The organism is Anabaena sp. 4-3, from assembly GCF_001597745.1.
In the GTDB taxonomy this organism is placed as follows: Bacteria; Cyanobacteriota; Cyanobacteriia; order Cyanobacteriales; family Nostocaceae; genus Trichormus.
Genome location: NZ_LUHJ01000050.1, coordinates 107,762 through 165,432, shown reverse-complemented (window position 1 = coordinate 165,432; position 57,671 = coordinate 107,762). Strand labels below are relative to the sequence as shown.

Annotated in this window: 51 protein-coding genes and 7 pseudogenes (2 of these 58 running past the window's edge); 42 read left to right on the top strand and 16 right to left on the bottom strand. The window is 40.1% G+C overall.

Annotation, left to right across the window (positions count from 1 at the left end):
• On the top strand, positions 1 to 951 hold the 3' portion of the coding sequence (nifB, locus tag A3775_RS14470) for a nitrogenase cofactor biosynthesis protein NifB (RefSeq protein ID WP_066380198.1). Its footprint begins 495 nt before the window's first position; the window shows 951 of its 1,446 coding nt (coding positions 496-1,446); the start codon falls outside the window, past its left edge; it ends in the stop codon at positions 949 to 951.
• Between the two features lie 80 nt (positions 952 to 1,031).
• Here the strand turns inward: nifB and A3775_RS24295 are convergent, their stop codons facing one another.
• The gene (locus A3775_RS24295) at positions 1,032 to 1,169 is read right to left on the bottom strand and encodes a hypothetical protein (RefSeq protein ID WP_156481642.1); all 138 of its coding nucleotides are present in this window, start codon (positions 1,167 to 1,169) and stop codon (positions 1,032 to 1,034) included.
• Between A3775_RS24295 and A3775_RS14465 the strand changes: the two genes are divergently transcribed.
• The 5 genes and pseudogenes from A3775_RS14465 (at position 1,168) to A3775_RS14440 (ending at position 5,127) form a co-directional block, all read left to right on the top strand.
• Entirely contained in the window at positions 1,168 to 1,518 is a 351-nt protein-coding gene (locus A3775_RS14465; RefSeq protein ID WP_066380200.1) for a 4Fe-4S binding protein, read from the top strand. The genes A3775_RS24295 and A3775_RS14465 overlap by 2 nt on opposite strands.
• Positions 1,519 to 1,520: 2 nt before the next feature.
• Positions 1,521 to 2,723, top strand: a complete 1,203-nt coding sequence (gene nifS, locus A3775_RS14460) for a cysteine desulfurase NifS (protein ID WP_066380202.1) — start codon at positions 1,521 to 1,523, stop codon at positions 2,721 to 2,723.
• Between the two features lie 126 nt (positions 2,724 to 2,849).
• Entirely contained in the window at positions 2,850 to 3,752 is a 903-nt protein-coding gene (gene nifU / locus A3775_RS14455; protein WP_066425541.1) for a Fe-S cluster assembly protein NifU, read from the top strand.
• Between the two features lie 206 nt (positions 3,753 to 3,958).
• Positions 3,959 to 4,390: pseudogene (locus A3775_RS14450) on the top strand (AAA family ATPase); the annotation flags it as partial.
• A 524-nt stretch (positions 4,391 to 4,914) separates the two neighbouring features.
• On the top strand, positions 4,915 to 5,127 hold the full coding sequence (locus A3775_RS14440; protein WP_197480162.1) for a DUF5615 family PIN-like protein: 213 nt from the start codon (positions 4,915 to 4,917) through the stop codon (positions 5,125 to 5,127).
• Positions 5,128 to 5,341: 214 nt separating this feature from the next.
• On the opposite strand, the gene A3775_RS14435 is transcribed toward A3775_RS14440, so the two are convergent.
• Positions 5,342 to 6,769, bottom strand: coding sequence for an integrase (locus A3775_RS14435; protein WP_066425538.1), 1,428 nt, complete (start codon positions 6,767 to 6,769; stop codon positions 5,342 to 5,344).
• 110 nt (positions 6,770 to 6,879) lie between these two features.
• Between A3775_RS14435 and nifH the strand changes: the two are divergent.
• Positions 6,880 to 7,338, top strand: a pseudogene (gene nifH, locus A3775_RS14430) (nitrogenase reductase); the annotation flags it as partial.
• Between the two features lie 133 nt (positions 7,339 to 7,471).
• The gene (nifD, locus tag A3775_RS14425) at positions 7,472 to 8,914 is read left to right on the top strand and encodes a nitrogenase molybdenum-iron protein alpha chain (RefSeq protein WP_066425536.1); all 1,443 of its coding nucleotides are present in this window, start codon (positions 7,472 to 7,474) and stop codon (positions 8,912 to 8,914) included.
• Between the two features lie 404 nt (positions 8,915 to 9,318).
• On the opposite strand, the gene A3775_RS14420 is transcribed toward nifD, so the two are convergent.
• Both A3775_RS14420 and A3775_RS14415 read right to left on the bottom strand, forming a co-directional pair.
• A complete protein-coding gene (locus A3775_RS14420) occupies positions 9,319 to 10,431 on the bottom strand; it encodes a hypothetical protein (protein WP_066425534.1) in 1,113 nt (370 codons plus the stop codon).
• A 204-nt stretch (positions 10,432 to 10,635) separates the two neighbouring features.
• Positions 10,636 to 11,214, bottom strand: a complete 579-nt coding sequence (locus A3775_RS14415) for a hypothetical protein (RefSeq protein ID WP_066425532.1) — start codon at positions 11,212 to 11,214, stop codon at positions 10,636 to 10,638.
• A 318-nt stretch (positions 11,215 to 11,532) separates the two neighbouring features.
• Here A3775_RS14415 and A3775_RS14410 point away from each other — a divergent pair, with 318 nt between their 5' ends.
• On the top strand, positions 11,533 to 12,084 hold the full coding sequence (locus A3775_RS14410; RefSeq protein WP_066425530.1) for an REP-associated tyrosine transposase: 552 nt from the start codon (positions 11,533 to 11,535) through the stop codon (positions 12,082 to 12,084).
• Positions 12,085 to 12,234: 150 nt separating this feature from the next.
• On the opposite strand, the gene A3775_RS14405 is transcribed toward A3775_RS14410, so the two are convergent.
• Together A3775_RS14405 and A3775_RS14400 are read right to left on the bottom strand one after the other, a co-directional pair.
• On the bottom strand, positions 12,235 to 12,438 hold the full coding sequence (locus A3775_RS14405) for a hypothetical protein (protein WP_066425528.1): 204 nt from the start codon (positions 12,436 to 12,438) through the stop codon (positions 12,235 to 12,237).
• A 332-nt stretch (positions 12,439 to 12,770) separates the two neighbouring features.
• Entirely contained in the window at positions 12,771 to 14,189 is a 1,419-nt protein-coding gene (locus tag A3775_RS14400) for a site-specific integrase (protein WP_082803752.1), read from the bottom strand.
• A gap of 110 nt (positions 14,190 to 14,299) precedes the next feature.
• Here A3775_RS14400 and A3775_RS25395 point away from each other — a divergent pair.
• The 15 genes and pseudogenes from A3775_RS25395 to A3775_RS14335 form a co-directional block, all read left to right on the top strand.
• A pseudogene (locus A3775_RS25395) lies at positions 14,300 to 14,449 on the top strand (nitrogenase molybdenum-iron protein subunit alpha); the annotation flags it as partial.
• A 204-nt stretch (positions 14,450 to 14,653) separates the two neighbouring features.
• Positions 14,654 to 15,139 (top strand): annotated as a pseudogene (locus tag A3775_RS14395) (DUF3364 domain-containing protein); the annotation flags it as partial.
• Positions 15,140 to 15,273: 134 nt separating this feature from the next.
• Positions 15,274 to 16,698 (top strand): site-specific integrase, encoded by a 1,425-nt coding sequence (locus tag A3775_RS14390; protein ID WP_066425526.1) that lies wholly within the window; start codon positions 15,274 to 15,276, stop codon positions 16,696 to 16,698.
• Between the two features lie 454 nt (positions 16,699 to 17,152).
• Positions 17,153 to 18,223 (top strand): annotated as a pseudogene (gene nifK, locus A3775_RS14385) (nitrogenase molybdenum-iron protein subunit beta); the annotation flags it as partial.
• Positions 18,224 to 18,386: 163 nt separating this feature from the next.
• Positions 18,387 to 18,713: a Mo-dependent nitrogenase C-terminal domain-containing protein gene (locus A3775_RS23640; RefSeq protein ID WP_082803750.1), complete on the top strand. Its 327-nt coding sequence runs from the start codon at positions 18,387 to 18,389 to the stop codon at positions 18,711 to 18,713.
• A gap of 490 nt (positions 18,714 to 19,203) precedes the next feature.
• Positions 19,204 to 20,298, top strand: coding sequence for an RRXRR domain-containing protein (locus tag A3775_RS14380; RefSeq protein WP_066380218.1), 1,095 nt, complete (start codon positions 19,204 to 19,206; stop codon positions 20,296 to 20,298).
• Positions 20,299 to 20,358: 60 nt separating this feature from the next.
• Complete coding sequence (gene nifE / locus A3775_RS14375) at positions 20,359 to 21,798, top strand: nitrogenase iron-molybdenum cofactor biosynthesis protein NifE (protein ID WP_066425524.1); 1,440 nt, start codon at positions 20,359 to 20,361, stop codon at positions 21,796 to 21,798.
• Entirely contained in the window at positions 21,798 to 23,123 is a 1,326-nt protein-coding gene (gene nifN / locus A3775_RS14370) for a nitrogenase iron-molybdenum cofactor biosynthesis protein NifN (RefSeq protein WP_066425522.1), read from the top strand. Before nifE ends, nifN begins: the two co-directional genes overlap by 1 nt.
• Positions 23,124 to 23,216: 93 nt before the next feature.
• Complete coding sequence (gene nifX, locus A3775_RS14365; protein WP_197480161.1) at positions 23,217 to 23,630, top strand: nitrogen fixation protein NifX; 414 nt, start codon at positions 23,217 to 23,219, stop codon at positions 23,628 to 23,630.
• On the top strand, positions 23,627 to 24,103 hold the full coding sequence (locus tag A3775_RS14360) for a NifX-associated nitrogen fixation protein (protein WP_066380225.1): 477 nt from the start codon (positions 23,627 to 23,629) through the stop codon (positions 24,101 to 24,103). The genes nifX and A3775_RS14360 overlap by 4 nt, the downstream gene beginning before the upstream one ends.
• 198 nt (positions 24,104 to 24,301) lie before the next feature.
• Positions 24,302 to 24,517, top strand: coding sequence for a CCE_0567 family metalloprotein (locus A3775_RS14355; RefSeq protein ID WP_066380226.1), 216 nt, complete (start codon positions 24,302 to 24,304; stop codon positions 24,515 to 24,517).
• The gene (nifW, locus tag A3775_RS14350) at positions 24,514 to 24,828 is read left to right on the top strand and encodes a nitrogenase-stabilizing/protective protein NifW (protein ID WP_066380228.1); all 315 of its coding nucleotides are present in this window, start codon (positions 24,514 to 24,516) and stop codon (positions 24,826 to 24,828) included. Before A3775_RS14355 ends, nifW begins: the two co-directional genes overlap by 4 nt.
• A 10-nt stretch (positions 24,829 to 24,838) precedes the next feature.
• Positions 24,839 to 25,642, top strand: a complete 804-nt coding sequence (locus A3775_RS14345; protein WP_066425519.1) for a HesA/MoeB/ThiF family protein — start codon at positions 24,839 to 24,841, stop codon at positions 25,640 to 25,642.
• Between the two features lie 103 nt (positions 25,643 to 25,745).
• Complete coding sequence (locus A3775_RS14340; protein WP_066380965.1) at positions 25,746 to 26,120, top strand: iron-sulfur cluster assembly accessory protein; 375 nt, start codon at positions 25,746 to 25,748, stop codon at positions 26,118 to 26,120.
• A gap of 189 nt (positions 26,121 to 26,309) precedes the next feature.
• On the top strand, positions 26,310 to 26,609 hold the full coding sequence (locus A3775_RS14335; protein WP_066380233.1) for a 2Fe-2S iron-sulfur cluster-binding protein: 300 nt from the start codon (positions 26,310 to 26,312) through the stop codon (positions 26,607 to 26,609).
• Between the two features lie 174 nt (positions 26,610 to 26,783).
• Here A3775_RS14335 and A3775_RS14330 read toward each other — a convergent pair whose 3' ends face one another.
• From A3775_RS14330 to A3775_RS14320, 3 genes are all read right to left on the bottom strand, one after another.
• On the bottom strand, positions 26,784 to 28,928 hold the full coding sequence (locus A3775_RS14330) for a hypothetical protein (protein ID WP_231867013.1): 2,145 nt from the start codon (positions 28,926 to 28,928) through the stop codon (positions 26,784 to 26,786).
• Positions 28,929 to 28,933: 5 nt separating this feature from the next.
• Complete coding sequence (locus A3775_RS14325) at positions 28,934 to 29,878, bottom strand: hypothetical protein (RefSeq protein WP_231867012.1); 945 nt, start codon at positions 29,876 to 29,878, stop codon at positions 28,934 to 28,936.
• Positions 29,879 to 30,016: 138 nt separating this feature from the next.
• Positions 30,017 to 30,487, bottom strand: coding sequence for a hypothetical protein (locus A3775_RS14320; protein ID WP_156481641.1), 471 nt, complete (start codon positions 30,485 to 30,487; stop codon positions 30,017 to 30,019).
• Between the two features lie 1,159 nt (positions 30,488 to 31,646).
• On the opposite strand from A3775_RS14320, the gene A3775_RS14315 reads away from it, so the two are divergent.
• The 4 genes from A3775_RS14315 (at position 31,647) to A3775_RS14300 (ending at position 34,650) form a co-directional block, all read left to right on the top strand.
• Positions 31,647 to 32,240, top strand: coding sequence for a CBS domain-containing protein (locus A3775_RS14315; protein ID WP_082803749.1), 594 nt, complete (start codon positions 31,647 to 31,649; stop codon positions 32,238 to 32,240).
• 278 nt (positions 32,241 to 32,518) lie between these two features.
• The gene (locus A3775_RS14310; protein ID WP_066425517.1) at positions 32,519 to 32,983 is read left to right on the top strand and encodes an ankyrin repeat domain-containing protein; all 465 of its coding nucleotides are present in this window, start codon (positions 32,519 to 32,521) and stop codon (positions 32,981 to 32,983) included.
• Positions 32,970 to 34,256, top strand: coding sequence for a nitroreductase family protein (locus tag A3775_RS14305; protein ID WP_066425514.1), 1,287 nt, complete (start codon positions 32,970 to 32,972; stop codon positions 34,254 to 34,256). The genes A3775_RS14310 and A3775_RS14305 overlap by 14 nt, the downstream gene beginning before the upstream one ends.
• Positions 34,257 to 34,275: 19 nt before the next feature.
• Entirely contained in the window at positions 34,276 to 34,650 is a 375-nt protein-coding gene (locus tag A3775_RS14300) for a hypothetical protein (protein ID WP_066380239.1), read from the top strand.
• A 76-nt stretch (positions 34,651 to 34,726) separates the two neighbouring features.
• Here the strand turns inward: A3775_RS14300 and A3775_RS14295 are convergent, their stop codons facing one another.
• From A3775_RS14295 to A3775_RS14285, 3 genes are all read right to left on the bottom strand, one after another.
• On the bottom strand, positions 34,727 to 35,191 hold the full coding sequence (locus tag A3775_RS14295) for a hydrogenase maturation protease (protein ID WP_066425512.1): 465 nt from the start codon (positions 35,189 to 35,191) through the stop codon (positions 34,727 to 34,729).
• Between the two features lie 13 nt (positions 35,192 to 35,204).
• Positions 35,205 to 35,555, bottom strand: a complete 351-nt coding sequence (locus tag A3775_RS24690; RefSeq protein WP_197480160.1) for a hypothetical protein — start codon at positions 35,553 to 35,555, stop codon at positions 35,205 to 35,207.
• Between the two features lie 413 nt (positions 35,556 to 35,968).
• A complete protein-coding gene (locus A3775_RS14285; RefSeq protein WP_066380246.1) occupies positions 35,969 to 36,391 on the bottom strand; it encodes a hypothetical protein in 423 nt (140 codons plus the stop codon).
• A gap of 478 nt (positions 36,392 to 36,869) precedes the next feature.
• Here A3775_RS14285 and A3775_RS14280 point away from each other — a divergent pair, with 478 nt between their 5' ends.
• From A3775_RS14280 to A3775_RS23630, 3 genes are all read left to right on the top strand, one after another.
• On the top strand, positions 36,870 to 37,811 hold the full coding sequence (locus A3775_RS14280; RefSeq protein WP_197480159.1) for a ribonuclease T2 family protein: 942 nt from the start codon (positions 36,870 to 36,872) through the stop codon (positions 37,809 to 37,811).
• A 185-nt stretch (positions 37,812 to 37,996) separates the two neighbouring features.
• Positions 37,997 to 38,227 carry an addiction module protein gene (locus tag A3775_RS14275; RefSeq protein ID WP_066380248.1) on the top strand — a complete coding sequence of 77 codons (231 nt, stop codon included), beginning with the start codon at positions 37,997 to 37,999 and terminating at the stop codon, positions 38,225 to 38,227.
• Positions 38,224 to 38,613, top strand: coding sequence for a type II toxin-antitoxin system RelE/ParE family toxin (locus A3775_RS23630; RefSeq protein WP_082803748.1), 390 nt, complete (start codon positions 38,224 to 38,226; stop codon positions 38,611 to 38,613). Before A3775_RS14275 ends, A3775_RS23630 begins: the two co-directional genes overlap by 4 nt.
• A 158-nt stretch (positions 38,614 to 38,771) precedes the next feature.
• On the opposite strand, the pseudogene A3775_RS14265 reads toward A3775_RS23630, so the two are convergent.
• Positions 38,772 to 39,872 (bottom strand): annotated as a pseudogene (locus tag A3775_RS14265) (nickel-dependent hydrogenase large subunit); the annotation flags it as partial.
• Between the two features lie 116 nt (positions 39,873 to 39,988).
• Between A3775_RS14265 and A3775_RS14260 the strand changes: the two are divergent.
• The 3 genes from A3775_RS14260 (at position 39,989) to A3775_RS14250 (ending at position 45,924) form a co-directional block, all read left to right on the top strand.
• On the top strand, positions 39,989 to 41,467 hold the full coding sequence (locus A3775_RS14260; protein ID WP_066425503.1) for a site-specific integrase: 1,479 nt from the start codon (positions 39,989 to 39,991) through the stop codon (positions 41,465 to 41,467).
• 228 nt (positions 41,468 to 41,695) lie between these two features.
• Positions 41,696 to 44,497 carry an N-6 DNA methylase gene (locus A3775_RS14255; RefSeq protein ID WP_066425501.1) on the top strand — a complete coding sequence of 934 codons (2,802 nt, stop codon included), beginning with the start codon at positions 41,696 to 41,698 and terminating at the stop codon, positions 44,495 to 44,497.
• A complete protein-coding gene (locus A3775_RS14250) occupies positions 44,488 to 45,924 on the top strand; it encodes a restriction endonuclease subunit S (RefSeq protein WP_066425499.1) in 1,437 nt (478 codons plus the stop codon). Before A3775_RS14255 ends, A3775_RS14250 begins: the two co-directional genes overlap by 10 nt.
• Before the next feature lie 327 nt (positions 45,925 to 46,251).
• Here the strand turns inward: A3775_RS14250 and A3775_RS14245 are convergent, their stop codons facing one another.
• The 3 genes and pseudogenes from A3775_RS14245 to A3775_RS14235 form a co-directional block, all read right to left on the bottom strand.
• Positions 46,252 to 47,808, bottom strand: a complete 1,557-nt coding sequence (locus A3775_RS14245; protein WP_066425497.1) for an ATP-binding protein — start codon at positions 47,806 to 47,808, stop codon at positions 46,252 to 46,254.
• 236 nt (positions 47,809 to 48,044) lie between these two features.
• Positions 48,045 to 48,554: pseudogene (locus tag A3775_RS14240) on the bottom strand (nickel-dependent hydrogenase large subunit); the annotation flags it as partial.
• A gap of 95 nt (positions 48,555 to 48,649) precedes the next feature.
• Entirely contained in the window at positions 48,650 to 49,612 is a 963-nt protein-coding gene (locus tag A3775_RS14235) for a hydrogenase small subunit (RefSeq protein ID WP_066380256.1), read from the bottom strand.
• Between the two features lie 513 nt (positions 49,613 to 50,125).
• Between A3775_RS14235 and A3775_RS14230 the strand changes: the two genes are divergently transcribed.
• The 8 genes from A3775_RS14230 to hypD all read left to right on the top strand — a co-directional run.
• Positions 50,126 to 50,425: a hypothetical protein gene (locus A3775_RS14230; RefSeq protein ID WP_369815990.1), complete on the top strand. Its 300-nt coding sequence runs from the start codon at positions 50,126 to 50,128 to the stop codon at positions 50,423 to 50,425.
• 15 nt (positions 50,426 to 50,440) lie between these two features.
• Positions 50,441 to 50,665, top strand: a complete 225-nt coding sequence (locus A3775_RS14225; protein WP_066380260.1) for a hypothetical protein — start codon at positions 50,441 to 50,443, stop codon at positions 50,663 to 50,665.
• 59 nt (positions 50,666 to 50,724) lie between these two features.
• Positions 50,725 to 51,549 (top strand): NifU family protein, encoded by an 825-nt coding sequence (locus A3775_RS14220; protein ID WP_066380264.1) that lies wholly within the window; start codon positions 50,725 to 50,727, stop codon positions 51,547 to 51,549.
• 425 nt (positions 51,550 to 51,974) lie between these two features.
• Positions 51,975 to 52,976 (top strand): hypothetical protein, encoded by a 1,002-nt coding sequence (locus tag A3775_RS14215; protein ID WP_066425493.1) that lies wholly within the window; start codon positions 51,975 to 51,977, stop codon positions 52,974 to 52,976.
• Positions 52,973 to 54,127: a hypothetical protein gene (locus tag A3775_RS14210; RefSeq protein ID WP_066425491.1), complete on the top strand. Its 1,155-nt coding sequence runs from the start codon at positions 52,973 to 52,975 to the stop codon at positions 54,125 to 54,127. Before A3775_RS14215 ends, A3775_RS14210 begins: the two co-directional genes overlap by 4 nt.
• 151 nt (positions 54,128 to 54,278) lie before the next feature.
• Positions 54,279 to 56,741: a carbamoyltransferase HypF gene (gene hypF, locus A3775_RS14205; protein ID WP_066425490.1), complete on the top strand. Its 2,463-nt coding sequence runs from the start codon at positions 54,279 to 54,281 to the stop codon at positions 56,739 to 56,741.
• A gap of 106 nt (positions 56,742 to 56,847) precedes the next feature.
• Positions 56,848 to 57,099, top strand: coding sequence for a HypC/HybG/HupF family hydrogenase formation chaperone (locus A3775_RS14200; protein ID WP_066380272.1), 252 nt, complete (start codon positions 56,848 to 56,850; stop codon positions 57,097 to 57,099).
• A gap of 195 nt (positions 57,100 to 57,294) precedes the next feature.
• A protein-coding gene (gene hypD / locus A3775_RS14195; RefSeq protein WP_066425486.1) for a hydrogenase formation protein HypD crosses the window boundary here: on the top strand, positions 57,295 to 57,671 show its 5' portion. Its footprint extends 775 nt past the window's final position; the window shows 377 of its 1,152 coding nt (coding positions 1-377); its start codon is at positions 57,295 to 57,297; its stop codon lies beyond the right edge, outside the window.

Here is a 57,671-nt window from a genome sequence, read left to right as displayed (position 1 = left end):
CTCAATATAGATCACGTTACAATTACCCTTAACACCATCGATCCCGAAATCGGAGCGCAGATTTATTCTTGGGTTCACTACAAACGTAGACGTTATAGAGGCTTAGAAGGCGCGAAAATTCTCCTAGAGAAGCAACTAGAAGGTTTGCAAGCCCTCAAAGAAGCCGATATCTTGTGCAAAGTCAACTCGGTAATGATTCCGGGCATTAACGACCAACACCTAATCGAAGTCAACAAGGTGATTCGTGAAAACGGTGCATTCCTGCACAACATCATGCCCTTGATTTCTGCACCAGAACACGGTACATACTTCGGCTTAACCGGACAGCGCGGCCCCACACAAAAAGAACTACAAGCAGTCCAAGACCAATGTGCTGGCAACATGACAATGATGCGCCATTGCCGTCAGTGCCGCGCCGATGCTGTAGGCTTATTAGGAGAAGACCGCAGTCAGGAATTTACTAAAGATAAATTCTTGGAAATGTCCCCAGAATACGACTACGACAAACGCCAAGAAGTTCACGCAGGTATTGAGAAATTTAGAGAAGAATTACAAGTAGCCAGAGAAAAGGTATTAGTTGGCAAGCAGCAAGCAGCTAACAACCCGAAAATCTTAGTTGCAGTTGCCACCAAAGGCGGCGGTTTAGTTAACCAACACTTCGGTCATGCGAAGGAATTCCAAGTTTACGAAGTGGATGGTAGTGAAGTTAAGTTTGTCAGTCACCGTAAAGTAGACCATTATTGTCAAGGTGGATACGGCGAAGCAGCCACATTTGACAATATTGTGAAAACAATCGCAGATTGCAAAGCAGTTCTAGTTTCTAAAATTGGCGAATCACCCAAAGAAAAACTGCTTCAAGCTGGCATACAGGCTGTAGAAGCTTACGACGTGATTGAGAAGGTGGCTTTAGAGTTTCACGAACAATACGTCAAGGAAGGGAATAGGGACTAGGGACTAGGGACTGGGGACTGGGGATTAGGGACTGGGGACTCTTGACTGGGGACTGGGGATTAGGGACTGGGGATTAGGGACTAAGTAATTATTCCAATACCCAATACCCAATACCCAATACCCAATACCCAATACCCAATACCCAACACCCAATACCCAGTACCCAGTACCCAGTACCCAATCCCCAATCCCCCATGCCCAATAAGGAGAATAGTCATGGCTTACAAAATTACCAGCCAATGTATTTCCTGCAAGCTTTGTCTGTCTGTTTGTCCTAATAATGCAATCTTGGTTGTTGAAGACGGTAAGCGTTGGATTGACCCCGACTTATGTACAAACTGCGCTGATAGTATCCACACCGTCCCACAATGTCAAGCGGTTTGTCCTACCCGTGATGGTTGCGTAAAAGAACCTAGTGATTATTGGGATCGTTGGTTTGCTTACTATAACCAAGTTATAGCGAAATTAACAAAAAAACAAGACTATTGGGAGCGTTGGTTTACTTGCTATTCAGAAATCTATGCGAAACAGTTGGAAAAGCATCAGGGTGAAATCTTAGGGGTATAGAAATGAGCGTAATTTATTTGGATAATAATGCTACCACTAAGGTAGACCCGGAAGTTATACAGGCGATCATGCCTTATTTAACGGAATATTACGGCAACCCCTCTAGTATGCACACCTTTGGTGGGCAACTAGCCAAGGCAGTCAGAACAGCAAGAGAACAAGTTGCAGCCCTATTGGGTGCTGATGAATCAGAAATTGTGTTTACCAGTTGTGGAACTGAGGGTGATAACGCTGCCATTCGCGCCGCTTTGTTAGCCCAACCAGAAAAGCGTCACATTATCACTACCCAGGTAGAACACCCCGCAGTTTTGAATGTCTGCAAACAATTAGAAACCCAAGGTTACAGTGTTACCTATCTGTCTGTGAATCGTCAGGGGCAGTTGGATCTAGATGAACTAGAAGCCTCGTTGACAGGTAACACCGCCCTGGTGACAATTATGTATGCCAACAACGAAACCGGGACGATATTCCCAATTGAACAAATTGGGTTGCGGGTGAAGGAAAAAGGTGCTATATTCCATGTAGACGCGGTGCAAGCAGTAGGTAAGATACCTCTGAATATGAAGCATAGCACCGTAGATATGTTAACCATGTCTGGTCACAAAATCCACGCACCTAAAGGTATCGGGGCTTTGTATGTCCGCCGTGGTGTGAGATTCCGCCCCTTGTTGATTGGTGGACACCAAGAACGGGGACGGCGTGCAGGGACAGAAAATGTACCGGGAATTGTCGGTTTAGGGAAAGCCGCAGAGTTGGAAATGCTTCACTTAGAGGAAGCAATTAAGAGAGAGAAAAGGCTGCGCGATCGCCTAGAACAATCCTTACTCGCTAAAATTCCTGACTGCGAAGTTAACGGTGACATTACGCAGAGATTGCCAAACACCACCAACATCGGTTTTAAATACATCGAAGGTGAAGCTATCCTGCTATTGTTAAATAAATACGGTATCTGTGCTTCTTCTGGTTCTGCTTGTACCTCTGGCTCATTAGAACCATCCCACGTCCTCCGGGCTATGGGTTTACCATACACCACATTACACGGTTCGATTCGCTTCAGTCTTTGTCGCTACACCACCGAAGCCGAAATCGACAAAGTAATCGAGGTTATGCCCGACATTGTAGAACGTCTGCGCGCTCTCTCCCCCTTCAAAAATGATGAAGCGGGTTGGTTGCAATCCCAAGAACAAACACTTGCACATCGTTAATTAGGGACTGGGGACTGGGGAATAGGGATTGGGTACTCAGTAATTATTCCAATACCCAATACCCAATACCCAGTACCCAATACCCAATACCTAATACCATCATTCAGCACTCATAACTAAATAAATATGTGGGACTACACAGATAAGGTCTTAGAACTGTTTTACGATCCCAAGAATCAGGGAGTTATTGAAGAAAACGGCGAGCCTGGCGTGAAGGTCGCTACGGGAGAAGTAGGAAGTATTGCTTGCGGTGATGCGCTGAGATTGCACATCAAGGTGGAAGTAGAATCTGATAAGATTCTTGATGCTCGTTTCCAGACTTTTGGTTGTACCAGTGCGATCGCTTCTTCTAGCGCGTTGACGGAAATGATTAAGGGTCTAACCCTAGATGAAGCCCTGAAAGTTTCTAATAAAGACATTGCTAATTACCTCGGTGGCTTGCCTGAAGCCAAAATCCACTGCTCTGTGATGGGGCAGGAAGCTCTGGAAGCTGCTATCTATAACTATCGTGGCATTCCTCTGGCTGCCCATGATGACGATGATGAAGGTGCATTAGTTTGTACTTGTTTCAGTGTCAGTGAAAATAAGGTTCGTCGTGTAGTTATCGAAAATAACCTTACTACTGCGGAACAGGTAACAAATTACATTAAAGCTGGTGGCGGATGCGGTTCCTGTTTAGCTAAGATTGATGATATCATTAAAGATGTAAAGGAAAAGAACGCCGCAACAATTCGCAATGAGAACGGCAGTAATCAATCTCCAAATATAGCTAATTCTGGGCAGAAACGACCATTAACCAACGTTCAAAAGATTGCCCTAATTCAAAAAGTCTTAGACGAAGAAGTTAGACCGGTATTAATAGCCGACGGCGGAGATGTAGAACTCTACGACGTAGACGGCGATATTGTCAAAGTAGTGCTGCAAGGTGCGTGTGGCTCTTGTCCAAGCTCTACAGCCACCTTAAAGATAGCGATTGAATCGAGATTACGCGATCGCATCAGCCCCAATTTAGTAGTACAAGCAGTTTAGTTAACAGTCAACAGTTAACTAACACCCAAAAGAACTTTCACAACTACATAAGGAAGGATCATGAGTACAAATTTTAGCGTGTTTTCAGTAGAGCGATCGCCCCCTTTCGGCGACGTTCTACCAACCCTCACCGCCATAGCTCTACAGGCGTGAGTCCAAACACAAAGACCGACCAACTAACCAACAACTAGCAGGAAAACAGAAAAATGACTGACGAAAACATTAGACAGATAGCTTTCTACGGTAAAGGCGGTATCGGTAAATCTACCACCTCCCAAAACACCCTTGCAGCTATGGCAGAAATGGGTCAACGCATTCTCATCGTAGGTTGCGACCCCAAAGCAGACTCCACCCGTTTGATGCTCCACTCCAAAGCTCAAACCACCGTATTACACTTAGCTGCTGAAAAAGGTGCAGTAGAAGACCTGGAACTCGAAGAAATCATGCTGACCGGTTTCCGTGGTGTTCAGTGCGTAGAGTCTGGTGGTCCAGAACCCGGTGTAGGTTGCGCTGGTCGTGGTATCATCACCGCTATTAACTTCTTGGAAGAAAACGGTGCTTACACAGACCTAGACTTCGTTTCCTACGACGTATTGGGTGACGTTGTGTGCGGTGGTTTCGCTATGCCTATCCGTGAAGATTAAGCTGTGTTTGCCAAAGTTTTTGATTATGCAATTGAAGGAAGATTTTTATTTTATATCGCCCTAATTTTGCCCTGGAAAAATTGAAATAAATTAGCAATTTGTTTGATTCTATTCTTTTGTTTACCCTATATTATCCCTTGTGTCAACATCAATACATTATTTTTGATAAATAAATTACTTTCAGTAACAATGCGAAAATAAAAGTAAATTTTTTATATATTTGCTAAAACATATTGTTATTTAATTATTTTCCCGCTAATGTGTTTAAGCAAGAATTATTTTTACTCTTGTTTAAACGCAGATTCATATATGCTTAGTCTAAAACTCAAACCAACCCATAAACCTATTAAGCAGTATTACGAAGAGTTAGAAAATTTTAACAAATTGGGTGTTGTGCATGAGACTGCCGTTAAAGCTGCTTTTCAAAAATTGCTTGAGTCTTGCTGTCAGCAGTTCAAATGGACACTTATACAAGAGTATGGGATTAAAAGACCAAAAAAACAACCGCTTCGTGTCGATTGGAATACGCGAAATTGAATGATTTTGTGATTGTTTCTAAAGACTCTGATTTTCATCAACGCAGTTTACTTTATGGTCATCCTCCAAAATTTATATTTCTTCGTATTGGTAACAGCCCAACATCTAAAATTGTGCAAATTTTGCGAGATAACTTTAACATCATTAACCAGTTTGCCGATACTCAACAAGAAAGTATTTTAGTGTTGGCTTAGTCACTTCCCAACACCTCGCTTAATTCTTCAGTATGAAAAATTTGGCGTTGCTGAATTGAAGCATAAAATTTTAATTTTTGCTTCTACAAAATCTTACTCTCTCTCTGCGCCTCTGCACGCCAGTTGCTACAAGTCGGCGAAGCCGCCCAACGCACTGGCTCGTCTCTGCGTGAGATAAATTCATATTCTTAATCAGCACCGCCAGAACCTTTGCTTAATTCATCATGGGTATCACTCCTTGATTTTCTATCTGTAACCGCAACCTCTCATTTTCTCTTCTCAATTGCTCATTTTCCTGCTGTAGCGCAATTACCATTTCTTGCAACTCTTGCACCTTAGACTTTTTCTTAATAGCTTGTTCAATAGCAACCTTGCGATTTTCCAAACTAAACCATTTTTGATAAATGGATGTGTGCATATTCACCGAATGACCCAAATTATCAGCAGCAGCTTTAATAGGAATCCCCATTAAATGCGCTCTAATAGCCCAAGCATGACGTAAATCATAAGGTTGAAAAGGAATCCCGACAAATCTAAACCATCGGTCTGTACCATGTCGAGCCGAATTAATTTGTTTACTGGAAATCTTATTTTTTATCTTCGCCTTTAATAACTCAATCGCTTCCGTATCAGTTTTTAAATTAAAAATCTCCACCCAGCGCGGATATAATGGTAAAGCTTCCCTTTCACCTGTTTTACATTCTTCGTTCACACGCCAAGTATTCATAGTATTATCTGATGATAACCACCAATCTAAATCAGGATTGACAAAAATTTCTCTTGGTCGTAATCCATAGGTAGCTAACATCCCATATACCCAACGCCAAAGTTTCCAATTATTCCTATCTTCCCTGGTGAGCAATTTACTAGGACGGTTGAGGGCGTAAGTCTCAAACTTGAGATATTCCTGCTCTATCTCTGCATCAGTCGGTATATCACGCTTACGTGTAGCACTAGGTTTGATTTTTAAATTACTAAGCTCTGGGACTTCTAACCCAGAACATTTACACAATACCCGAATCACTTTAATTAACTCATTTTTTACACTATCTGAGGAAGTACAACCTTGCACAGCTTCAATAAAATTAACATTTGTTGCTGGTTTATCCTGCGGTAAGTGTGTTTGAGCAATATACAGATAACTATTAAAAGTGTTCTCACTCTTCAGAGTAAGTTTTCTAGTTTGGAAATAATTGCGCTCGAAATCTGCAATCAAATCACCAATAGTTTTTGCTTTAACTTTATGGCGAGTTTTGCCTAGATATTTATCAGTCCATTGAAACTGTTTTCTTGCAATCAATCTACCTAACTCATAAGCTTCTTCTTCCGCCGTAGTTAAACCATCAAAATTAAACGGTATACCCAAAGAAACATCATATTGTTTCGTTCCTATACCTTTTTTATCAATATCTCCTGGTTTAATGGGTAGGGTACTTCTCAGTTGCAGCGAATTACCAGATTTCCTTACAGAAACACTTACCCTCGCCGCCTTCAGTCTAGCATTTACCGCCTTTAATTCCGCCTCTAATTTTGCCGCCAAGTGATTTTGTTGCTCTATTACTGCTTGCATTCTGCCTAAATATCCTCCATCGGTGATGGCTGTTGCTTGAAAATCGGCAAATGCTTCCTGTGTTCTGTTCATACCCTAGATTTACCCTAATAAAAATACTGTTCATCATTGACAATGATGACAGCAAACATTGTTTAAATTGAACATTTATAGGTTAAAATAATAATATTATTGCTCTTTTTCGTGAAGGTAAAGCACAAGAAATCTACATCGTTACCTCTGGTGAAATGATGGCGATGTACGCTGCAAACAACATCGCTCGCGGTATTTTGAAATATGCTCACTCCGGTGGTGTACGCTTGGGTGGTTTGATCTGTAACAGCCGTAAAGTTGACCGTGAAGCTGAATTGATCGAAAACTTGGCTGAACGTTTGAACACCCAAATGATTCACTTCGTACCTCGTGACAACATCGTTCAACACGCAGAATTGCGTCGTATGACCGTTAACGAGTACGCTCCTGACAGCAACCAAGCTCACGAATACCGCGCATTAGCTAAGAAGATCATCAACAACCAAAAACTCACCATTCCTACTCCATTGGAAATGGATGAATTGGAAGCCCTGTTGATCGAATACGGTATCCTTGATGACGATACCAAGCACGCTGATGTCATTGGTAAGCCCGCAGCTGCTAAATAGGTCATACCGTAATTAGGAGACATGGAGAAAGGAAGTTGAGGAAGTAATTCCCCTTCCCACTCTCCCTTCCCATCCCTCTCCCCTCTCCCTATATCCTTTTATTTTCCATTCGTAAAAGTCACTGAGGCAGACTATGACACCTCCAGAAAACAAGAATCTTGTAGAAGAACATAAGGAACTCATCCAAGACGTTCTGAAAGCTTATCCCGAAAAATCTCGCAAAAAACGCGAAAAACACCTGAATGTACACGAAGAAGGTAAGTCTGACTGCGGCGTTAAGTCTAACATCAAATCCGTTCCTGGTGTAATGACCGCTCGTGGTTGTGCTTACGCAGGTTCTAAGGGTGTGGTTTGGGGTCCTATTAAGGACATGATCCACATCAGCCACGGGCCTGTAGGTTGCGGTTACTGGTCTTGGTCTGGTCGTCGTAACTACTATGTAGGTTCAACTGGTATCGACTCTTTCGGTACCATGCACTTCACTTCCGACTTCCAAGAACGCGACATCGTTTTTGGTGGTGACAAAAAACTAACTAAACTGATCGAAGAAATCGACGTTCTTTTCCCTCTCAACCGTGGTATTTCCATTCAATCTGAATGTCCCATCGGTCTAATCGGGGATGACATCGAAGCTGTTGCTAAGAAAGCTTCTAAACAAATTGGTAAGCCAGTTATCCCCCTGCGTTGCGAAGGTTTCCGTGGTGTATCCCAATCTTTAGGTCACCACATTGCTAACGACGCTATCCGTGACTGGATCTTCCCTCACTTTGACAAGGCTAAGAAGGAAAACAAAATTGACTTCGAGCCAAGCCCCTATGATGTAGCATTAATTGGTGACTACAATATCGGTGGTGACGCTTGGGCTAGCCGGATGCTGTTGGAAGAAATCGGCTTACGTGTTGTTGCTCAGTGGTCTGGTGACGGTACTCTCAACGAGTTGATCCAAGGGCCTGCTGCTAAGTTGGTTCTGATCCACTGCTACCGTTCTATGAACTACATCTGCCGTAGCTTGGAAGAAGCTTATGGTATGCCTTGGATGGAGTTCAACTTCTTCGGCCCCACCAAGATTGCTGAATCTTTACGTCAAGTCGCTGCTAAATTTGACTCTAAGATTCAAGAAAACGCCGAGAAGGTAATTGCTAAGTACACTCCAATCATGAACGCCGTGGTTGAGAAGTACCGTCCTCGTCTCGAAGGCAACACCGTAATGTTGTACGTAGGTGGTCTACGTCCTCGTCACGTTGTTCCCGCTTTTGAAGACTTGGGTATCAAAGTTCTTGGTACTGGTTACGAGTTTGCTCACAACGACGACTACAAACGTACCACCCACTACATCGATAACGCCACCATCATTTATGATGACGTTACCGCTTACGAATTCGAGGAATTCGTTAAAGCTAAGAAGCCTGATTTAATCGCTTCTGGTATTAAAGAGAAGTACGTCTTCCAAAAGATGGGTCTTCCCTTCCGTCAAATGCACTCTTGGGATTACTCCGAACTTGGTGACAGGGTGCAAATGTCAGGTAAGGTAAGGTTTTTTGGTAGGGGGAGAAAAATGAGTCTATTTTTAGCTTAAATGTAGGTTTTAGGGTTATCTGGGAACAATTTATTTTTGCGGTTTTAGATAATATAACTCTTATGGGGTCTGGTTTTTGGGTTTTGCTTAAATTTTGGTTAGCGGAAAATTGTAAATTAAAAAACTATTTTAATTGATATTTTTTTAGATTAACATGAGGCGTTGGTGCAGCATTGTCGCAGATATCGCTTCATTTAACAGTAGGGGATGCGATCGCCATAAGCAGAAGTAATCGACCTGTGGTATGTTCAACCTAAACAGACTTGACGATAGAGTTCAGCGACCGTAGATAAACTTATACTAAGTTGCCAAAGTTCTGTAGGGTGCGTCAGCATTAATTAATTTTCATGATGAAATAGTCTACTCAAGCTGACGCACCCTACTTGCTACTTGCTTACTATACGCTAACCTCTATCTGGAATTATGTCATCACCAAATTCTGAAACCAGCCAATTAAAGGTATCTTCACCATCACGAATCATATCTTCTTCTATCAATTTCAACTCTAGCTGTTCGGCTTCATGAATAGCTTTGTTTAAAGCATCATTATCTTCTTGAAGTTCTTTTGATTTTTTGATACAAGTGTAATAAGCTTCTTTAATAGTGGTTGCAGAAGCTTCTATTGATAACTTGCTAATAAGAGAACTTTGATCATCAAGATTTAAGTATTTAGTAACTTTCCAATTGATGTTTTGTGAATATAAATTTACATCCAGGCAAAAGGTAGTTTCTTCTGAACTACATTGGAAAGTATATCGCGCAGCTAGTGTAGCTGTTATTTTACGACCATGATTTTGATGTATTACATTTGATTTGTATATTTTTGAATCAAATGTAACACACACATCAATCATTTCTTTCGCATTCACGGGAACATTATTTTCTCCTAAAAATTTTAGAATATTGTCAATATTAGTAATCTTCGTAAAGTTTCGAGCCTTCATTTGATTAAAATCGGTATCAGCCTCTTGCAAAGTTTTCCCTTTACCAATAATAAAGGGTCTGTCTGACTCAACCTTCACATTTGGTGATCGTAAAAAGATACTCCAGCCATCTTGACCATTGTTACATCTGTAGTAAATGTACTGTTTCAGGATAAATGTCTGATTAATATTTCTATCCAGTTCATTCAGAAGTCTGCACCTATTTCGGTTATCTTCTTCATAGGATGCAGTTTTTTTCTGAAAATTTTCTACTAATTTTAAAGCTTTACCTGGAAGTAGCTGTTCTCTATGATATGCAAGACAACTATAATAGTATTGCAGTGGGTAACGTGTGACATATTCGTTCAGGTAAATGAACCCTCTACGATGCCATCTTTCCTGATATTCAAAAGTAGCTTCATCGAATGCTGTTACTGTTTTAGTATCAACTAATGGATCATATAAATAACAGTATTTGGCAAAACTCCGATAATTGCTGAATTCTGGGTTTGTAGGTTGTAGTTCGGTATGTTCAGATGGAATGTTAATAATAACTTTTCTTGGATAACTTGGTTTATTAGATTCTTCTACCATTTCAATAGCTCCAAATTGCTAGATAGTGATTTTCATGAAACTTTTACAGCTATAACTTCCCCATACTGCACTGCTAGACAATGTTGATACCGAATGGAATTAAGCCTTATATTTTACCTTGTGCAAGGAAATTTATTAACCTCAATCTCTCCAATACCTAATTACAACTGAACTAAAGACTTACTTTTAATTTTATATTATGCCTTAATCTGGATAAGCCAAACCCGTACTTGGATCGCGGATATATAACCCTAGTGTGAGACTACGCATCACTTCATCCCAAACGGGTGTGAGTTGTTCGGCTTGATCAGCCCAATAATCGAATGTAATCAAGCATTGCACATTTGAACCCAAACCTATGCAAATCCGGGAAAATGCTTCCCGTGCTTCTTCCTGAGTGTCGATAAACTTAATTTCTGTCCAGACAATTCGGGCGGTTTGGCGTTTTTCAGTAATGATTTCCCCTTTCTCTATGACGTTGCGACCATCATCTTCTACCACTTTCTTTAAGGTAGATTTTAGGGGAAATAGACTCCAGTCACGAGGCGGTAGACGATTGAAAGATACTTCTAGACAGCAATCATCATCAGGTGGTTTTCTATCACTGAACTTGAATGATTTTTCTTGTGGCTCAAAAAACCAATTCTGGGGAACATTGAAGCGCACAGCCCCCCGATCTGCTACAAAGATTTTATAGCCTGATGGTGCTTCCCAACGATGGTCAGGCTTGAGTTCAAGCGTTTCTTTAATCCACTGGAGATTGTTTTTCTTACGCTTTGCCATAGTGTTTTTGCAAATCTGCGGTTTTGGCGATAAGCGATCGCCCACTCCATTAATATTATCAAATCCTATTATTTTGTTGCGATCGCCTGTGGATATACTTGCTTTTTACTTATGGGACTTTATCCTTGTTCTGTGGAGGCGATACCTACACTAACGCTCTTTTACCATGAAATTATTCTGTAGGGTGTGTCAGCTTGGGTACACTATTTCATCATGAAAATGAATTAACGCTGACGCACCCTACATTACTTTAGTGTAGTATTAGTGTGTATCAGTACAGTCAAAATTTTTGCGCTAAATATGAAATCATACTGAAGTATGTCTAATTATCGCCGAGTTTTAGCGTCTGGAGGTACTTTCTTTTTTACCCAGGTGACTTATCAAAGAATACCTTGGTTATGTAGTGAGATAGGGCGAGAAAACCTTCGCAAATCTATTAGGAGAGTTCAGCAACTTTATCCTTTTTCTCTTGAGGCGATCGCTCTTTTACCAGAGCATATTCATTGTATCTGGACTTTACCGGAAAATGATAGTAATTATGCCATCCGTTGGCGATTAATTAAAAGCTTTGTTACCTATAGTTGTGCAGAAAAATTAGGCATAATAGCAGAAATTAGTCAATCGCGCCAAAAACGCCAAGAAAGTAATTTATGGCAAAGGCGATATTGGGAACATTTAATTAGAGATGAAAAAGACTTTGCTAACCATTGTGATTATGTTCATTATAATCCTGTCAAGCATGGTTTATGCCAATCTCCCAAAGAATGGAAATATTCAAGTTTTCACCGTTTTGTTAAACAAGGAATTTATCCAGAAGATTGGGGAAGTGTTCAAGTACCAAATATACCTGACAATATTGGCAGGGAATAACCCATATTTTGTAGGGTGCGTCAGCATTAATTCATTTTTGTGATGAAATAACTCACTCAAGCTGACGCACCCTACTTGCTTGCTGACAACAACAAAACAGAGTACAGAAACCTCTATACTCTGTTTTGTCTTAGATGATCGGATGAATTATTATGCTTCTGCCCCTTCTAGCTCATCATTAGGAGATCCCAACAAATTACTAACAGCTTCGTCATGTCTCTCCCACCCTTCTTCCCAAGCTTCAATTGCTTGTTCAGCTACATACTCTCCAAATTTTTCGCCTGCTGCTGTAACTGCTGCTGCCCCAAACGTTACAACAACTCCTGTTGCAAGGGTAGTTAATGGTTCTGCCATGATTAATAAAGTTTAGTGACGTGAACAATACTCTTTAAATGTATCTAGAAAAATTAAAATATACAATATCCAATCATTAAAGTTTATGTGTTTTTTTGTTTATAGAATAGCTATATTTTATTAGTATATATACGTAACAACGAAAATCAAGGGTGCGTCAGTGTTAATTCATATTCATGATGAAATACTGTACTCAAGCTGATTTACAATACTTGCTTTCTAGGTAAATTAACATCGTAATATTACTTAATTTGATGTAATAGTGGAAGTAATGAACAATCTAGATATGTTGTTTAACAGTACAACACACCAGATCAATTTTTTTAGCCTATTCAACTCTGTTTATAAACAAACTCCATCTTTAACTTCTCAATCTCCAACTTCAACCTTTCATTCTCCATCCTCAACTTAGCATTCTCCTCCTTAATTAACTCAATCTCATTCCTCTTAGTCAAAGCCTGATTAATTGCCAACTTCCGCATATCTAGGGAAAACCAACGCTGATAAGTCTGGGTGTGAACTTGCACACTATGCCCTAAATTATCCGCCGCCGCTTTGATGGGAATTCCTAAAATATGCGCTCGAATTGCCCAAGCATGACGCAAATCATAAGGCTTAAAATCTAACCCGATTTTGCGAAACCACCAACTAACTCTTTGTGTTAATGCTGTTATCTCCGCATGATTATTCTTATCTTTTTTACTAATTGCTGTCGCCAGCATTTCTAAATACTTAGGATTTCTTAAATCAAACTGATCAATCCATTCTTTATGTAAAGGTAATGCTTGCCTTTCACCAGTTTTACAGTCTTTATGCACCTTCCATGTAAAATCTAAATTATCTGAACTTAACCACCAATCAATATCAGGGTTAATAAAAATTTCCCTTGGGCGTAAACCAAAAACTGCTAACATTCCATACGTCCACCGCCAAAGCTGCCAGCTATCTTTAACATCTTGATTAACTTGATTACCTCTGATATTTAAATACTCTTCAAATTTGCTAATTCCTGTAGTTATTTCCGCATCGGTTGGTATATTCCGAGAATTGCGCTCAGGCATTTTGGAATATTGAGATAAATCAATATCGATGTTGAATGTCTGACAAAACGCCGATATTGCTCTGACTGCATTATATCTAGCCCATTCTTTATCGATTTGTTGAATGGAACTGATGAAATTTTCCGCAGTTGCTAAATCTTGAGAATTGGTATATCGCTGAGTCCGAGAAAAATAATAAAAAAAAGTATGTTCGCTTTTGGTTGTGCGTTTATGAGTTTTAAAATATTCTTCTTCAAATTTTTCCAGTAACTCACCTATGGTTATCACATCTTTTTTAGTAGCTTCCTTGCTTAAATATTTATCATTCCATTCAAAGGTTTTACGAGCGATTAATTTACCTAATTCATAAGCTTCTTCCTCAGCCGTTTTCAGTCCATCCAAGTTAGCAGGAATATTCAAACTGAGATTGTATTGCTTTCTCCCAGTTCCTCTGCTGTCCTTATCCCCTGGTTTAATGGGTAATGTCGCCCTTAATTGCAGACTTCCGTGTGATTCCCTAATTGTGACTTTGGTCTTTGCAGACTTCAAACGCAGATTTACCTTTTCTAATTCTTGTAATACCTTTGCTTTCATAAACTCTCTTTGCTGCTGTGCTTGCAGACTTGAGCCGAGAAAACTGCCGTCGGTAGATGAAAGAGGCTCTAAGTCTGCAAAGGCTAGTTGATATTTGTCTTGACCCTGATTTTGCATCGCTGTGGTATTAGCCTATATTTAGCCTAAAAATTAATGTGTTCTCAGCAAACAATGTTCATGACTAACACTGCTTACCGTAAACAATAAGCCGTTTAAAGCTATTAAACCATAAAAAGAATTACTCCGGCCCTTATCACGGTTACGACGGATTCGCTATCTTCGCCCGTGATATGGATCTCGCCCTCAACAGCCCCACTTGGGACTTGATTGGCGCACCTTGGAAGAAAGCTTCTGCAAAGGCTAAAGTTGCAGCCTAATTAATTCCAGGGAAATAAACGGATAGCCTGGGGTGTTTGCGCCCCAGGAAACGAGGGAGGAATGGTGAATGCTGAATGCTGGATGAATACTTTCATTCATTATTCATGATTCATCACTCGCCACTCCCTTCAGGGGGAATTACTCCCCCAGGCTATTCAACTCATCACTTACAAACCAACCAGCAAGCGTAGAGAGATAGACAAATGCCACAGAATCCTGAAAAAATTGTAGACCACGTTGATCTATTCAAACAGCCAGAATACACCGAGCTATTTGAAAACAAGAGAAAGAACTTTGAAGGCGCACACTCTGCTGAAGAAGTTGAAAGAGTTTCTGAGTGGACAAAAACTTGGGAATACCGGGAAAAGAACTTCGCTCGTGAAGCTTTAACCGTTAACCCCGCTAAAGGTTGCCAACCCGTAGGCGCGATGTTCGCTGCTTTGGGTTTTGAAGGTACTCTTCCCTTCGTTCAAGGTTCTCAAGGTTGCGTTGCTTACTTCCGTACCCACCTCAGCCGTCACTACAAAGAGCCTTGCTCCGCAGTGTCTTCTTCTATGACAGAAGACGCAGCAGTATTCGGTGGCTTGAACAACATGATTGAAGGTATGCAAGTTGCTTACCAACTCTACAAGCCTAAGATGATTGCTGTTTGCACCACCTGTATGGCTGAGGTTATTGGTGAAAAATTGGGTTATCAGAGATGAATCATGGTATCTTAAAACCACCGAAATACCTAGTTGCAAGAGCCACAGCTAAACTGCTTCTCCTGAACAGATGTATTTTGGCTGAGGTTGTTTCATGATATTTAAGCAAAAACTAAGCAATGCCAAAAACTAGACTGCACAGGGATTACAACGCTTCTACCGTCGATAAAGAATTTAAAGCCACTACAGACGGGACATACATGGGAACTATGAAGCACGTACTCAAACAAACAGCCAAGAGTGAAGAACAGCTTAAACTGAAGCTTGAGGAAGCTAACACTAGATTGAAAGCTGACAAAGCACGGGTAAGTATTATCAGAACCGGGAACGCGCTTCAGTTACAGGCAACGCTGCCATTAAAACCAGGAGATATTGACAAAACAGGTAAGGGAAAAAAGCAATATAAAATATCGTTAGGAATTCCTGCTAATCTACACGGGCTGAAAACTGCGACAGAAGAAGCTCACGAACTGAGTAAATTAATTGCTCGTCAAACTTTTGAATGGACTGATAAGTATTTAGGTAAAAAACAGGATAAAGAAAACAAAACTTTTGGAGAACTATTAGAGCAATATGAAGGATTGTATTTTTCAGAAAGACAAAGGAATATCGGCTCAGAAGGTACTTTTGCAAATTACATGAAAGTGCTGAAGCAGTTTGATAGGGAAATGCTGGCAACTCCAGAAAATTTAAAAAAACAATTTGATGCCATACCTAATGATATAGGACAATGGAAGCACAGGACTGCGATCACCTTAAACTTATTTACTAAAACTTTTGATATTCCTTTAAAAGTAAAGTTCCAAAGACCTCAAACAGAACGGCGTGACATCCCAAGCGATACAGACATTGAAACAAGTTTTTTAAAATGGGAAGAATACGCTAAAAACCGACGAAATAAAAGAAAGGAACAAGCAGATAATTGGTTAGTGTTTAGATGGATTTATGGCATGATTGCTGCTTATGGATGCCGACCGCATGAGGTAATTTTAAATCCAGATTTCAAGTATTGGCTAAGTCAAGATAATACCGATTTTAGATGGAAAGTTTACGGGGAATGTAAAACAGGTTTTAGAGAAGTCATCCCATTACATGAAAATTGGGTGGAATTATTTGAATTACGAAACCCTGAAATTATTAATTTAGTCGAAAAATACATTAATGGTAGATGTGATTTACAGGGTAGGAATACCTTAGTTCAAGCTATATCTGATTGGTTTCAAAAAGTAAAAGTCGGATTCCGTCCTTACGATTTGCGTCATGCTTGGGCAATTCGAGCGCATTTAATGGGTGTACCTCTGAAAGCTGCGGCTGATAATTTAGGGCATACAATAGAGCAACACACAGACACTTACCAAAAATGGTTTAGTATCGAACATAGAAAGCAAGCGATTAAACAAGCGGTAAATAAAAAGGATGAAATGGATGAACTAAAAGAAGAAAATATCATGTTAAAAACCGAAGTAGCAAGACTCAAAAGTGAACTAGAAAAATTAATGTTAATGTTGACAGAACACCAAATAAAGCAAGCTCTATCTAACTAAATCAATTGCATTACGCTAGAAGGGGTAGTTAGCCCCCTTTTTTTTGTAATGTTGTGCATGACATCTTTGTGTAGATGATTAAAAATTATCAAATATTACCACTAAAATATAACAAAGTAAGTACATTAGATACCGTTTTTAAATTCAACCTTATTTTATGAAAAAACTAAACTTTTTTGACTGTTCATGGGTGTAAAATGTATAACTTTATATAAGTAATTAGTTAGCTTATTCCGGTAAATATGGAAGAAAAGAAGTTATTTTAACCGTTATAGTTAATATATTATTTTGCAGTAGAAAATATCTCCAGATTTAACCAAAAACTAAGAAATAAATTTACTTTTTTGCTTGAAAAATTAAGGGGAGATTTCAAAGAGTTAAGTAAAAACTAAGCAACGCCAGCCAGCAAGATAATAAAACCCCTGTAGAGCAAGTCTGTGAGCGCATTAATTATGTATTTGGTGACGACTTAGGCGCGTTCATCACCAACTCTAGAAATGCTGGTTCTATTCCTCAAGATTTCCCCGTTCCCTTCGCTCACACCCCCAGTTTCGTAGGTTCTCACACCACTGGCTACGACAACATGATGCGGGGTATTCTGTCTAACCTGACAGAAGGTAAGAAGAAAGCTACCAGCAACGGCAAAATCAACTTCATTCCTGGTTTTGATACCTATGTAGGTAACAACCGCGAATTGAAGCGGATGATGGGTGTAATGGGTGTTGACTACACCATTCTGTCTGATACCAGCGACTACTTTGATTCACCCAACACCGGTGAATACGAAATGTACCCAGGTGGTACTAAGTTGGAAGATGCTGCTGATTCTATCAACGCTAAAGCTACAGTTGCTCTTCAAGCTTACACCACACCCAAGACCCGCGAATACATCGAAACCAAGTGGAACCAAGAAACAAAAGTTCTGCGTCCCTTCGGTGTTAAGGGTACTGACGAGTTCTTGACTGCTATCTCTGAATTGACCGGTAAGCCCATTCCTGAAGAATTGGAAATTGAACGCGGTCGTTTGGTTGATGCTATCACCGACTCCTACGCTTGGATTCATGGTAAGAAGTTCGCTATCTACGGCGATCCCGATTTGATCATCTCCGTCACCAGCTTCTTGTTAGAGATGGGTGCTGAACCTGTACACATCCTCTGCAACAATGGCGATGAGGCCTTCAAGAAAGAAATGGAAGCTATCCTCGCCGCTAGCCCCTTCGGTAAAGAAGCTAAAGTTTGGATTCAAAAAGACTTGTGGCACTTCCGTAGCTTGTTGTTCACCGAGCCTGTAGACTTCTTCGTTGGTAACTCCTACGGTAAGTACCTGTGGCGCGACACTAAGATCCCAATGGTACGCATTGGTTATCCTATCTTCGATCGCCATCACTTACACCGCTACGCTACCCTCGGCTACCAAGGTGGTCTAAACATCCTCAACTGGGTTGTTAACACAATTCTAGATGAATTGGATCGCAACTCCAACATCACCGGTAAGACCGATATCTCCTTCGACTTGATTCGCTAGAAATTGCGAGGGGGGCTAGGAGTTAGAGACTAAGGGTTAGATTTTAGGGAAAAGGTAAAAGAGATAAATTCCTCTCCACCTTTTCCCCTTCCTACTTCCTCCTTCCTCCTTTCTCCTTTTCCTTACCAATGCCAATTGACTCTATTCATCTCAGGAATCTAGTATGTCCACAACTCACACTCACCATCATCATCCTAATTTCCATCCACCCAATTATAAACAACCCGGCGCATTTGATGTTCTCCATCCTTTGCGTCGTTGGGTTAATCATATTCCAGTTAACAATGCTCGTTTCGCTCATCTCATCTGTCAGGTTATACCTTGCTGTTGTCCCTTTGAGCGAAATATTAATTTATTTGGGCGGACTTTCCATATTCCAGCATTGTGTAAACTCAATCCTCTGTATGACGACTTTGTAGGATTGCGTTTTCGCGCTTTATCTTATCTAACTGATGAATGTGGAGAAGATGTCACTAAGTACATTTGCTAGAAACTAAAGGCTAGAAGCGGCTAGGGAAAAGAATTCCTCTTGCTGTTTATGTTACCTAATTACATCGCGGCCTTTCTTGCAAAAGTCTAGTTTATGAAAATTTAACCGCCGTGCGAATATACGCCGATAGATGAGTTGGTGTATGTGGTTTAAAGAAGATTTTTGCAAGAAGTTTATGAAGAACGGTCATCAGTATATAAGTTGATAGCTATTAACTAATTGCTGATGACTGATAACTTAAAATTAAAAATGTCGATCTAGCGCGAGAAGAGAGTTCACTAACCCTGCACTTTTAGGGCGGGGATTGCCTAAACCAATTTAGGCAACGCAAGAAGTGAATACCGCATTGAGACACGGTTTGGTACACACGGCTAAATACTTCCCTAGTTTAGCCCTCTGTAATCCTGATTGGTTCAGGAGTTGAGTAAAGCCAAGACATCTTAGCTGTGTTGCGGGAAGGGACTTAAACATTTATGGGTTATACCAAAAAATGCGAGTACCTGTAGTAGATCAAAACCACCAACCACTGATGCCCACAACACCTGCACGAGCAAGGAAGTGGATAGCATCGGGTAAAGCAGTAAAACGCTGGTCGGACGGGGGACAATTTTATGTTCAACTGACTGGCGAGCCATCTGGACGAGCAACCCAAGATATTGTCATTGGGATTGACCCTGGCAAGAAGTTCTCTGGAATTGGTGTTCAAGGAGCTAAGTTGACTCTTTATACAGCACATCTGATTTTGCCGTTTCAGACAGTGCGTAACCGGATGGATGCAAGGCGATTAATGCGGCGTAGTCGTCGGAGTAGGAGAGTTAACCACAAGGTTGTGTTTTCAAAACGCGCACATCGCCAGAAACGTTTTGATAATTGCCGTCAAGGTAAACTTGCGCCGTCAATCCGGGCTAATCGTCAATTGGAACTGAGAATAGTTTCTGAGTTATGCAAAATTTACCCAGTCTCAGAAATACGCTACGAGTATGTTCGGGCTGATGTAGACCTCACCAGTGGACGCAAAAAAGCAAAGTCAGGTAAAGACTTTTCACCTGTAATGGTCGGACAAAAATGGATGTTAAGTCAGCTAGAACAGTTTGCACCAGTTGTTAAAGTTGAAGGCTATCAAACTGCATCAATTCGCAAACACTTGGGGCTAACCAAGAATAAGGTAGACAAATCCAAGCCTGAGTTTAATACTCATGCGGTTGATGGTGTGGCTATTGCAGCAACAGCTTTTGTGGAGTACCGACAGTATCACACGACAAAGATTGATGGTGCTGATTGGTTTGGCGATGTTGTGATTACACCTGCTGTATTCACTTGTGTTCGTAGACCACCATTATCTCGCCGTCAACTTCACCTGATGCTTCCTGCAAAGGGTGGGGTACGTCGTCAATACGGTGGTTCTACAACTCGCCACGGATTACGTAAGGGTGATTTGGTTCATTCGCCCAAGGGAATTGGTTATGTCAGTGGTGACACTGAAAAACAGATATCTGTCAGCGATGCTAACTGGAAACGGTTAGGGCAGATTGCTTCTAGCAAAGTGCAATTGATTCGTCGTTCCAACGGGTTAATTGTTGCCTAGAAGATATGTAAAGCCGTCCTTTGCTTCGCTAAAGGACGGGGTTTCAAACCCATTTTTGCGATGAACACCCAAGGCAAAATCAACGAACTGCTGAATCAGCCGGGATGCGAGCATAATCAACAGAAACACGGTGCAAAGAAGAATAAGTCTTGTACACAACAAGCACAACCGGGTGCGGCTCAAGGTGGCTGTGCTTTTGACGGGGCGATGATTGCTTTAGTACCTATTGCCGATGCGGCTCATTTGGTTCACGGGCCGATCGCCTGTGCTGGTAATTCTTGGGGTAGTCGTGGTAGTCTCTCTTCAGGCCCCCAACTCTATAAAATGGGCTTCACTACCGATATGTCAGAAAATGATGTCATCTTCGGTGGTGAGAAGAAACTCTATAAGGCAATTCTAGAAATTCACAAACGCTACAAACCCTCTGCGGTATTTGTCTACGCTACTTGTGTAACAGCCTTGATTGGTGACGATATGAATGCTGTGTGCAAGGCGGCGGCAGCAAAAATTAATACTCCAGTTATCCCTGTATTTGCTCCTGGCTTCATTGGTAGTAAGAACTTAGGCAACCGTTTCGGCGGTGAAGCTTTATTAGATTATGTTGTCGGGACAGCAGAACCGGAGTTTACCACCCCCTATGATATAAACTTAATTGGCGAGTATAACATCGCCGGAGAAATGTGGGGAGTCCTGCCGTTACTAGAAAAATTGGGTATTCGTGTCCTGTCGAAAATTACAGGCGATGCTCGATTTGAGGAAATCCGCTATGCTCACCGCGCCAAGCTGAACGTCATGATTTGTTCGCGGGCGTTGCTCAATATGGCGAAAAAGATGGAGGAAAAATACGGCATCCCCTACATTGAAGAATCTTTTTATGGCATCGATGATATGAATCGGTGTCTGCGGAATATTGCGGCTCAATTGGGCGACCCGGATTTACAAGCACGCACAGAGGAGTTGATAGCGTCAGAAATGGCGGCTCTAGATTTGACTCTCGCTCCCTATCGCGATCGCCTCAGAGGTAAGCGTGTTGTATTATACACAGGTGGTGTCAAGAGTTGGTCAATTATCTCCGCAGCGAAAGACTTAGGTATAGAAGTAGTTGCTACCAGTACCCGCAAGAGTACGGAAGAAGATAAGGGAAAAATCAAGAAATTGCTGGGTACTGAAGGCATCATGTTAGAAAAGGGCAACGCCAAAGAATTGCTGCAATTGGTCAAAGATACACAAGCTGATATGTTAATTGCCGGTGGTCGTAACCAATACACCGCCCTAAAAGCCCGGATTCCTTTCCTCGATATCAACCAAGAACGTCATCATCCCTACGCCGGCTATGTAGGAATGTTGGAAATGGCGCGGGAATTGTACGAAGCCCTCTACAGCCCGATTTGGGAACAAGTCCGAAAGCCCGCACCTTGGGACGAAGATATGGGGACACTGGCTCACGAATATACAAAAAATCAAAATCGCGCTTTGGCATCTATCGAGGAGTTAATCTGATGGCGGTTGTTACTGTTCCCGAAAAATCAGTTGCAGTGAATCCTCTAAAGCAAAGTCAAGCTTTGGGTGCATCTCTGGCTTTTTTGGGATTGAAGGGGATGATTCCTCTGTTTCACGGTTCGCAAGGTTGTACAGCCTTTGCCAAAGTGGTGTTAGTCCGTCATTTTCGGGAAGCAATTCCCCTAGCTACCACAGCGATGACGGAAGTAACTACGATTTTGGGTGGAGAAGAAAACATCGAACAGGCGATACTAACCTTAGTAGAGAAGTCCAATCCTGAAGTTATTGGTTTGTGTAGCACTGGACTCACAGAAACTAGAGGCGATGATATTGTGAAATTTTTGAAGGATATCCGCGATCGCCATCCAGAAATCGCTCACATCCCAGTTATTTTTGCACCCACACCTGACTTTAAAGGGGCGTTGCAAGATGGTTTTGCCGCAGCTGTCGAAAGCATAGTCAAAGAAATCCCCAAAGCAGGGGCAATCAGAAGCGAACAAGTCACAATTCTGGCTGGTTCTGCCTTCACACCAGGGGATTTGCAAGAAATTAAAGAGATTGTCACCGCTTTTGGATTAATTCCCATCTTTGTCCCTGACATCGGCGCATCACTCGATGGACATCTAGAAGATGGTTACAGTGCGGTGACAGCCAGTGGTACAACCATCAGACAACTTCAAGAAATTGGTAGTTCCGCCTTTACTATCGCCTTGGGTGAAAGTATGCGGGGTGCAGCCAAAATACTCGAAGAACGGTTTAACATTCCCTACGAAGTATTCAGTGAACTCACGGGACTAGAACCAGTAGACGAGTTTTTACAAGCACTAGCCATACTGAGCAGTCGCCCCGTACCCGAAAAGTATCGCCGTCAACGCCGTCAACTGCAAGATGCAATGTTAGACACGCACTTTTACTTTAGTGCCAAGCGAGTATCATTAGCATTAGAACCGGATTTACTCTGGTCAACAGTGCGGTTTCTGCAATCGATGGGGACACAAATTCATGCAGCCGTCACCACCACACGCTCACCCCTCTTAGAAAAACTCCCCATCAAGAGCGTTACCATTGGTGATTTAGAAGACTTTGAAGAATTGGCAGTTGGATCTGACCTGCTGATTGGTAATTCTAACGTAGCTGCGATCGCCAAACGTCTATCCATCCCTCTCTATCGCCTCGGTATACCTATCTATGACCGATTAGGTAATGGTCTATTCACAAAAGTAGGTTATCGCGGCTCAATGGAAGTCTTATTTGGCATCGGTAACTTATTTCTCGAAGCAGAAGAAGAACGAATGAAACATCTATGGGGGCTGGTGTCAAATTAATTCAAAATTCAAAATTAGGGAATTGAGGAGAAATTACCAATGCCCAATTCCCTATGCCCCATCCCCAACGACCAAAAAAGCAGGAGAATGAAAGTGAAAATTGCCTTTACAACTACCGACCACGTTCATATTAATGCTCACTTTGGCTGGGCGAGAGAAATTGATGTCTACGAAATCGACGCAGAAGGATATCAATTTTTAGAAACATTAAACTTTGAAGGTGACTTAAAACAAGACGGCAACGAAGATAAAGTTGCACCAAAACTAGACGCATTAGTTGACTGCGCCATAGTTTATGTCACAGCAATTGGTGGAACTGCTGCCGCTAAATTAATCAAAAAAGGCGTTACCCCAGTTAAAGCACGTTCCGAACAAGAAGAAATTAAAGAAATCCTCAATAAATTAGTTCAAACCCTCAAAGGCAATCCTCCCCCTTGGTTGCGGAAAGCATTGCAACCCAAAACCAAAAACTTTCTTGATGAATTAGAAGACGAAGCAACAGTATGAGCGCAGAAAATAGCGTCAACGACACCGCCACAGATGTAGTTGCCAACTCCCCATTTCTCAAAGCCTTAGTATTACAAATTCGCGGACAAGACACTTACGGAGTTTTCCGCAGTTGGTCTGACGAACTACTTCTAAAACCCTTCATAGTTCCCAAAAAAAAGAAAAGGGAAATTCCCATAGAAGGTGAAGTTGATCCTGTCACCCAAGCGCGAATCATGTCATTTTTCCGCGCCATAGCTGCCAGAATCGAACAAGAAACCGGACTAATTTCCCAAGTAGTAATTGATTTAAGTCATGAAGGCTTTGGCTGGGCCTTAGTCTTTTCCGGTCGCCTATTACTCACCGTCAAAACCTTACGCGACGCACACCGCTTTGGTTTTGAATCCCTAGAGCAACTAGCCGAAGAAGGCGAGAAATTTGTCACCAAAGGACTAGACCTAGCCAACCGCTTCCGCGAAGTCAGCAAACTGTAAAAATAGGGAGTAGGGAGTAGGGAATAAATATTTTCATCCTTGTTCATCGAACCTCTTGCATAAATACCGAACCACAAGAATAGATACCTTCGCGCTCTCCTCTGCGCCTCTGCGCCTCTGCGTGAGATTTAAATAATATTCTTGGCAACGCCAAAGTCTTTATGCAAGAAACCCCCTAACTCAAAACAAAACCCAACAATGCAAGTAGAAGAAACCAGCATTGAAGAACTCAAAAACAAAATCAAACGCCTCAACAGTAAAGCCGGGCAGATGAAAATGGATCTGCACGACTTAGCAGAAGGCTTACCCACAAATTACACACAATTAATGGAAGTTGCAGCCGCAACTTATGAAATATATCGCCAGCTTGATGAACTGAAGCAACATCTTAAGCAATTGGAGAAAGGTAAATGACTAAAACTATTGAAGAATTCAAAAAACTTGCCGATGCCGAAGAATTTCTCAAATTCTTTGAATTGGAATACGACCCCAAAATTGTTCATGTAAATCGTTTACATATTCTAAAAAAATTCTCTCAACTTATCAGTGAAATTGATAGCAATCCAGACCTCAGTACAGAAGAAAGATTAAATCAATATTGTTTGGCATTGCAGAAAGCTTATCAGACATTTTTGGAATCAACACCTCAAGAACAAAAGTTGTTCAAGGTATTTAAAGACAAACCAAAAAATGTAATTACGCTGACAGAACTTTCTTCTGATTAGGAGGTATAAAGTGATCAACCTAACGCCTACCGAGTTAGAACGATATAGTCGCCAGATGATGCTCCCTAATTTTGGCGAAGTAGCTCAAAAGCGTCTGAAGTCGGCGACAGTTTTAGTGACTGGTGTGGGGGGATTAGGCGGTACAGCTGCGCTTTACCTAGCAGTAGCGGGCGTTGGGCGGCTCATCCTAGTCCGAGGCGGTGATCTGCGGCTAGATGACATGAATCGTCAGATTCTGATGACGGATGATTGGGTAGGAAAACCAAGGGTTTTCAAAGCGAAAGAAACTCTACAGGCGATTAATCCTGACATCCAGATAGAAGCGGTTCATGACTATATCACACCGGAAAATGTAGATGCGTTAGTGCAGTCTGCTGATATGGCTCTGGATTGCGCTCACAATTTTACAGAACGTGATTTGTTGAATACAGCTTGTGTACGCTGGCGTAAGCCGATGGTGGAAGCAGCGATGAGTGGGATGGAGGCTTACCTGACTACGATTATACCGGGTGTGACTCCGTGTTTGTCCTGTTTCTTTCCTGAGAAACCTGAGTGGGATCGGCGTGGTTTTTCTGTGCTGGGTGCGGTGTCTGGTACACTGGCTTGTTTGACAGCACTGGAAGCAATCAAGCTGATTACTGGGTTTAGTCAACCGTTATTGTCGCAATTGCTGACGATTGACTTAAATCGGATGGAATTTGCCAAGCGGCGTTCTCAACGCGATCGCTCTTGTCCGGTATGTGGTAACAATGCGCCTTGGAGATACGCACAATCCAATGCGATGGAAGCTAGTAGCAATTGTACACACAGTTGATGGTTGAATGGGTCAGGCGATCGCTACACCTGCTTTTAACATCTCTACAAACACACCCACACCTAGAATCACAAAAACTAATCGCGACAAATCAGGAGTTTTAATGACCGTTACTTTAACAGAAAAAGCAGAATTTCGTCTGCGGGGATTGTTGCGAGGTTCAGCTAGTGACACTGATGAAAAAACTACTAAAGGTGTCCGCATCTCCGTCAACGACGGTGGTTGCAGTGGTTATGAATATGGAATGGAAATCACTAGCAAACCTCAACCAGATGATCTAGTCATCGAACAAGGTAAAGTTTTGGTTTACGTTGATGCCAAAAGTGCGCCTTTATTAGAAGGACTGATCATCGATTTTGTAGAAGGGATGGTTGAAAGTGGCTTTAAGTTCACTAACCCTAAAGCAACCAGTACCTGCGGTTGTGGTAAGTCCTTCAAAGCTGGTGATTGTTCCCCTCAAGGCGTACCTTGCAGTTAATCCCATTTCAGACTTAACCCTGAACATTCAGTCTGATCTGAAAAGTTTCCCTTAGACAAAACAGACACTTGCTGATTTTTTCGCAACAAAAGCAGTGTCTCTCTTTGCGCCCCTTCTCGAAGAGTCAAGGGAGATTTAAAAACTTCGAGAAATTAGTTCCGTCTGATAAATCTTGAGGAGAATCGGAAAATGGCTACCTATCAAGTTAGATTGATCAACAAGAAAGAAAACCTCGATACGACAATTGAAGTTGATGAAAACACTACAATTGTTGACGGAGCAGCAGATAACGGTATTGAATTACCTGTATCTTGTTATTCTGGTTCTTGCTCTAGCTGTGTAGGCAAAGTTGTTGAAGGTGAAGTTGATCAATCTGAGCAAAAGTTCTTAGATGATGAACAGGTGGCTCAAGGATTCGCTCTATTGTGCGTTACCTACCCCCGTTCTAACTGCACAATCAAAACCCATCAAGAACCATATCTCGTTTAATCAATTGCGGTAATCGTTACTATTTACAGCTTTTGAAAGCCTAGCTGAAATCAGGATGAAATCTATAGTTCATCCTGATTCATTTTAGGTAAGAAAAGTTGATTTGATGCCTTTCATACCCATTGTAATAGGCTGGCCTCAATATCTGAATTTTTGGAGTTGAGAAAATTGGTATTACAAAGCTGTATATCCGTGCCAAAACCAGTATCCTAAACCCAAAAAACTTAGCAGAGTTAAGATAGCGATCGCTATCAATTTCCAATTAATTGGTTTCTCTGGCAAAGTATCTGTAATCATAATCGGACTTCCAGGCAGATTAAATTGATCGAGTAACTGGTTAACATTGGCTTTGTTTGTCACTACTCGATCAACACCCAGCCAAATATATTGCAAATTATAAGGATTTGGCTCTGTCTTGACACCACCAAAATTTTCAAACAACGCATCATCATAATAGGTGGTATCGGTTACAGCCTGGTTATGAAAAGCAATTAAGGGAGGGTAATACTTTTTGTCTTTGTTGGAAAGAGAAAAGTAGATTTTCTTCTCTTGACTAGCGATGCAGTCAAAATTGGATTTTTGTTGCCAAAATCCTGGTTTTACCCAAGATTCTGGTTTGACAATTCTATCATCTGCTCCATGTAAAATGCCTATGGGTAGTGTTAACTTACTGCCGATTGTACGAATGTTGATTGGTTGTTCTGCAAACGGAGAATTGAACAGTTTTAAAATCCACAGGGCTATCTGCGGAATGCCCATCTCCGTACTTGGGGCTGGATCGGCAGTAATAATTTGTTTTGGTAAAAACTTTTGTTGACTTGGCTCAAGATAAAGAGGCCAACTCAGTGCTAATAATCCTCCCAAAGAATGACCAAATACATAAAAATCAAAGTCTGATTGGGCGATATTGGGATGATGATCAGATAACTTTTTCCAAGTTATATCAGTAATGTCTATTGCTTGGTCAATCCATTCTATCGGGCTATGCAACAGACTTAAGCCAACAGTAGAAATGAGTTTGATTAAATTCTGTCCATAGCGACGATTAAACCATGAGAAAAATAATTTAATCACCAGGATGAACACGACTAAGGCTAAGGAAACGCGAAGATACTTTAAGAAAGTCGGTTTAATTAATTTGCGAGCCACCATTCCCAGTTTCCGCCGCCGATTCTGCTCTTGATTCAAAGTATCTCCTAGCTTAAAGTTCTTGCCTTTGGCAATCACACCTTGCAGAACTTTACCCCAGGATAATTGATTTTGTGCTTGATTTTCTACGGAGGCTGTTATGGCTTCTGGGTCGTCTGGATAGGTACTTTTTTGAAAGTCTGGAAAAATTACATAGTAGCCTTGTTTAGCCAATTCTTCCAAATGGTCTTCATAGAATTTTGGCATACACAAAGCAAAGCCGTGCAAGTAAGTAATTAACCTCAGTTTGCCTTGCTGATCACGGTAAGGAGCATCAGGAACATAGACTTGGATAAAATTACCTTGAATATGACTTCCTGACTGATATATTGTGTAGCCATTTTTGTGGATAGTATGCTCCCATTCCAAAGCTTCTCGATTTGCAACATCTACCATCAATGTTTCTTTGTGTCTTTGCTTTTCAGCAGGTACGTTGCGGAAAAACTGTATTGTCTGCTCTGTTAATAACAAACTGAAAGCCATAACAGATTCAGAACCACTAGCCGGAAGTGTACCGAATGTTGATGCAGGAAGAGCATTACCAATTAGCCCGATAAATGTACCTATAAATAACAATGGCCATTTCAGTCTTACCCAGATGCCGATACCAATCAGTAGCATGAACAAATTAACTACAATGGTAATAATTGGTGGAGCAGTGAGGTTTTCAGGAACATAACGCAACATTCCTGCAAAAAATTCTGGTTTCAACTCCATCCCTAGGTAATTTTTGGTAATATCTATCCCAGCCAGTCCGAATGCAATTCCCCAGGATAAAACTCTGACTAATGTAGTCGCCCAAGCTGCTCCCGCACGATGAGCCAGTTCCACACCAATCACAATGAACAGTGGCACAATTAAGTAGTGTAGGAGATAGCGAATCATGTTGAGATTTTCTAAAGCTTCTCCTGCACCAATGAATGTTCCTGTTCCTAAAATAAAATTGTCATAGCTGAGACTGACTAACAATAAGGGAGTAACAATCATTGCTAGGCTAGATGATTTTCGCCACAGACTAATTCCCCAACCGATTAATAGCCATGCGATCGCAGCTAGTGTCAGATGTCCCAAAGGATACAAAATTAACAAAATGTTGTTCATCTTCCCAGCATCAAATATTGATAGGAGCATATTTGCTAATTTTTGGTGGCTAATATTTTGCTTGTGGTTAATTTTTCTGGATTATTGCTCCTAAATTGAGCAATACCTTTGTCATAGACTAACCATGTGAAGATAGCTACTCCTGCTTCTGTTCCGCCTAAGTCATGCAGGATATGAAATAAAGCATTGAAAGTCACTTGTGGATCTGTATAGGGATTGCCGCCATACTTGTCTAGAAGAAATACAAAAGTTAAGTTAACTCCTACTGAAAAAATTGGCACAAGAATAATTTTCCAATCTTTGAGAAGTTTATAACCTCGATAAGTCAAAACTGCAAAAACTATAGTAAGTGCAATATAGATTGGAACTTTAAAACTGGGGTTATTAGCTTTATACCCTAAAGGGTATAAAATAGATACAACTAACAAACTGATGGCGAACAAAATGTTAACTAATCTGGTGAGGAAAGTTGTTTTGATCACCAAGCCATCAGACCACAATACAAATGCTGAAATCAGGAAAAAATAGAACATGAAATTCAGCATGGTAAAATCGTTAGCATAATACCAGCATTGGGTAACGTGCCAGCCTATTTCAGAGGCGATCGCCACCATAATAAAAGCTAGTCCTAGTTGGGAAGCAAAAATAACTCTGAATCCCAATCCCAAATTTTTTAAGCCACCATAAAAAATTCTCATTGCCAACGGAATCAAGGCAAAAGTGAGAATGTGGGTGACAATCAAGCCAAATTTCCAACCACCAGTAATACAGGTGCGAGTTTGATTAATTAACTGAGATTCTGCGATTTCTGGCAGGATGGTCAGCGTGTAACCAAATCCAAATAAAACTATCAAGAAACAGAAAGCGATAAACGCTAAATCAGCATTAAATATTTTGCTAGTGCTGTCTTTTTGCAAGTCTTCCATCAGTATCAATGAGTTATTTGTGTTGATTGGATAAATACTTTTTTCTGCCATCATCAAGATAATTACTTGGCAAAAAAAGTCAATAAATTCCAAACACAAATAGCTAAAATTGCATATATTTGCATGAGATCGAGCTATCTTGTGTTTGGAATAATAGCTATATCAACTCTTAAACTAAGCCAAGATTTGTGATTATTGGAAATTGTCGCTGAAGTTAACTTGTAAATTGACTGGCTCTGAGCCAAAACCGCTTCCTTTGGCCGAATATATCGTATCTCCAGGTTCTAAAACAGCTGTACCACCACAAGCTTTAATTAGGTTAGTGCCGTTCTTCACTTTTTGATCTACGCAACCAAACTCACGCTTTCCTCCAGGACCCGTAATTACAATGGTGTCAATGCTTCCAGTTGCCGTCTCAGGTTTCAAGGAAACTGTCACAGCACGAATCACTCTTCGTTCGGTCAAGCATGCTACAGGAGTAGCAACTTCAAAAGACCCACCCTGAATCTTAATAGTTTTAAACGGACTTCCACCAATGGGGTATGCTCCAGGAGAGCAACTATCTGCCATTGCCCCGGTAGGGAAACAGAACATCAGACATGAAAGAGCAAATGCAAATGTCAAAATCTTTGCCCAGCCCATAAACTTTTTCAATGAATTCATGGTCATACTCCTTGTTTAGCTCCAAATAATTAATGCAATGTGGTAATGGAAGGTTATTGATTTGGATGTACCTTAACCGAAGTAACAAATCGTTGTGACTACTTCAGATTGGAATTTGTGATTTTTTCGAGTTAGCGACACAGCAAACGTAAATATGCGCCAGCGAATCCCACCCATCCAAATGGATAGATGTTCTTTAACTTAAGAAGTTATGCCCATCAATTCTCAGTGATAATACTGAGTACAATCTAGTTTTCCTGTGATTGATAATCTGCTAATTATCAATCTTTCTAGGCTATGTAAAACTTATATCCTGAGATAGATGTGTGTCAACTGGTTTTTAAACGCCTTCAATAAAGTTTTATTAAGACTCGCCTCCGTTTAAAGACCGCACGCAGCTAAGATGCGGAGTCAAAACTAGACTCAGTAATTTTATAGCTGAGATAAAGTAACGCTATAGCTCTGATTGCCTTCATTAGCTCTATCGCTTAGTTAATTTGATTTTTGCTTCATCAATCCGAATAACCCCAATTGATTAAATCAACTGGGGTTATCAACTTTGATAAATTGTTTGTATGTGATACATATATATGATGATTTTATGGCAATATATTTACCCTAATCCTATCTACACCATCACCTAATTTTATTGAAAAACTAAATAGGGTGCATGATACAGGAAAAATGTAAAATTAGTCGCTTTTTTCGTAATTTTTAAGCGGTTTTAACCAATGTATACGACAATCGTTATAAAGGTTAATCATCTAACCTTATGGGAGTGATAATATATAAGTAAGCTAAATTGTTGCTAGTGAACTGAAACCTCAGCACAAAGCAATTCAAGGGTTATCTCAGCCATTCCTACCTTAATACTGGTCAAGTTCCAAAATTTGTTAGTCAGTAAGATAGCTTCAATAATATAGAAACTGCGTAAGTCTTGACGGAAAAGCAACCAGAATGATTAAGGTCTGAAATAGTGACTAAACTGTATAAATTGTCTGTCTAATTACTTTAAAAGTTATTCAGACAGTAGCAAGTACAATAACTCACAATTTAATTTGAATTAGAGTTAAGCGTGCAGTCTACACAGATGCAGTTTGGGAATATTGCAACAGTTTAGAAATAATTCCCTTCCTTGCAAACATAAGGAGCAGTAATTATGAGAGCCAAACAAATCATGACTCAAGATGTAGCTACTATTCGCGGCTCCGCAACTGTAGCAGATGCAGTCAGACTATTAAGGCTCAAAGGACTGCGTGCGTTAATTGTAGAACCTCGTCATAGTGCGGATGCTTACGGTATCGTCACTGTGGCTGATATTGCAAGTCAGGTTGTAGCTTATGGTAAAGATCCTGAAAGAATTCATGTCTATGATATTATGACGAAACCCTGCATCGTTGTTGATCCTGACCTCGATGTAGAATATGTAGCGCGTTTATTTTCTACTTACAATATATGGTGTGCGCCTGTAATTAGAGGTGAATTATTTGGGGTAATTTCTGTCACTGATATTGTTAGCAAGGGTGAACTTATTGCTCAACCCAAACTCATTTTCTTGCGGAAAGAACTGCACAAAGCTATCTCAGATGCTCGTGCAATTTCTGCCAACTATGGGCCAGACTCTAAACGGACGATGGAAGCTTGGGATTTTGTAGACGAACTTGAAAAAGAAGCCTATTTCTATGGCTTACCTAAAACTGAGAAATCTGCTAGAGAACTATTTGCTGAAACACCAGAATTCGCTACTGTTTAGCGCAAGATTACAGGAAGCAGAATACTCAGTATTTCTACTTCTTTGTAATCACGAGGTTGTTTAGAGTATGACTTGACAACTCTAATCATCAGCATTCCATAGCATTGTGTTTAGAAATGGTGGGCAATGCCCACCATTACCTTTTTCTTGTAGGGTGCATCAGTGTCAAACATATATTGATAATTACTGAATTATCTTTTTTGACGCACCTACTAATGTGGCAATTGCGTAAGTCCTAGTTTTATTTGGCGAATTGTGTGTAAATGCTACAACTAATTATGAATCAAAAAATTCCCTCAAATTTGAGTGCAGAAACTCAGCAATGGTTGAAACTCAAAGGCTACAACATTGAGGATTTACATCAGCGTGGGGAAAACGGCGATACAGCTTTGATGAAAGCTACTAAGGAGGGAGTCTTTGCAGTTGTTAAAGAATTAATTGATACGGGTGCTGAAATTAATGCTAGAAACAATGATGGTAATAATGCTTTATGGTTTGCTTGTTTTGGCAATCACTACGATTTAATTAATTTGCTTCTAGGGAACAAGATTAATATTGATAATCAAAATGACAATGGTGCAACGGTTTTAATGTATGCTGCATCAGCAGGTAAAGCGGAAGTTGTGAAATTACTTTTACAATACTATCCTAACTTAGATTTAAAAAATTTGGATGATTATCAAGCTATAGATTTTGCCAGCACTGTTGAGGTTTTAAGGATTTTGAAAAATGCCGCCAAGTAATATTTCTGGTAAAGCTTACCATGAGGCTACCAAGCATTCTTACTTATCGGTGCAACTTGATCCAAATTATGTTGATGCTGCTACTCAACCCTCTGCATTTAAAGTTTATCCCCAGTTTTATAGAAGAGTGAAATTAAATCTCAATAATAAAATTCACTCTTTTATCTGGTTAACCAGTGCAGTTACCTTCTCAAAGGTATATAAAAATGTTCCCTACAAACTGCGGGTAAATCCGTCAGCAGGGGCGTTGTATCCTACGGAGGTGTACGTACAGATTCGCGGAATGGCGGAAATAGTAGACGGTATCTATCATTTAGAAGTTGAGAATAATTGTCTAACACTCATCTATGAATTAATTGATGATGGGTTAGAGAGTTATATTATACCGGGCAGAAGTATCAAGGGATTCATTTTTTTAATTAGTTCTGTTTATTATAGGTCTAGCTGGAAATATAAAGACAGGAGTTTGAGATATTGCTTGTTAGATAGCGGACACCATTTAGGTGCTGTTGCTGCTTCAGCTTATCTTAACCAACTTGATATCCAGCTAATTTTTGATTTTGATAAACTCGCTCTCAATACAGATTTGGGGTTTGAGAATAAGGAGTTTATTAGTGCTTGTGCAGTATCTGGTGAAATACAGGAAAAGCAAGTTAGAAGACTCAGGCTGAAGCTTCCTTTTGTTTGTGGTACAGATTATTTTGTAGCTAATCAATTTATTGAAGATAGCTATCAAACAACCGCTTGTCAAACCAGCCGCAAACAACAACTTCAGCAACCTCAGTTTAATTTTGAGCCGGATAAATTCTACCAAACTGTCTGGGATAGACGTTCAGTTAGACGTTTCCGGAAAGAGTCGATTTTGCAAGAACAATATTTATATATCTTGCAACTACTAAAGCAGCCAATACCAACAGAAACTTTTGAGCCAGTAGAAATTTACTCGGTGGTGCATCGTGTTGAGGGGATGACATCAGGGTTATATCAAGGCGTGAATTTGGTGAAAGCAGGTAATTTCAGTGACAAAACTGGTTACTTGTGTGTAAATCAAGCACTCGCTAGAGATTGTGCTGCGATATTATTTTTCGTGTCTGAATATACCAGTTATCAAACTGCTATGCAAATAGCTGGTTTTTTAGGACACAGGATTTATCTGGGTAGTAATTATATAGGTATTCAATGTAGTGGCATTGGTGCTTTTTATGATGATGAAACCCAGGAATTCTTAGAAACAAATAAAGATGTGCTGTATGCAATGGTAATTGGAATTTAAGTTAGGATTGTCAACAAGAATGAAAAGACGCAGTTTTTCTTTTAACGGTGATGACTTTCATCCTATGCAGCCATCATCGGCTGATATTGTGTTGAGACAGCAACTAGAGTATTCTATTAGTAGATGCTTTTACGAAGCGTGCGATCGCACCTTACAAAACCTCTTATCTAATTGTCGGTGGTATGTGACAACTCAAGCCAATGCCATGACATTGGTGATTGAATGTCCTGATCAATTTACCAACTGGCGGATTTTGCAAAAACTCGTACCAATGGGTAAACTACTCCAGCAAATAGTTAGCAGTGCCAAGATTCGGGTTTGTCCCCCAGAAAGTGAAGGCGTACCTTTTGAGATGAGAGTAGATGAACTCTCTGTGTATCAGGATAGGGCCTAATCATACGATGAGGGAGACAAGAAAGGCAAGGGAGACAAGGGAGAAAATATTTTTCCCAGTCCCTACTCCCTAATCTTTAATAATTCCGAATTATCCCAACTATTTCTGCAAAAACCACATCAGCAGAATTTTGAACAACGGGACTCAATTCTAGTCCAAAATCAAGACTTGCAGCTTCAATTAAATAAACCGTCACATCTTGCGGAAAATCATTTCTAAATATTTTCCTTCCGGTAAATAAAGCATTATCCCAACGAAAATCATGCAAATTATAACTAGGTTCTGGTAATGCTGCCAATTCTGCACCAGGAACTTTAAATACTGCGCCAGGTTCAGAACCCGTTGAACTGGCATCAATAATTACTAATTGTTTACTACCTCTAGCTTGAAACATGACTTCCATTCCTGCTGTTCCACAGTCATAAACTTGTATGTGAGGATGGGGATTTTCTGCTAAATATTTTTGTAAGCGTTGAGCAATAATTACACCTACAGCGTCGTCACTGCGATTGAGATTTCCGCAACCAATTATAGTTAACATTTTTACTAATTATTTATGATAAACCTGCATCTCGACGCTGCCAAAAATCATCTCGTGCAGCCTGATCATTCATAAGTTTATTTTGCTTCACATCATCTAAGTTGGCTTGAATCAAACCTGCATCTCGACGCTGCCAAAAATCATCTCGTGCAGCCTGATCATTCATAAGTTTAGTTCGGTTCACCTCGTCTAAGTTAGCTTGGAGATTAGCAACAATAGCCTTTTCAATTTCCAGATATTTTATACTGCGAACAGTATGAACAGGCTGAACAAGAGAGACGAAAGCAGCACCAAATTTTGTCACTCGAATTTCCTCTGTTTGACCGGAATATTGTTTTCCAGTCTTGACATACCAAGCAAACATTTCACAGTTGTTAGAGTGAATATTGTATGCACCAAATATATCAGCATATTCATGAAGACGCTTTAGTTCTTCTTCCGTTAGTTCAACGTTTCCATGTCATTCAACTCCAGCAGTCCCCCAACCTACAGAATTATTAAAATTGCCATCTTGACTGAGGTAATAATGACGTGCAATTCCTAGTGTAGAATTAATCGGGATACTGTAAATACTGACCATAATTATTTATTGATAAAGATGCTAGCTTAATTAAAATAGAAATAATGAAATTATACCAGTTTTAGTCATACTCTGGTATACAAGTTTTGAGAGGCTTTTAAACCCCCATGCCAGCTAAAAAAAGTTTTTCCTTTTCCCTCTCCTACAAAGAGAGGGTTAGGGAGAGGTAGGGAAGGGGGCTTAGGTTTGTAATGCTCTTAAAACTTTACATTATATTTATCTGCCAGTTCAGAAAGCTTTTCATACTGTTGAATAGCAGCTTCACTAATTAAGGCTTTAGCTTCTTCTGGAGTGTTGCCGATGCTGGGGATTAAATATTTGACATAGAGGGCTAAAAAATCAACCATAATTGCAGAACCTACTAAACCATGACTATCAGCTTCTTTACCAGCCATTGCTGATACTAATCCTGCTTTAATTTGGTCTGGTCTATCTTTCATGAATTGATCAATAATTTGCCAAATATACTCATTTGGTATGAGGTTTTGTAACTTGGTTGTATCTGGAGTAAATTCTATACCTGCTAACTTTGCCTGTTCTAAAACACACCATTCTGTAAATTCTTGCAGTGCTTCTTCAGGAAGTTTGGGGAGATATTTGTGTAGTTCTAAATCAGACACAAGCTTACCTAATAGATTTCAGTTTTGTGGGAGTACATGACAGTAAGCCTAACTTACTGTTTCTCTAGTTTTTAGTGCGTTACGCTACGACTATTAAATAATTAGATAGAAAGAAAACTTTTGCAGAGGTGCGTGGCTAATGGGGGGAGATAAACGCTTGGTTTTGAGTTAGTAATCAAGCAGTTATGTTAAAGAAAGGTTAAAATATTTTGGTGAATATATGTTAAGTAAATTTAGGGACATTAATCAGGTAATAATTTTATTTTAATTTAAATATTTATGCTGATAAACGTCTGTCTGCTTGATTTATAATCGAGGCAATTTGAGCTACAAACTGTCCAGATATACTACTGGACGAAATTAGGAAAAGCTGGACTGGTCAAGATGGGTAAAAGTAGAATATTCAGGAGTATGTATGGTGCGATCGCTCAAAAAAATACTTGCATTAGTCATAGTATTGGTGTTCTCTTTCATACTATTGCCTAACCCTGCGTTAGCTTTTGTTTCTTATCAAGGTCAATTCACCGCTACAAGTGCGTGCGAAGCCGTAAGCTCAATTAAAAAAGGAACTAACCCGGATAATGTGAGATTGACACCAGGGCAAGTCTATCAAATAGTTGGGAAAAATAAAGATAACGCCTCCCACTACCTTGTACAAATTGCTGGCGTTAATCCGCCTCAGCGTTGGGTTCCTGTTAGCTGTGTGAGTGCTGTTGGTTCGACTGGGGACACAACTGATACAACCCGTCCAATTGTTGCAATTCCTACAGGAGATGATTATTTACTCGCCCTGAGTTGGCAACCCGCTTTCTGTGAGGGCAAACCAGACAAAGCTGAGTGTCAAATTCTAGCAGCAAATCCCGACCGATTTGAAGCTAGAAATTTCGTGTTACACGGTTTGTGGCCGCAACCCAAATCTAATGTTTACTGTAATGTGAGTGAACGTGATATTACTGATGATAAACAGAAAACTTGGTCAAAACTACCAGCTATAGAGAAAGAACTTTCGCCTGAGACTTGGGAAAGACTACAAACAGTGATGCCCGGAACTCGATCAAATCTGCATCGACATGAGTGGATTAAACATGGTACTTGTTACCCAGGTTCAGCAGAGGAATATTTTGCTGAATCAATTGCCATACTTGATGCCTTTAACAAATCGCCAGTACAAGGACTAATTGCTAGTAATATTGGTAGACAACTTACCATCAAGGAAATTGATCAAGCCCTGTCTGATTTTGGCTCTGACACTGGGGAGAAAGTAGAAGTAAAATGTAGTAATTCACTATTGGGTGAACTTTGGGTAAACCTGAAAGGCGATATTACCCCAACTAGCCTTGTAGCTGGACTGCTTACCAATAGCCCAAAAGCCAAGACTGAAAAATATGCTTCTTGTTTAATTGACGATGCGCGTGATTAATTAGATTTATTGTGTAGTCGGGAAGAGCGATCGCTTCTCCTCAGCCCTATCAAATTATACTCATAGCTGGTTGCATTGGAGAGAGCGATCGCTTCTAGCTAACAAGTCATGATACAAGATTGATGCTGCTGCCATGTTAGATTATTCTTAAACTGTCAGCAAAATTTAGGCTTCTGTGCAAAGCTATGCGGTCAATTGAGCAACTAACAGAAGAAATTTTATCTTTGCCTAGTGCGTCGAGGGCGTTGTTGGCAGAGAAAATAGTAGAAAGTTTGGAATTCGATACAGATCCCACCATTCAAGCGGCTTGGAATACTGAAGCCAAGAAGCGGCGAGATGAGATTAGAAGTGGTTGTGTAGAACCCATACCAGGAGATGAAGCTTTAGCTCAAGTGAGGCGACTGCTTGAGCAATGAAATATGTATTTCACCCTGAAGCCCTGACTGAATATGCAGAGGCTGTTCAGTATTACGCACAACAACGTGCTGAGGTAGCACAAGCGTTGATTAATGCTGTTGAGAATGCAGTTTACCAAATTAGAGAGTCCCCTAATCGTTGGACTTTAGTCGATGAAGACGTTAGGCGATGTTTGACGCGCAAGTTTCCGTATGCAATTCTTTACACAATTGAACAAGATAACATTTTGATTTTTACCAGTTTGCAACAAACCTATACTGATTTAAAAAGACCAAGATTAACGTATGATATTTTCCTGCTAAGATTCTGGTGGCTGTGGTTAATTTCTGCTGCTTACCTTTACCAATTCGCTATGAGAAAAATTACTGAGCATGGCAAACATTAGAGTGTTTATTACACCTTTTTATGGCAATTTTCAACCATAAAATACTAATGAGCTAATGACTAACCAAATAATAACTAGCCATTAGCCACTCATAGTAAAATCTCCGCGTACCTCCGCGTTTACCTCCGCGCCCCTTTGCGTTTAAACCTCCACCTCAACTAAGCAGTGCGAAAACGCGCCAACTCCTCACCCGTCTTCGCATCATGGGCGTGAACAGTACACACCAGACAAGAATCAAACGATCGCGCCACGTGTCCCACCTCCACAGGATCAGTAGGATCTTCAATAGGAGTACCTACCAAAGCCTCCTCAATCGGGCCTCTGACTCCCTCACCATCACGGGGGCCGACATTCCAAGTAGTAGCAGCAATCACTTGATAATTCTTAATCTTGCCCTCTTCAATATCTACCCAATGAGACAAAGAACCCCGTGACGCTTCCGTTGCACCCCAACCGCGTCCGTCTTTTTCCGTCGGTTTAATATACCAAGGTTCATTCAACTGGAACTCACGCAAACATCTTTCCGCTTGCCGGTATAACTTGACAATTTCGTGAACTCGTGCTAGCTGACGCAGATGAATACTAGCACCGCCCATTTTCTTGAAAGCGTCCAGAATAAACCCGTCGTAATGTTGCCAAGACTCGCCATGCTGACCACCTGCGACTAACTGACGCGCTAGAGGGCCGACTTCCAAACGTCCGAAATCTTGATGTCGTACCGCAGTAGACCAAGAGTAGGCATTTTTGAAGTCTTTATGATTGTTCTGGGTGGGTTTGGTCGTGCGGTCAAAGGGGTGAACATCTGCTTCCCCTTCTTCATACCAGGAATGGGTAGTATTCTCACGGGCGAAGGTATGATCCATCAAAGTATGTGTATCGGTGAAGCTGTCGTACACACCACTTTTCATAATCATAGCGGCGTTGCGTCCTTCGATGGTTGGCTTTTGGTATTTGTCTTCATGAGGTAAATATCCCCAAGTGACGTATTTACCAACACCAGCACCGTATCTATCTAGACCAACATCTAGACCCATGCGCCAATAGAAACCCAAGTCTGACATCCGATGTTTGATGTCTTCTTCTAACCAGTCCATGAAATCATCGTAAGTTTGGATTTCTTCGTATCGTTCTAAAGAACAACCCAACCATACAGGTTCTAACCAGTTAGTGCGGAAGTATTCCAGAATTGCCCAAGCGCGGGTAATGTCTGTTAAAGTGGGGGCGCACATCACACCACCAGGCACCATATAACTGCTGTGACAACTGGTGATATGCTGAAAATGTTACTGAGTAACTTATTGCGTAAAGTTATTTTGCTCGGTAAGAACATTTTATTTTCAGCTTTTCAGTTTATAAATAAGGGAATATTTAGGGAATGGGTCGGCAAAATCAGGGTAATTGCGTTCGCCAAAAGTTAATATCGGAAACATATCCCCCATCTCTGCATGAGGATGTAAACACAGACTCAGGGGACTGGTTCGCCGATATGTTTGCAGATTTTGAGCCGCAGAACACCACAGACGGTAGCTATAGGGGAACAATGGCGAAAATAAAAGCAACGGAATTACAGTATCAAGCAGTTTTTGAACAGAAGTTAGTCGAAGCTAATACTAATTTAAAAAGGGAGAGAATAAGAGTTAGCATTAAACAAACTGGCAATTCTCTCCAGTTACGAGCTACTCTACCGTTAAAACCAGGTGATAAAAGTGTAGGTAAGCAGAAAAAACAGTATGATTTGTCTCTTGGAATCCCCGCAAATTTGGAGGGACTAAAAACTGCAATTGAGGAAAGTTACGAGTTAGGTAAATTAATTGCTCGTCATACTTTCCAGTGGAATGAGAAGTATTTAGGAATTAAGTCTAGAGAAAAGCAAGAGATAAAAACTATTGGGGAATTATTAGATACATTTGAGGAAAAATATTATCAAACCCGTCAGAAAACTATCACCAGTCAAAATACTTTTGCTAACTATATATCTGTACTTAAAAGAAACTTTCCTCTCACCCATTTAGCGACAAAAGAAAATTTTGAAGAAGTTATTAATTCATCTCAGGGCAATAAAAAAAATGAATTGATTGCCGTAACTTCCGTTTTGATTAAAACCTTTAATTTAGGATTTAAACTCGATGTCACACGGGATAATGTCACCCCTGCCCATCGAGAAATCCCTGATGATGAAAAAATAATATCTGCTTTTCACCTCTTTGAAAAATTCGCACTCAACCGCAAAAATACAAACATTAGTGATGAAATAGACACCTGGGAAATGTGGCGTTGGGTATATGGAATGTTAGCGACTTATGGGTTAAGACCAAGGGAATTATTTGTAGAACCTGATATTAACTGGTGGATGTCTGCCCAAAATATAGACCATACTTGGAAAGTGAATAAAAATACTAAAACTGGATATCGAGAAGTTATCCCCTTTGTACCGGAATGGATAGAATTATTTGATTTAAAAAATCCCAAACCATTAAAGATTTTAGAACAAAAGGTTGCAAAAATCGCATCTGTACAAAATATTAATTGGATGCGGAGAGATATATCCAGATGGTTTAGAAAAGTGGGAATTGAGTTTCAACCCTACGATTTGCGTCATGCTTGTGCAATTCGAGCGCATCTTCAGGGAATACCGATTAAAGCAGCAGCAGACAATTTAGGTCATACTGTTGATGAACATACAAAGACTTATCAAAGATGGTTTGGGATTGAAAACAGGAAAAAAGCCTTTGGTGAGGTAATTAGCCAAAAGTCGTTAATTGAGTTGCAGAAGAATGAAATATTGGCGTTAAGGATGGAGAATGAAAGGTTGAAATTGGAGGTGGAAAAGTTGAAGTTATCGGAGAATGTATAAATCAACCGAAACACAACTTTTTTCTGTCTTTTATGAATAATGTTTAAGCCGAATTGCATCTTGTACCTGTTCGGTGGTAAAAATGTCAGGAGCATTCTGTCTAATCTCCTAATTAGGACGTTATAATACTTTATCTGACTGGCTTGTTTGGCATAATAGACGGAAACTTTCCGTCTAATAAATAATAAATAGTTAAGTATCAAGACAAATTACAATATAGGAATATAAATGAAAGAATGGAAAGAAATAATTGAACATAATCTGCATAAGCAGAAAAACAGTGTTGCAAAAATCAACATTGACAAAGCGACTGTTCAATATTCCGAGAAAATAAAGCAAAACAGAGTTTTAAAATCACTAACGGGTGATGAAGAAATTGTAAGAGCATTTCTTATTGACCGTTTGGTTAACGAACTTGACTATAAGCCTGAAAACATTGAAATTGAAAAAGAATATTTAGTAAAAGGAGGACACGGCAAACTAAGCCCACGAATTGACATTATTGTAAAAGATGATAAAGGAAATCCCTTCTTTTTCATTGAAACCAAAGCACCAAACAAGTTTGAAAAAGACAAAGAAGAAATTGACGGACAACTATTTTCATTAGCCCAAGCCGAAGAAAAAAACTATAAAACAAAAGTAAAATATTTAGTTTACTACACTGCCGACCTGCAAGATGAAGGCATTTTAGATAAAGCAATAATCATTGACTTTGAGAAATACCTCAACTACGCAGATTGGGAAAATGACGGCTTTATTTCCATTGGAACGGAAATTACCGCAGGTTACGGAGAGCCAAAGAAACAGCCCTTAATCAAAGGACACGAAAAGCATGATTTAAGAACCAAAATCAATCGTGAAGAAATTGAAGGTTTGGGCAGAAACCTGCACAATGTGCTTTGGGGTGGTGGCGGAACAAACGACAGTGAAATTTTCTATTCGCTTGTAAATATCATTCTTGCCAAAATTCAAGACGAATATGAGAAGGAAGACGGACAAGAATATGATTTTCAGATTTACCAATACGGAAACTATATTGAAGGAGCAGAAAAAGTTTATGGCCGGATAAACCAACTTTACAAACGAGCATTAAAAGAACAACTCAATGTTTTAGAACAGCAAAAAATTGATGATGATAATGTCATTAACCGAAATAAGTTTCCAATAAACAAACTTATTTACACCGTTCAGTCATTAGAGAGCTTTTCGTTTTTGGAAGGTCGTAGTTCATTAGACGGTAAAGACATCCTTGGAGACTTTTTTGAAAGCATTACCAGAGACGGTTTTAAGCAAAACAAAGGGCAGTTTTTTACCCCTACCCCAATCGTAAACTTTTTGCTTTATGCTTTACAATTGGACAAGTTAGCAATTGACCGACTGAACAATGACCGAGAATTACCGCTTATTATTGATCCATCAGCAGGTAGCGGAACTTTTTTGGTAGAAGCAATGAAGCTCATTACCAAAGAAGTAAAATACAAACAAAGACATCTAATCAAAACAAGCAGACAAACCCAAGAACGCTTGGATGAACTGTTTGGACAAATAGATGAAAAAAGCAAACAAAACAGATGGGCAAGATACTATCTATACGGTACTGAAATCAACTTTGACTTAGGTACTTCCTCAAAAGTCAATATGATTTTACATGGTGATGGCTCAACCAATATTTTCGTAAAAGACGGCTTGTTACCTTTCCGCTTTTATGCAAAAGAGACTTCACCTAGCTATTTAGAAACAGCTAACACAGAACCACTTTACAACGACAAAGAAGTAAACGCAAAATTTGATGTTGTCATAAGCAACCCGCCTTTTAGCGTTGATTTGGATACACAAACCCAAAGAGAAGTAAAACACGCTTTTGTTTTCGGAGATAAAAAGAACTCTGAAAACTTATTTGTTGAAAGATACTATCAGCTTTTAAAAGAAGGTGGCAGATTGGGTGTCGTGCTTCCCGAAAGTGTGTTTGATACCACCGAGAACAAATATATTCGACTGTTTCTTTTCAAATACTTCAATATAAAAGCTATTGTAAGTCTTCCGCAGGTAACTTTTGAGCCATATACTTCAACTAAAACAAGCCTTCTGTTTGCTCAAAAGAAAACCAAAAATCAGGTAGAGCAATGGAACGAGCGTTGGGACAAATATGGGAAGGAATGGGCAAAACTTAAAACCCGCGTAGTTCGCTATTACGACTACTTTGTAAATGAAGCCAAACTAAGTAAAAAGTATGCTTGGGTCAAGGAACTCACCACCGACCTGAATGAACTATTGAAGAATGAAGACAAGGAAGCTGTTGAGGTCATAAACAAAGAAGATTTGGAACACATCAAAACCAATATAAAACGCTTTTTAAAGGACTACATAACCCTCGAAGATGAAGCATTAAATCCAAAAGAGTTGCTTACCAAATACAGTGAAGAAATAGACAGTATATCGAAGTTTGAAAAAGAAACCAATGTATTTGGCTTTTACAATGCTTGGTGGGTATTTGGCGAAGTAGCAAAAGAAATGGACTATAATATTTTTATGGCAGAAGCCGAAAATGTGGGCTACAAACGAACCAAAAGGGGTGAAAACCCAATGCCAAACGACCTTTACGATTTGGAGTATGCACCTAATACGCTCAACACAAAAGAAATCATTGATAACTACGACAAAGGCATCAATATTTTGAAAGAGCAGTTAGACGAACTTAAAAAAGAATTGGAAGCTACAAATCAGAAAATTGAAGACAAAGAAACCGAAGCACTGAGAAAGAAAGCGGAAAAACTCAATACGGATATTGAAGCACAAACTGCAAAGATTGAGCAGGTGGAATTAGAAAAATCACAGATAATTGGAATTTTCAAGAAGTATTATGGAAATGACGATTTAAAGGCTGAGTACGTACAAAGAACAGATATCGAGCTTATCAATCATTTCAAAAATGGTGTACTTTCTCGCTATAAAAGTGATGATATTGTGCTTCGCACAACCAACTTACTAACCATATTAGACAACATTAGAAAGGAAGTGATATGGGAGTAGTAAAAGCATTAGTAAAACTATCAGCACTTTCAAGTAATTCAAACCTACGCGTTTGTTTTTCTAAAGAAGCCCCTAAAACATCAAGGAAGTTGGTTAAGCTACTTGATTGCCTTTCATTGGTTGAAGCGGGAAGTAGACCGAAGGGTGGTATTGTATATATTGAAGATGAAGAAGTAGCAATAAGTCTTGGTGGTGAGCAAATTGGAAAAGATGGAAGAATTGACCTAACTAATATGCCTGTTGTTCCATTATATTATTACAATTCAACTAATAAAGGTAAAGTCAGGCAAAAGGATATTCTTGTTTGTAAAGATGGAGCATTAACGGGTAAATGTTGTTTAGTCAATCAGACATTTCCCATTAATGAAGTTATGGTGAACGAACACGTATATATTTTTCGTAGCAATGAAACATATTTACATGATTTTCTCTTTTACTTGTTTAGGGATGAGTTCACACAGTTCCAAATCAAAGATTTAGCCTATCGTAAAAAGGGGCAGCCGGGTTTAAATACAGACCATTTATCACTTATAAGGTTGCCATACTTTTATTTGTCAGAACAAAAACAAATTTTAAATATAATTAACAGAATTGAGAAAGAAATTAACGTTATCGAAAACTCAAAACTACAACCGTTAAACATCATCAATCAAGTTTTTGGAGACTACTTTAAAATTGACCTTGATGAAGTATATAAATTAGAAAAAGCTAAAATTTTACCTGCTTCATTCAGCCAGGTTGCTTTATATAATCCAGCATTAAGAAGTGGGCTAAGATGGAACAAAATGCAATATATTCAATCAATTCTTTATTCTGATATTGATTGTATTCAAACGCTCGGTCGTTTTATTAAATCTACAAAAAATGGATGGAGTCCATTATCGGTTGAAGGCGGTGAGGGTATTCCAGTTTTAGGTCAGGAAAATTATAGTTTTGATGGAATACTTAAAATAGAGCCATCCAAATTTACAGAAGAAAATCGAAATAATATTGAAGAATTCTATATTGAAAAAGGAGATTTTTTTGTCAGCAGAGGTAATACGGTGGACTTAGTTGGTCTTGCATCAATTGTAAATGATGAAATAGAAGAAAATATAATATTCCCAGACTTATACATAAGGGTTGAATTAGACGAAACTTTTATTGACAAGCAATATTTGAGTTATATTTTTAATTCTTTCATAGGTAGATTGTATTTTAAGTATGTTGCAAAAGGAAAGAATCAAACAATGGTAAAAGTATCATCAACTGAACTTTTAAATTTTAGACTACCAATTCCAGAATTTGAAGAACAGATCGAGATAGTTGAAGCCATAAAAACCCAACTTGACTCGCAAAAAGAAATAGACCGACAGATTGAAGAAAAGCAACAGACAATAAATAAAATAATAGAAGATGCAATAAGGCACGAGCAAATAGATGCTTAACCAGATGCTTGCGCTCTATTGCTGCCAGTGAGCTTGGTCGTTAAACATCTTTGAGAAATGCGATGGGAAAAGCCCGGTCTTCGGCGATCGCTCAATTTCCAAATAAATACTTCTATACCCAAGTAAATCAGTAACTATTTAAACTTATATATTCAAATTTGCGTATTTATATTGAGAAAAAACCGTGTTTATATTTCGATACCAAGAAAACAATTATACTTGACTACTTGCCTTTAACTTCCTTAACTGCGATAAGCGTTCGCGTAGCGTCTCGCAGAGAAGCTTTACGCCAAAGGCGTATCGCCTAGCTACTTCCTATCAAAACACTCACGCCCGAATCACAGTAATCGCACGTTGATTTTCAGTCACCACAACCTGAGTTGATAAACGTTCTTCCATTGGTAGGGCATTTTTCCGCCTATCAAACACAAATAACCAACCAAAATCTAACCCCAAACGGGCTAAATAGGATTCTAACTGCTCAATCCCCTCATTTTGCGGGTCACGCTTTTTCTCTCGCCACACCTTTAACTCAATCCCTAACGTCACATCCTTGTAACGCAGACATAAATCCATTCTGTCGCTACCAATTGCATATTCCCTTTCCAGAGTTCCACCACCATTAATAACACGATGCAAAAAAGCCATTAATACAATATGGGGGGCAATTTCATGATAGCCAGTGCTACCTAATAACGGTTCTCCATGTTGTCGCCAAAACTTGAGAAATGCAGCCAGTAACGCATCTATATTTAACTCTCCTTCTGGGGTTAACCAAGTCGGTGCAATCACTGGTAGAGAAGCCATTGGTGTCACCGTTAATACTCTGGGTAAAACTTCCCGATAAATGGGATTAGCAATAGTTAACCCACCTTGGGGGTGCATTTTACACAAACCCAAATCAATCACAAATTGAATATCATCATTGGGTATATCCCCTAATTCTAAACCTGCTAACATCGGCTCGATAATTGCTTTTATCCTTGGTTCTCGTAAGCGTTCAGCTAAACTATCCAAATGAGTATCTTGACGAGCAATTAATATTTCCTTCGCCTGTAAAATATGTTCTTTAGTAATAGCAATACTTCTATGTTTAACCATTTTTTCTACAACTTCTTTAGCCAAAGCATTCACTAACCAAGGTTGTCCTTGAGTTAAATCAAAAGCTGTTGCTGTGGCTTCTAGTGTGAAAATTTGTCCTGTTTCTGCTGTATGTTGTTGATATAGTTCTGCAACTTCCTCAGCATGAAAATTTCTCAGGGTAATAGAACTGACTTTAATATTAAAAGGGCTGGATGTATTTAATCTGTCACTACCACCCGATGCAACTTTATAATCTCGTACATCCCGTAAACCAATTAATCCCACAGATGAGGGGAAATTTTCTGGACGATTAGGAAAACCATCTCTTAACTGTCGTAAAACTGAAATTAGTGTTTGGTCTTGCAAAGAATCAATTTCATCAATAAATACTACCAAAGGTCGGGGTGAAGCTTTTGCCCAAGCTTGCAAAAAAGCCCTAATTCTGTTTCCTGGTTCTTCCTGTTGCCATTGTTTCACAGGTGGTTGTAATTCATTGGGCAAGCGGATATCTATCGTATTATACCAAGTTCCCAAAATCGCTAATTCTGCGGCACTGGGGTCATGATTAAATGCACTTCCCACCTCCACCGATACCATTACTGCTGCATAACGTCCTGTTGCTGTTAATTGTTTAGCTAGGGCTAACATTGCTGTTGTTTTCCCCGTTTGTCGCGGTGCATGAAGGACAAAATAACTTTCTTGTTCAATCAGCATTGATAAGTCAGGGAGACGACTTGTAGCTGGGATGGTATAGTGTTTTTCAGGTTTACAAGGCCCTGCAATATTGAACCAGCGAGACATAGGATTTTGGCAGTTGGCGGACACTTTGAGTTTAGACGATTTTGGGATTGGGGCGAGGCAATGTAGGGAAAAATTAGGTAACGTCTGAGAAAACCAAATGACTTTTAGTAGATAAAAATAAATGAACTTATGATATTGCTGGGGTGGGTTTATTGCCTCATTTAAGGAAAAGCCAGGGAATAATCTCACCTATTCTAAAAAATCCTGATTATATAAGCAATTCCCTAATTTATTGCCATATAACTGCTGTGAGGCCATTGTCCACCAAACAGGGCGTAAATTTCTACAGGTTTGCTAGAAATCGTTACACCCAGTTCATAAGATTTGCCTGTGAAAGCAGCAAAGCGGTTGACAGCTTCATCGTAAAAGCGGCTACGGCGATACTTTTTATTGGTTAAGTCAATGGCGAATAATCCATAAAAGTAACGGGGGATGCTTTGGATAGTTTCGACAATTTGACCGAGGTTTCTAGCTAAGATGGCGTTGCGAGGAACTTCTGTCCCCCAGGCTGTGTCTAATGCCCAGGATGCAGATGTTAAATGTGAAGCACCGCAGATACCGCAGATACGAGGCGTAACAATTAACCCAGCTTGGGGGTCTTTACCTCGGAGAATAATTTCAAATCCGCGAAATAGTTCGGCGTGTGTCCAGGCGTTAACGACTTGTCCGTTGTCGATTTCCACCCGCACATCTAAATCCCCCTCGACTCTACCGACGGGTGAGATATCTAATGTTTGTATTCCCATTCTCCTCTCCTAATTGGTGATCGGGGATTGGGGATTAGGGATTGGGAAGTGGGAAAACTCTTACCCAGTCCCCAGTCCCTTCCAGTCCCCAGTACCTAAACAGTAAAAAAGTCTTCTTCTGCCCATTCGGGGGCTGTATTTTTGGCGACCATTGTCAGTAAGGCGTAGTCTTTGGTTTTGACTCCTGGTGGTAATTCTTTGGGAACGCCCATGATGGTTTGTGTTTTAAAGACGGTTCCGGGTTTGAGGTCAAAGAAGGGAAATTCTGGTTCTGTACAACCTAAACAGGGCATTCCGGCGCGGGTTTTGGATGAGACACGATTCCAGAGGACGCGGTTACAAGAGGAATGGGTCATGGGGCCGCGACAACCTAAGTCATAGAATAAGCAGCCTTTACGTTGACCAAATTCGGCGGTTGAGGCTTTGTAAGCAAAGTGGACGTTACGAGTACAGCCGGTTTGGGTGTAGGTGTTGAAGAAGGTTTGAGGACGATGCAGTTCATCGAGGGCGATGTCGTTGATGCGTCCGGTGGCGATCGCCACTAATATCTGCGTAATCCAATCGGGGTGTGCTGGACATCCGGGTATATTAATCACTGGTAAGCCTGATTTCGCCCGGAAATCTTTACCTAAAAAGCCGCCTTTTTGCCGCTTGAGAAATTGCAAACCTTGGGATTCGCTGGGGTTGGGTGACATGGCGGGGATTCCTCCCCAGGTAGCGCAGTCGCCTACAGCCACGACAAATTTAGCAACTTTCGATAAGTCAGCTAACCAATCTTTCATCGGGCGATCGGCGAACCGATTCCATTCACCAGTACCATTGGGGGCATTAACTACAGTACCTTCAAATACTAAAATGTCTAGAGGTACTTTACCCAGAATACATTCCCATAATAGGGTTTGTAAGTTGTTGCCTAGTTCCAATCCCAAGGAAGGATGCCAAATTACCTTGATACCAAAGTCAGCAATTAAATCGCAGACTGTCGGTTCTTCGGCATTGAGAAAAGACATGGTGTTGCCCGAACAAGCACCACCTTGCAGCCAGAGTACATTAGTCATTGGCTATTAATTTGTCTATTGTTTACCATTTATGACGCAGGTGTTGACGCTTGTAGAGTTTCACCTGGTGATGAGTATTTAGATTTAATCTTTAAAATAAAGCATTTTTTTATAAATTTTAAATTTGTTAAATAAAAATTAATATTTAACTAAAAATTAAATCTAAATAATATTTCCTGCAAAGCGTAATTTATGAAACAGATTTTTCTTGATAGGTATTTGTAGGGTGTGTTAGCGACAGCGTAACGCACCTAAATATTGATTTATAAGTATAAATACGCTTGTTTTATTCATCAGAAAAATTGTTATATTATGATACGAAACTCGCTACTATGAGTATTTAAAGCAAATAAACAGATTAGCAATTACCCTCTAGAATTTTATAATTAAATTGTTTTATATTAAGAAAAATGATGCGTGAGATTCTGGGGTAATCGCACTGCATAAACTTGCTGTCTGTGCAAATAAGTATACTTGCTGAAGCTGCTAGAGACTAGCGAGTAGAGAATAGTTTTGGCAATTACGAATTATCTACAGGGAGAATTAAAGGAGATGACGGAATTTTTCAATGATACCAATCTGAGAGAATTTATCTCATATATGGTGACAGGTGACTTAACTCTAATCACAGGATTATTGTGGTTAGTGATAGCCACAATTATCTCAATGATTGGTGGTGCTATTGGTGGAATGATGCTTGCTGGGAAAGAGATGGGTTATTATTTTTCTGCCACACTAGGAGCATTATTCGCCCCGGCTGGAGCAATTCCCGCTATAATTTTCGGGTTTGCTTTTTTAACAATATTTCAGTAATTATTAGGAGGTAATATGATTGAATTGGGTTGGTTTTCTCTCAAGCTATTTTTGCAAGGTAAACTATTACGCGACCCCATTTATTTTGTTCGTCAAACTGCAATTGGTGTTAGTGTAGGTTTGCTAGTGCTAATATTACTAGCTCAATTACAAATTCCGTTCTGTTTACCAATCACTTTGGCTAGTCTCATCACAGGTTTAGTTATGCCCTTTCTCTTCAGAGACTTCAAAACAAAGTAAGTTGGTTCTGTTATCAGTTGTATCTCCACTAATAACTAATGACTAATGACTAATAACTAATGACCAACCTGGAAGAATACATCCGAGAAATTGACCGCTTTGAAGCCATTGTATCTGAGTGGGATGAAAGTCAAAGGTGTGTAGTTGTTGGTTTGAAAACAGCAATTGAAACTCTGCACAAAGCAGCACTGACAAATTTAATTAAAAGCCTCAAGCAAGAATCAATGTCAGCGTTGCGTAAAGCTGTAGAAGATGAAGTTGTGTATGCAGTTTTGCTATATCACGACTTAGTTAAACCACCACAACCGCCGATTTTAGAACGCATTCAAGCAGCCCTTGAGGAAGTGCGCCCAAGTTTACAAAGCCATCAAGGGGATATAGAGTTAGTGGCGTTTAAACCACCAGATACAGTAGAAGTCAAATTAGTGGGAACTTGCAGTAATTGTCCGGCTTCTACTTTAACTTTATCTCAGGGTGTAGAACAGGCAATTAAAAACCATTGTCCTGAAATTAACAAGGTAGTTGCGGTTAATGATAGTGCTGCTAATTCTCACAGTTCATTGTTACCTCAGAAATCAGTAGCTTGGGTGAGGGTAGCAACTATTGATCAAGTTCCTGAGTCTGGGATTTTAACAGTGAATTTTGCCGGAAATTCATTGATTTTATCCCGTAAAGGTACGAATATAGTTTGTTATCGTAATGCTTGTTCTCACTTAGCTTCTCCTCTAGATTCAGGTAAGGTTGAAAATGGTATTCTTACCTGTGCTGAACACGGATTTCAATATCGATTAGAGACGGGTGAATGTTTAACTGCGCCTGATATGTCTCTTGTTTCATATCCGTTACAAGTTAGGGAAGATAAGGTTTTTGTGCAACTAGGTTGAGAATAGGTTTTAGGGGACTGACAAAGCTAAAATAGTGCATTAGATGTAGGTTGGGTTAAGTTATATCTAGCATCATTCTCAATCAGCGTAAGGCGATGCACAGCTAACAACCTAAAACTAAGGGTTTGAGCAGCAGACAAGCAATGCCCACCCTACAAAAATTATCATCAAGGAACAGGTGCAAGATGTGTGTTAAGCGCAGTGTAACCCAACTAATATATTGGTGTTGGGTTTCCTGAAGTCAACCCAACCTACAATTTTTTACTGTTGTTAAATGGTGCGTTACTTTATCTAATTTAGATTTTATTTATTTTGGTTAAACTCGCCTCATTTTATTGAGAAATAAAAGGTTAAACTACTGGAAATTGCTAGTTTAAATAGTCAAAATCTTTTCAAGTATACCCAACTTTCATCTTCAACCTTAGATGACTCCCAGCATTACAGATTCAACCGTCAAAGCCGCACTTGCTGCCATTACATCGGAATCAGCAACAACTGAAGAAAAAATTCAAATGTTGATTGAATTGGCGCAAGGTTTACAGAAAAAACCTAAGACTACCCAGGATTTATGGAATGCTGTTGAGTTATATCAACAAGCCTATAAACTCTGTGATTCTGATTATCCTCTGTGGAAAGCTCGTTCTCAAGTGGGGATGGCAGGGGCTTTAATGTCTATTCCTGATGCTGGGGTAGAATTATTGTTACAAGCCAAGGCTAATTATCAGGAAGCTTTGCCAATTTTACGGCAGTTAGCCGGGTCTGTGGAAGAGGCAGAAGCACAGATGAATTTGGGGTTGCTGTTGCAATCTTTAGTGCCTTTTAATTTAGCCAAGATGACGGATAGCATTGCGGCTTATCATCAGGCTATGCGGGTATTTACTAGCCAAGATTATCCTCAAGAATACGCGATTTTGGCTAATAATGTTGCGATCGCCTACCTGTCTATGGTTGGGGATGCGTCACAGTCAAACCTGTATGAAGGCTTGGCTGTACAGACTTTTGAGGCGGCACTTCAGCATATTAACATCATTGACCACCCTAGGGAATATGCGATGTTGCAAAACAACTTGGGTAATGCTTTGCAATATTTACAGAGTTCCCATCCTGTGGAGAATAATTTGCGAGCGATCGCCGCTTATGATCAGGCTTTAAAAGTACGTAGTCCTCAAGATACTCCTTTAGAATATGCTAACACAATTGCCAATAAAGCTAACGCCTTATTTAATTTACCTGATGACTTAGAAAAACCAGAATTAGGTAATCTCAAAAATCTTTTACAAGCTCGTAATTATTATCATGAAGCTTGGGAGATATTTAGTCAACATCAACAACAAGCACAAGCCGCAGCAGTTGCTCAAGCTTTGCAGGATGTGGTAGGAGAAATTAGTAAAAGTTCACGCAGAGGCGCAGAGGCGCAGAGAGAATGACTAATAAGTTTTTCTCTGAAGGTGCAGAGGTGATTTTAGGAGATGTGATTCAGCCGGATTTATTAGCAGTTCCTTTAGCACCTTCTCCTATTACTATGTTTGCTCCTCGTGCTGCTTGTTTGGTGTCGGAAACTGGGGCTTTATGGGTATCAGATACGGGACATCATCGGTTATTAGGTTGGCGCAATTTACCTACTAGAGATAGTCAACCGGCTGACTGGGTAATTGGACAACCTGATTTTTTTCATGAGGGACAAAATGCTAAAGGTACACCGGGAAGAAATACTTTCAGTGTACCGACTGGGATTTGTGTATGTGGGGAAGGTTTAGCTGTTGCAGATGCTTGGAATCATCGGGTTTTAATTTGGCATCAGTTACCAGAAGATAGCCATGTGCCAGCAGATTTAGTTTTAGGACAAGCTAATTTTACTGATAATCAACCTAACCGGGGAAGTCAACAACCTGCGGCTAATACTATGCACTGGCCTTATGGTATTTTCTATTATCAAGGTCAGTTATTTGTAGCGGATACAGGTAATAGAAGGTTATTAATTTGGCGGCAATTACCAACAGCAAATGGTCAACCTGCTGATATAGTTTTGGGACAGCCAGACATGATTTCTCGTAATGAAAACGGTGGCGGTTCTCCGACGGCGGCTAGTATGCGTTGGTGTCATGATATTACTGTCTGGAATGATAATTTAGTTGTCACTGATGCGGGTAATAATCGGGTGATGATTTGGCAGGGGATACCAACAGAAAATAATGCCCCTTGTGCGGTGGTTTTAGGACAAAAAAATTTTGAATTTGTGGAAATGAATCAGGGTGTTTATTTCCCTAGTGCGAGTAGTTTGAGTATGCCTTATGGGGTAGCTGTGGCTGGAGAATGGTTGTTAGTTGCGGATACTGCTAACTCTCGATTGTTAGGATGGAAGAAACCAGAGTCAATATTATCATTGCAGGGTGCAGTGGCAGATGGCATCATTGGACAAGACAACTTTCAAAGTAAAAGCGAAAATCGTAACTTCGGGCTACCCAGACGCAATACCTTAAATTGGTGTTACGGAATTAACGTTTCTGGCAAAACGGCGGTAATCTCTGATTCTGGTAATAATCGCATTTTGCTATGGAAGGTAGAAGGTAGAGATTAGGGTGTAACTTATGCCATTTGAAACTCGATAAAAGAAATTTCGTAGTAAGGGCTTTAGCCCTTTCAACCCTTTCCATAGAGCGATTTATCGCTCTCTACGAACAAAAAGCTATTTTACATTTAATTATGCCTATTTAATTACAAATGAGTTTATGGTAACGGAAGAAATTAGAGTTCGCGGTACTGTGCAGGGGGTGGGATTTCGTCCTACTGTCTATCGTTTGGCTAAAGCCTGTGGTTTGCGGGGGGATGTGTGTAATGACGGGGAAGGTGTGTTAATTCGGGTATGTGGTAGTGCCGCAGCTTTAACAGAATTTGTCAGCAAATTACAACAAGAATGTCCGCCATTGGCAAAAATCACGGAACTGGTGAGAACTCCATATCAAGGAGAGTTGCATTTTGATGATTTTGTGATTTCTGGTAGTGTTAGCGGTGTATCTAAAACCGAAATTGCGCCAGATGCGGCTACCTGTCCCCAATGTCAGCAAGAAATTTTTGACCCCTTTAGCCGCTTTTACCGTTATCCTTTTACTAACTGTACTCATTGCGGCCCTCGTTTAAGTATTATTCGCGCTATTCCTTACGACAGATGCAATACCAGTATGTCTGCGTTTGTGATGTGTCCCGAATGTGAAAAGTCATACCACGATGTGGAAAATCGTCGCTTTCACGCCCAACCTGTAGCTTGTCATGTATGTGGCCCCCAAGCTTGGTTAGAAAGGGCTGATAGTCAACCTGTGACGGCTTCCATGTTTTCGATGTTGGATGATGTGGATGCGGTTTGCACTTTGTTACAAAAGGGTGAAATTGTTGCCATTAAAGGTATTGGTGGTATTCATCTCGCTTGTGATGCGACACAAGAGGCGACTGTACAAAAATTGCGTCAGCGTAAAAAACGCTATGATAAACCTTTCGCTTTAATGGCGAGGGATATTGCAGTTATTGAAGAATATTGTTTAGTTAATGATAGAGAAAAAGAATTATTAACCAGTCCAGCCGCGCCTATTGTGTTGTTGCAAAAGAAGGGACTGGGGACAAATCAATTCAAAATTCAAAAGTCAAAATTCAAAATTAAAGAAATTTTAGAAACTGGCGACAAGAGAGACAAGGGAGACTTTTTCGGCAATGCCCAATGCCCAATGCCCCATTCTATTGCGCCTTCGGTAGCACCGGGACAAAATACTCTTGGTTTTATGTTACCTTATACGCCGTTACATCATCTAATTTTGCGGCGGATGAATCGCCCGATTGTGTTAACCAGTGGGAATATTTCTGATGAACCGCAATGTATAGATAATGATACAGCTAAAGAAAAGTTAGGTCAAATTGCTGATTATTTTCTCTTACATAATCGGGAGATTGTCAACAGGGTAGATGATTCCGTGGTGCGAGTTGTGGACAATAAATTACAAACAATTCGCCGGGCTAGAGGTTATGCACCAGCACCGCTAAAATTACCACCGGGATTTAATAAGGTGCCGCAAATTTTAGCAATGGGTAGTGAGTTAAAAAATACCTTTTGTTTATTGCGAGATGGGGAAGCTATTCTTTCGCAACATTTGGGAGATTTAGAAAACGCGGCGGCGTTTAGTGCTTATCAAGATACCCTGAGTTTATATTTAAATTTATTTGCTCATCAACCACAAGCGATCGCAGTTGATTTACATCCTGAATATCTCTCTACCAAACTCGGTAAACAACTCGCCACCGCTAACCAACTCCCACTCTATCCTATTCAACATCATCACGCCCATATTGCCGCTTGCATGGCAGAAAATCACATTCCTTTAGATACAACCCCAGTCTTAGGTATCGCCTTTGATGGTTTGGGTTATGGTGCAGATGGTACACTCTGGGGAGGAGAATTTTTCTTAGCAGACTACCACCAATTTAAACGCATTGCCACATTTAAACCAGTAGCAATGATTGGCGGTGAACAAGCAATTTATCAACCTTGGCGTAATACCTACGCCCATTTACTCGCTGCTAATCTTTGGGATGATTGCCAACAAGAATATAGTGATTTAGAATTATTACAATTTTTGAATCAGCAACCCATAAAACTGCTGAATCAGCTTGTTGAAAAAGGCATTAACGCCCCCTTAGCTTCCTCAGTCGGAAGGCTGTTTGACGCTGTAGCTGCGGCTATCGGCATTTGTCGAGAACAATGTAGCTATGAAGGACAAGCTGCGATCGCAATGGAAGCTACAGTTGATATCTCTCAATTAAAGAATCATAAAGAAATAGGAATATATCCCTTTAATTTGCGCTTTTCAGATAGTATTTATTGTATAGACCCGCGCCCAATGTGGCAACACTTACTGAATGATATAAAGCAGAAAACACCTCAGCCAGTGATAGCCGCCAAATTTCACAAAAGTTTAGCTAACATCATTGTAGAGACAGTTAACCATCTGCGTCAAGAAAACTTAATTCATCAAGTCATACTCACAGGAGGAGTATTTCAAAATTGTATTTTGTTAAACTTAGTAACCCAGCAGTTACAAAAGTTAAACATTAACGTATTAACACACAGCCAAGTCCCCACAAACGACGGCGGACTATCCCTAGGACAAGCCCTAATTACAGCCGCCAACCTCATCAAAAATAAATAATATCATATATTTCTAAATACCCCACGAAAAACCCTCCCAAACTCTCTGCGTCTCTGCGCCTCTGCGTGAAAAAAACTCTTCATCCCACTCATCAAGGAAAATAAAAATGTGTTTAGGAATTCCCGGACAAATCATCGAAATCACCGACACAAACAACAAACTAGCCATTGTCAACGTTGGTGGAGTAAAAAGACAAGTTAACATTTCCTGCATCGTAGATGAACAACATCCCCCAGAATCATGTGTGGGAAATTGGGTATTAGTTCATGTCGGCTTTGCCATGAATAGAATTAACGAACAAGAAGCAGCCGAAACCTTACAACTATTAGCAGAAATCGCCGCCGTACAAGCAGAATAAACAATTCAAAATTCAAAATTCACGCATAGCCTACGGCATCGCGTAGCGTCCCGTAGGGAAGGCTTACGCCTACAAAATTCAAAATGGAGATTGTTGACTGTTGACGGTTGACTGAGAAAGAATTTCTACCTTGTCTACCTCATCCTCCCAGTCCCCAGTCCCCAATACCCAGTCCCCAATACCCAGTCCCCAACCATGAAATACGTAGACGAATTTAGAGAACCAGAAAAAGCCGCAGCTTTACGGCGTGAGATTGAAAAAATAAGTTACCAATTAGATAAACACATTAAAATTATGGAAGTATGCGGCGGGCATACTCATTCTATTTTTAAATATGGTATCGAAGAAATATTGCCAGCAAATATTGAATTAATTCATGGCCCTGGTTGTCCAGTGTGTGTCATGCCCAAGGGTAGATTAGATGATGCGATCGCCATCTCCCAAAACCCCAACGTCATTTTAACAACCTTTGGCGACACCATGCGCGTTCCTGGTTCTAAACATAGCCTACTGCAAGCTAAAGCCACAGGCGCAGACATTCGCATGGTTTACTCACCACTAGATAGTTTACA

What these genes read in the sequence shown, in the direction of transcription:
- hypF (WP_066425490.1), top strand. Translation starts at nt 54,279, where the DNA reads ATGGTAACGGAAGAAATTAGAGTTCGCGGTACTGTGCAGGGGGTGGGA.
- A3775_RS14210 (WP_066425491.1), top strand. Translation starts at nt 52,973, where the DNA reads ATGACTAATAAGTTTTTCTCTGAAGGTGCAGAGGTGATTTTAGGAGAT.
- nifE (WP_066425524.1), top strand. Translation starts at nt 20,359, where the DNA reads ATGAACACCCAAGGCAAAATCAACGAACTGCTGAATCAGCCGGGATGC.
- A3775_RS14380 (WP_066380218.1), top strand. Translation starts at nt 19,204, where the DNA reads ATGCGAGTACCTGTAGTAGATCAAAACCACCAACCACTGATGCCCACA.
- A3775_RS14465 (WP_066380200.1), top strand. Translation starts at nt 1,168, where the DNA reads ATGGCTTACAAAATTACCAGCCAATGTATTTCCTGCAAGCTTTGTCTG.
- nifS (WP_066380202.1), top strand. Translation starts at nt 1,521, where the DNA reads ATGAGCGTAATTTATTTGGATAATAATGCTACCACTAAGGTAGACCCG.
- A3775_RS14330 (WP_231867013.1), bottom strand. Translation starts at nt 28,928, where the DNA reads ATGCTCCTATCAATATTTGATGCTGGGAAGATGAACAACATTTTGTTA.
- A3775_RS23640 (WP_082803750.1), top strand. Translation starts at nt 18,387, where the DNA reads ATGTCCACAACTCACACTCACCATCATCATCCTAATTTCCATCCACCC.
- A3775_RS14325 (WP_231867012.1), bottom strand. Translation starts at nt 29,878, where the DNA reads ATGATGGCAGAAAAAAGTATTTATCCAATCAACACAAATAACTCATTG.
- A3775_RS14400 (WP_082803752.1), bottom strand. Translation starts at nt 14,189, where the DNA reads ATGCAAAATCAGGGTCAAGACAAATATCAACTAGCCTTTGCAGACTTA.
- A3775_RS14200 (WP_066380272.1), top strand. Translation starts at nt 56,848, where the DNA reads ATGTGTTTAGGAATTCCCGGACAAATCATCGAAATCACCGACACAAAC.
- A3775_RS14435 (WP_066425538.1), bottom strand. Translation starts at nt 6,769, where the DNA reads ATGAACAGAACACAGGAAGCATTTGCCGATTTTCAAGCAACAGCCATC.
- A3775_RS14305 (WP_066425514.1), top strand. Translation starts at nt 32,970, where the DNA reads ATGCCGCCAAGTAATATTTCTGGTAAAGCTTACCATGAGGCTACCAAG.
- A3775_RS14245 (WP_066425497.1), bottom strand. Translation starts at nt 47,808, where the DNA reads ATGTCTCGCTGGTTCAATATTGCAGGGCCTTGTAAACCTGAAAAACAC.
- nifD (WP_066425536.1), top strand. Translation starts at nt 7,472, where the DNA reads ATGACACCTCCAGAAAACAAGAATCTTGTAGAAGAACATAAGGAACTC.
- nifU (WP_066425541.1), top strand. Translation starts at nt 2,850, where the DNA reads ATGTGGGACTACACAGATAAGGTCTTAGAACTGTTTTACGATCCCAAG.
- A3775_RS14410 (WP_066425530.1), top strand. Translation starts at nt 11,533, where the DNA reads ATGTCTAATTATCGCCGAGTTTTAGCGTCTGGAGGTACTTTCTTTTTT.
- A3775_RS14255 (WP_066425501.1), top strand. Translation starts at nt 41,696, where the DNA reads ATGAAAGAATGGAAAGAAATAATTGAACATAATCTGCATAAGCAGAAA.
- A3775_RS14260 (WP_066425503.1), top strand. Translation starts at nt 39,989, where the DNA reads ATGGGTCGGCAAAATCAGGGTAATTGCGTTCGCCAAAAGTTAATATCG.
- A3775_RS14220 (WP_066380264.1), top strand. Translation starts at nt 50,725, where the DNA reads ATGACCAACCTGGAAGAATACATCCGAGAAATTGACCGCTTTGAAGCC.
- A3775_RS14250 (WP_066425499.1), top strand. Translation starts at nt 44,488, where the DNA reads ATGGGAGTAGTAAAAGCATTAGTAAAACTATCAGCACTTTCAAGTAAT.
- A3775_RS23630 (WP_082803748.1), top strand. Translation starts at nt 38,224, where the DNA reads ATGAAATATGTATTTCACCCTGAAGCCCTGACTGAATATGCAGAGGCT.
- A3775_RS24690 (WP_197480160.1), bottom strand. Translation starts at nt 35,555, where the DNA reads ATGTTTGCTTGGTATGTCAAGACTGGAAAACAATATTCCGGTCAAACA.
- A3775_RS14300 (WP_066380239.1), top strand. Translation starts at nt 34,276, where the DNA reads ATGAAAAGACGCAGTTTTTCTTTTAACGGTGATGACTTTCATCCTATG.
- A3775_RS14415 (WP_066425532.1), bottom strand. Translation starts at nt 11,214, where the DNA reads ATGGCAAAGCGTAAGAAAAACAATCTCCAGTGGATTAAAGAAACGCTT.
- A3775_RS14390 (WP_066425526.1), top strand. Translation starts at nt 15,274, where the DNA reads ATGCCAAAAACTAGACTGCACAGGGATTACAACGCTTCTACCGTCGAT.
- A3775_RS14360 (WP_066380225.1), top strand. Translation starts at nt 23,627, where the DNA reads ATGAGCGCAGAAAATAGCGTCAACGACACCGCCACAGATGTAGTTGCC.
- A3775_RS14235 (WP_066380256.1), bottom strand. Translation starts at nt 49,612, where the DNA reads ATGACTAATGTACTCTGGCTGCAAGGTGGTGCTTGTTCGGGCAACACC.
- A3775_RS14315 (WP_082803749.1), top strand. Translation starts at nt 31,647, where the DNA reads ATGAGAGCCAAACAAATCATGACTCAAGATGTAGCTACTATTCGCGGC.
- A3775_RS14310 (WP_066425517.1), top strand. Translation starts at nt 32,519, where the DNA reads ATGAATCAAAAAATTCCCTCAAATTTGAGTGCAGAAACTCAGCAATGG.
- A3775_RS24295 (WP_156481642.1), bottom strand. Translation starts at nt 1,169, where the DNA reads ATGACTATTCTCCTTATTGGGCATGGGGGATTGGGGATTGGGTACTGG.
- A3775_RS14215 (WP_066425493.1), top strand. Translation starts at nt 51,975, where the DNA reads ATGACTCCCAGCATTACAGATTCAACCGTCAAAGCCGCACTTGCTGCC.
- A3775_RS14225 (WP_066380260.1), top strand. Translation starts at nt 50,441, where the DNA reads ATGATTGAATTGGGTTGGTTTTCTCTCAAGCTATTTTTGCAAGGTAAA.
- A3775_RS14320 (WP_156481641.1), bottom strand. Translation starts at nt 30,487, where the DNA reads ATGAATTCATTGAAAAAGTTTATGGGCTGGGCAAAGATTTTGACATTT.
- nifW (WP_066380228.1), top strand. Translation starts at nt 24,514, where the DNA reads ATGACTAAAACTATTGAAGAATTCAAAAAACTTGCCGATGCCGAAGAA.
- A3775_RS14355 (WP_066380226.1), top strand. Translation starts at nt 24,302, where the DNA reads ATGCAAGTAGAAGAAACCAGCATTGAAGAACTCAAAAACAAAATCAAA.
- A3775_RS14420 (WP_066425534.1), bottom strand. Translation starts at nt 10,431, where the DNA reads ATGGTAGAAGAATCTAATAAACCAAGTTATCCAAGAAAAGTTATTATT.
- A3775_RS14405 (WP_066425528.1), bottom strand. Translation starts at nt 12,438, where the DNA reads ATGGCAGAACCATTAACTACCCTTGCAACAGGAGTTGTTGTAACGTTT.
- A3775_RS14340 (WP_066380965.1), top strand. Translation starts at nt 25,746, where the DNA reads ATGACCGTTACTTTAACAGAAAAAGCAGAATTTCGTCTGCGGGGATTG.
- A3775_RS14335 (WP_066380233.1), top strand. Translation starts at nt 26,310, where the DNA reads ATGGCTACCTATCAAGTTAGATTGATCAACAAGAAAGAAAACCTCGAT.
- nifN (WP_066425522.1), top strand. Translation starts at nt 21,798, where the DNA reads ATGGCGGTTGTTACTGTTCCCGAAAAATCAGTTGCAGTGAATCCTCTA.
- A3775_RS14295 (WP_066425512.1), bottom strand. Translation starts at nt 35,191, where the DNA reads ATGTTAACTATAATTGGTTGCGGAAATCTCAATCGCAGTGACGACGCT.
- A3775_RS14275 (WP_066380248.1), top strand. Translation starts at nt 37,997, where the DNA reads ATGCGGTCAATTGAGCAACTAACAGAAGAAATTTTATCTTTGCCTAGT.